The organism is Microbacterium sp. NPDC077644 (assembly GCF_040702785.1).
GTDB lineage: Bacteria > Actinomycetota > Actinomycetes > Actinomycetales > Microbacteriaceae > Microbacterium.
The window spans coordinates 1-55501 of record NZ_JBFBME010000003.1 but is presented as its reverse complement, the minus strand read 5'-3'; the positions used below and the strand labels follow the sequence as shown (position 1 = coordinate 55501).

At 69.4% G+C, this 55501-nt stretch carries 60 protein-coding genes, 1 tRNA gene and 1 riboswitch (1 of these 62 cut by a window edge); of the genes, 48 read left to right on the top strand and 13 right to left on the bottom strand.

All coding sequences use genetic code 11. The features are described from left to right. Positions 1-569 carry the 5' end (the start) of a nicotinate phosphoribosyltransferase gene (locus AB0269_RS12280; RefSeq protein ID WP_366211561.1) on the bottom strand. The gene continues 757 nt to the left of window position 1, outside the view, so the window shows 569 of its 1326 coding nt (coding positions 1-569); its start codon is at positions 567-569; its stop codon lies beyond the left edge, outside the window. 38 nt (positions 570-607) lie between these two features. Between AB0269_RS12280 and murI the strand changes: the two genes are divergently transcribed. The 4 genes from murI (at position 608) to AB0269_RS12260 (ending at position 3900) form a co-directional block, all read left to right on the top strand. Further along, positions 608-1477, top strand: coding sequence for a glutamate racemase (murI, locus tag AB0269_RS12275; RefSeq protein ID WP_366211560.1), 870 nt, complete (start codon positions 608-610; stop codon positions 1475-1477). Beyond that, complete coding sequence (gene rph / locus AB0269_RS12270) at positions 1470-2207, top strand: ribonuclease PH (protein ID WP_366211559.1); 738 nt, start codon at positions 1470-1472, stop codon at positions 2205-2207. Before murI ends, rph begins: the two co-directional genes overlap by 8 nt. A gap of 2 nt (positions 2208-2209) precedes the next feature. Continuing rightward, positions 2210-2803, top strand: a complete 594-nt coding sequence (gene rdgB / locus AB0269_RS12265) for an RdgB/HAM1 family non-canonical purine NTP pyrophosphatase (protein ID WP_366211558.1) — start codon at positions 2210-2212, stop codon at positions 2801-2803. 185 nt (positions 2804-2988) lie between these two features. Further along, positions 2989-3900: a cation diffusion facilitator family transporter gene (locus AB0269_RS12260; RefSeq protein WP_366211557.1), complete on the top strand. Its 912-nt coding sequence runs from the start codon at positions 2989-2991 to the stop codon at positions 3898-3900. A gap of 13 nt (positions 3901-3913) precedes the next feature. Here AB0269_RS12260 and AB0269_RS12255 read toward each other — a convergent pair whose 3' ends face one another. Then, positions 3914-6259, bottom strand: coding sequence for an ATP-dependent DNA ligase (locus tag AB0269_RS12255; RefSeq protein ID WP_366211556.1), 2346 nt, complete (start codon positions 6257-6259; stop codon positions 3914-3916). Between the two features lie 54 nt (positions 6260-6313). Here AB0269_RS12255 and AB0269_RS12250 point away from each other — a divergent pair, with 54 nt between their 5' ends. After that, on the top strand, positions 6314-7123 hold the full coding sequence (locus AB0269_RS12250; protein WP_366211555.1) for a Ku protein: 810 nt from the start codon (positions 6314-6316) through the stop codon (positions 7121-7123). Here AB0269_RS12250 and AB0269_RS12245 read toward each other — a convergent pair. Both AB0269_RS12245 and AB0269_RS12240 read right to left on the bottom strand, forming a co-directional pair. Then, positions 7120-7878: a VTT domain-containing protein gene (locus AB0269_RS12245; RefSeq protein ID WP_366211554.1), complete on the bottom strand. Its 759-nt coding sequence runs from the start codon at positions 7876-7878 to the stop codon at positions 7120-7122. The genes AB0269_RS12250 and AB0269_RS12245 overlap by 4 nt on opposite strands. 47 nt (positions 7879-7925) lie before the next feature. Further along, positions 7926-8007 (bottom strand) — tRNA-Leu (locus AB0269_RS12240). Between the two features lie 131 nt (positions 8008-8138). On the opposite strand from AB0269_RS12240, the gene AB0269_RS12235 reads away from it, so the two are divergent. From AB0269_RS12235 to AB0269_RS12205, 7 genes are read left to right on the top strand one after another with little or no spacing between them, the layout of a single operon-like run. Beyond that, positions 8139-9281: an ATPase, T2SS/T4P/T4SS family gene (locus tag AB0269_RS12235; protein ID WP_366211553.1), complete on the top strand. Its 1143-nt coding sequence runs from the start codon at positions 8139-8141 to the stop codon at positions 9279-9281. Beyond that, the gene (locus tag AB0269_RS12230) at positions 9278-10138 is read left to right on the top strand and encodes a type II secretion system F family protein (RefSeq protein ID WP_366211552.1); all 861 of its coding nucleotides are present in this window, start codon (positions 9278-9280) and stop codon (positions 10136-10138) included. The genes AB0269_RS12235 and AB0269_RS12230 overlap by 4 nt, the downstream gene beginning before the upstream one ends. Continuing rightward, positions 10135-11076 (top strand): type II secretion system F family protein, encoded by a 942-nt coding sequence (locus AB0269_RS12225; protein WP_366211551.1) that lies wholly within the window; start codon positions 10135-10137, stop codon positions 11074-11076. Before AB0269_RS12230 ends, AB0269_RS12225 begins: the two co-directional genes overlap by 4 nt. A 36-nt stretch (positions 11077-11112) precedes the next feature. After that, positions 11113-11310, top strand: a complete 198-nt coding sequence (locus AB0269_RS12220; protein WP_227531313.1) for a hypothetical protein — start codon at positions 11113-11115, stop codon at positions 11308-11310. Between the two features lie 13 nt (positions 11311-11323). After that, positions 11324-11713, top strand: a complete 390-nt coding sequence (locus tag AB0269_RS12215) for a TadE/TadG family type IV pilus assembly protein (protein ID WP_366211550.1) — start codon at positions 11324-11326, stop codon at positions 11711-11713. Positions 11714-11750: 37 nt separating this feature from the next. Beyond that, on the top strand, positions 11751-12137 hold the full coding sequence (locus AB0269_RS12210; RefSeq protein ID WP_366211549.1) for a TadE family protein: 387 nt from the start codon (positions 11751-11753) through the stop codon (positions 12135-12137). Further along, positions 12134-12553, top strand: a complete 420-nt coding sequence (locus AB0269_RS12205; RefSeq protein ID WP_366211548.1) for a pilus assembly protein TadG-related protein — start codon at positions 12134-12136, stop codon at positions 12551-12553. Before AB0269_RS12210 ends, AB0269_RS12205 begins: the two co-directional genes overlap by 4 nt. A 12-nt stretch (positions 12554-12565) precedes the next feature. Here the strand turns inward: AB0269_RS12205 and AB0269_RS12200 are convergent, their stop codons facing one another. Further along, entirely contained in the window at positions 12566-13786 is a 1221-nt protein-coding gene (locus tag AB0269_RS12200) for an MFS transporter (RefSeq protein ID WP_366211854.1), read from the bottom strand. A gap of 64 nt (positions 13787-13850) precedes the next feature. After that, a complete protein-coding gene (locus AB0269_RS12195) occupies positions 13851-14642 on the bottom strand; it encodes an endo alpha-1,4 polygalactosaminidase (protein ID WP_366211547.1) in 792 nt (263 codons plus the stop codon). Between the two features lie 45 nt (positions 14643-14687). Between AB0269_RS12195 and prfB the strand changes: the two genes are divergently transcribed. The 4 genes from prfB (at position 14688) to smpB (ending at position 18294) form a co-directional block, all read left to right on the top strand. Continuing rightward, entirely contained in the window at positions 14688-15800 is a 1113-nt protein-coding gene (prfB, locus tag AB0269_RS12190; RefSeq protein ID WP_175987411.1) for a peptide chain release factor 2, read from the top strand. Between the two features lie 69 nt (positions 15801-15869). Beyond that, on the top strand, positions 15870-16844 hold the full coding sequence (gene ftsE / locus AB0269_RS12185) for a cell division ATP-binding protein FtsE (RefSeq protein WP_366211546.1): 975 nt from the start codon (positions 15870-15872) through the stop codon (positions 16842-16844). Continuing rightward, a complete protein-coding gene (gene ftsX, locus AB0269_RS12180; protein WP_366211545.1) occupies positions 16841-17758 on the top strand; it encodes a permease-like cell division protein FtsX in 918 nt (305 codons plus the stop codon). The genes ftsE and ftsX overlap by 4 nt, the downstream gene beginning before the upstream one ends. 59 nt (positions 17759-17817) lie before the next feature. Continuing rightward, entirely contained in the window at positions 17818-18294 is a 477-nt protein-coding gene (smpB, locus tag AB0269_RS12175) for an SsrA-binding protein SmpB (protein WP_175987416.1), read from the top strand. Position 18295: 1 nt separating this feature from the next. Here smpB and AB0269_RS12170 read toward each other — a convergent pair whose 3' ends face one another. Then, positions 18296-20167 carry a prolyl oligopeptidase family serine peptidase gene (locus AB0269_RS12170; protein WP_366211544.1) on the bottom strand — a complete coding sequence of 624 codons (1872 nt, stop codon included), beginning with the start codon at positions 20165-20167 and terminating at the stop codon, positions 18296-18298. Positions 20168-20281: 114 nt separating this feature from the next. Next, entirely contained in the window at positions 20282-20968 is a 687-nt protein-coding gene (gene lexA / locus AB0269_RS12165) for a transcriptional repressor LexA (protein ID WP_366211543.1), read from the bottom strand. Positions 20969-21231: 263 nt separating this feature from the next. Here lexA and AB0269_RS12160 point away from each other — a divergent pair, with 263 nt between their 5' ends. From AB0269_RS12160 to AB0269_RS12135, 6 genes are all read left to right on the top strand, one after another. Then, positions 21232-21594 (top strand): LysM peptidoglycan-binding domain-containing protein, encoded by a 363-nt coding sequence (locus tag AB0269_RS12160; RefSeq protein ID WP_366211542.1) that lies wholly within the window; start codon positions 21232-21234, stop codon positions 21592-21594. Positions 21595-21616: 22 nt separating this feature from the next. Further along, complete coding sequence (locus AB0269_RS12155) at positions 21617-22702, top strand: histidinol-phosphate transaminase (RefSeq protein WP_366211541.1); 1086 nt, start codon at positions 21617-21619, stop codon at positions 22700-22702. Further along, the gene (hisB, locus tag AB0269_RS12150) at positions 22699-23304 is read left to right on the top strand and encodes an imidazoleglycerol-phosphate dehydratase HisB (protein WP_366211540.1); all 606 of its coding nucleotides are present in this window, start codon (positions 22699-22701) and stop codon (positions 23302-23304) included. The genes AB0269_RS12155 and hisB overlap by 4 nt, the downstream gene beginning before the upstream one ends. Further along, the gene (gene hisH, locus AB0269_RS12145; RefSeq protein ID WP_366211539.1) at positions 23301-23933 is read left to right on the top strand and encodes an imidazole glycerol phosphate synthase subunit HisH; all 633 of its coding nucleotides are present in this window, start codon (positions 23301-23303) and stop codon (positions 23931-23933) included. The genes hisB and hisH overlap by 4 nt, the downstream gene beginning before the upstream one ends. Positions 23934-24017: 84 nt before the next feature. Then, positions 24018-24764 carry a bifunctional 1-(5-phosphoribosyl)-5-((5-phosphoribosylamino)methylideneamino)imidazole-4-carboxamide isomerase/phosphoribosylanthranilate isomerase PriA gene (priA, locus tag AB0269_RS12140; protein WP_366211538.1) on the top strand — a complete coding sequence of 249 codons (747 nt, stop codon included), beginning with the start codon at positions 24018-24020 and terminating at the stop codon, positions 24762-24764. Continuing rightward, positions 24748-25536 carry an SseB family protein gene (locus tag AB0269_RS12135; RefSeq protein ID WP_366211537.1) on the top strand — a complete coding sequence of 263 codons (789 nt, stop codon included), beginning with the start codon at positions 24748-24750 and terminating at the stop codon, positions 25534-25536. The genes priA and AB0269_RS12135 overlap by 17 nt, the downstream gene beginning before the upstream one ends. Before the next feature lie 7 nt (positions 25537-25543). On the opposite strand, the gene AB0269_RS12130 is transcribed toward AB0269_RS12135, so the two are convergent. Continuing rightward, positions 25544-25936 (bottom strand): DUF1844 domain-containing protein, encoded by a 393-nt coding sequence (locus AB0269_RS12130; RefSeq protein WP_366211536.1) that lies wholly within the window; start codon positions 25934-25936, stop codon positions 25544-25546. 147 nt (positions 25937-26083) lie between these two features. Here AB0269_RS12130 and infC point away from each other — a divergent pair, with 147 nt between their 5' ends. The 23 genes from infC (at position 26084) to AB0269_RS12015 (ending at position 49077) form a co-directional block, all read left to right on the top strand. Further along, complete coding sequence (gene infC, locus AB0269_RS12125; RefSeq protein WP_366211535.1) at positions 26084-26803, top strand: translation initiation factor IF-3; 720 nt, start codon at positions 26084-26086, stop codon at positions 26801-26803. 68 nt (positions 26804-26871) lie between these two features. After that, on the top strand, positions 26872-27069 hold the full coding sequence (rpmI, locus tag AB0269_RS12120; protein ID WP_230103876.1) for a 50S ribosomal protein L35: 198 nt from the start codon (positions 26872-26874) through the stop codon (positions 27067-27069). A 30-nt stretch (positions 27070-27099) separates the two neighbouring features. Continuing rightward, a complete protein-coding gene (gene rplT / locus AB0269_RS12115) occupies positions 27100-27486 on the top strand; it encodes a 50S ribosomal protein L20 (RefSeq protein ID WP_366211534.1) in 387 nt (128 codons plus the stop codon). Positions 27487-27568: 82 nt separating this feature from the next. Continuing rightward, positions 27569-28381 (top strand): RNA methyltransferase, encoded by an 813-nt coding sequence (locus AB0269_RS12110; protein WP_366211533.1) that lies wholly within the window; start codon positions 27569-27571, stop codon positions 28379-28381. A gap of 81 nt (positions 28382-28462) precedes the next feature. Continuing rightward, positions 28463-29212: an amino acid ABC transporter ATP-binding protein gene (locus AB0269_RS12105; protein ID WP_366211532.1), complete on the top strand. Its 750-nt coding sequence runs from the start codon at positions 28463-28465 to the stop codon at positions 29210-29212. Between the two features lie 50 nt (positions 29213-29262). Further along, positions 29263-30165 carry a glutamate ABC transporter substrate-binding protein gene (locus AB0269_RS12100; RefSeq protein ID WP_366211531.1) on the top strand — a complete coding sequence of 301 codons (903 nt, stop codon included), beginning with the start codon at positions 29263-29265 and terminating at the stop codon, positions 30163-30165. 66 nt (positions 30166-30231) lie between these two features. Beyond that, positions 30232-30888, top strand: a complete 657-nt coding sequence (locus tag AB0269_RS12095) for an amino acid ABC transporter permease (protein ID WP_366211530.1) — start codon at positions 30232-30234, stop codon at positions 30886-30888. Next, the gene (locus AB0269_RS12090; protein ID WP_366211529.1) at positions 30885-31811 is read left to right on the top strand and encodes an amino acid ABC transporter permease; all 927 of its coding nucleotides are present in this window, start codon (positions 30885-30887) and stop codon (positions 31809-31811) included. Before AB0269_RS12095 ends, AB0269_RS12090 begins: the two co-directional genes overlap by 4 nt. A gap of 42 nt (positions 31812-31853) precedes the next feature. After that, positions 31854-32894: a phenylalanine--tRNA ligase subunit alpha gene (gene pheS, locus AB0269_RS12085; RefSeq protein WP_366211528.1), complete on the top strand. Its 1041-nt coding sequence runs from the start codon at positions 31854-31856 to the stop codon at positions 32892-32894. Next, positions 32894-35395 (top strand): phenylalanine--tRNA ligase subunit beta, encoded by a 2502-nt coding sequence (gene pheT, locus AB0269_RS12080; protein ID WP_366211526.1) that lies wholly within the window; start codon positions 32894-32896, stop codon positions 35393-35395. Before pheS ends, pheT begins: the two co-directional genes overlap by 1 nt. A 47-nt stretch (positions 35396-35442) precedes the next feature. After that, positions 35443-36030 (top strand): pyridoxamine 5'-phosphate oxidase family protein, encoded by a 588-nt coding sequence (locus AB0269_RS12075; protein ID WP_366211524.1) that lies wholly within the window; start codon positions 35443-35445, stop codon positions 36028-36030. A 75-nt stretch (positions 36031-36105) separates the two neighbouring features. Further along, positions 36106-36200, top strand: a riboswitch (TPP riboswitch). Then, on the top strand, positions 36192-37040 hold the full coding sequence (gene thiM / locus AB0269_RS12070; protein WP_366211522.1) for a hydroxyethylthiazole kinase: 849 nt from the start codon (positions 36192-36194) through the stop codon (positions 37038-37040). Its footprint overlaps the riboswitch before it by 9 nt. After that, entirely contained in the window at positions 37037-39157 is a 2121-nt protein-coding gene (locus AB0269_RS12065; protein ID WP_366211520.1) for a bifunctional hydroxymethylpyrimidine kinase/phosphomethylpyrimidine kinase, read from the top strand. The genes thiM and AB0269_RS12065 overlap by 4 nt, the downstream gene beginning before the upstream one ends. A 46-nt stretch (positions 39158-39203) precedes the next feature. Continuing rightward, complete coding sequence (locus AB0269_RS12060) at positions 39204-40169, top strand: NAD-dependent epimerase/dehydratase family protein (protein WP_366211518.1); 966 nt, start codon at positions 39204-39206, stop codon at positions 40167-40169. Between the two features lie 12 nt (positions 40170-40181). Beyond that, entirely contained in the window at positions 40182-40364 is a 183-nt protein-coding gene (locus tag AB0269_RS12055; protein WP_366211516.1) for a hypothetical protein, read from the top strand. A 134-nt stretch (positions 40365-40498) separates the two neighbouring features. After that, a complete protein-coding gene (gene argC, locus AB0269_RS12050) occupies positions 40499-41542 on the top strand; it encodes an N-acetyl-gamma-glutamyl-phosphate reductase (protein ID WP_366211514.1) in 1044 nt (347 codons plus the stop codon). Next, entirely contained in the window at positions 41539-42696 is a 1158-nt protein-coding gene (gene argJ, locus AB0269_RS12045) for a bifunctional glutamate N-acetyltransferase/amino-acid acetyltransferase ArgJ (RefSeq protein ID WP_366211512.1), read from the top strand. Before argC ends, argJ begins: the two co-directional genes overlap by 4 nt. Continuing rightward, on the top strand, positions 42693-43610 hold the full coding sequence (gene argB / locus AB0269_RS12040) for an acetylglutamate kinase (protein ID WP_227531294.1): 918 nt from the start codon (positions 42693-42695) through the stop codon (positions 43608-43610). Before argJ ends, argB begins: the two co-directional genes overlap by 4 nt. Then, a complete protein-coding gene (locus AB0269_RS12035; protein WP_366211509.1) occupies positions 43607-44842 on the top strand; it encodes an acetylornithine transaminase in 1236 nt (411 codons plus the stop codon). The genes argB and AB0269_RS12035 overlap by 4 nt, the downstream gene beginning before the upstream one ends. After that, on the top strand, positions 44839-45762 hold the full coding sequence (argF, locus tag AB0269_RS12030; protein WP_366211507.1) for an ornithine carbamoyltransferase: 924 nt from the start codon (positions 44839-44841) through the stop codon (positions 45760-45762). Before AB0269_RS12035 ends, argF begins: the two co-directional genes overlap by 4 nt. Positions 45763-45774: 12 nt before the next feature. After that, positions 45775-46893 (top strand): heparan-alpha-glucosaminide N-acetyltransferase domain-containing protein, encoded by a 1119-nt coding sequence (locus tag AB0269_RS12025; RefSeq protein WP_366211505.1) that lies wholly within the window; start codon positions 45775-45777, stop codon positions 46891-46893. Positions 46894-46925: 32 nt separating this feature from the next. Beyond that, positions 46926-48356 (top strand): argininosuccinate lyase, encoded by a 1431-nt coding sequence (gene argH, locus AB0269_RS12020; RefSeq protein ID WP_366211503.1) that lies wholly within the window; start codon positions 46926-46928, stop codon positions 48354-48356. 73 nt (positions 48357-48429) lie between these two features. Then, positions 48430-49077 carry a SatD family protein gene (locus tag AB0269_RS12015; protein WP_366211501.1) on the top strand — a complete coding sequence of 216 codons (648 nt, stop codon included), beginning with the start codon at positions 48430-48432 and terminating at the stop codon, positions 49075-49077. A gap of 32 nt (positions 49078-49109) precedes the next feature. Here the strand turns inward: AB0269_RS12015 and AB0269_RS12010 are convergent, their stop codons facing one another. Beyond that, the gene (locus AB0269_RS12010; RefSeq protein ID WP_366211499.1) at positions 49110-49700 is read right to left on the bottom strand and encodes a hypothetical protein; all 591 of its coding nucleotides are present in this window, start codon (positions 49698-49700) and stop codon (positions 49110-49112) included. A 62-nt stretch (positions 49701-49762) separates the two neighbouring features. Here AB0269_RS12010 and tyrS point away from each other — a divergent pair, with 62 nt between their 5' ends. Both tyrS and AB0269_RS12000 read left to right on the top strand, forming a co-directional pair. Continuing rightward, positions 49763-51064, top strand: a complete 1302-nt coding sequence (gene tyrS / locus AB0269_RS12005) for a tyrosine--tRNA ligase (protein WP_366211497.1) — start codon at positions 49763-49765, stop codon at positions 51062-51064. Continuing rightward, the gene (locus AB0269_RS12000) at positions 51064-51873 is read left to right on the top strand and encodes a DUF4184 family protein (RefSeq protein ID WP_366211495.1); all 810 of its coding nucleotides are present in this window, start codon (positions 51064-51066) and stop codon (positions 51871-51873) included. The genes tyrS and AB0269_RS12000 overlap by 1 nt, the downstream gene beginning before the upstream one ends. Here AB0269_RS12000 and AB0269_RS11995 read toward each other — a convergent pair. Together AB0269_RS11995 and AB0269_RS11990 are read right to left on the bottom strand one after the other, a co-directional pair. Continuing rightward, entirely contained in the window at positions 51824-52009 is a 186-nt protein-coding gene (locus AB0269_RS11995; protein ID WP_366211493.1) for a hypothetical protein, read from the bottom strand. The two genes, AB0269_RS12000 and AB0269_RS11995, sit on opposite strands and share 50 nt — an antisense overlap. A gap of 259 nt (positions 52010-52268) precedes the next feature. Then, positions 52269-52727 (bottom strand): VOC family protein, encoded by a 459-nt coding sequence (locus AB0269_RS11990; RefSeq protein ID WP_366211491.1) that lies wholly within the window; start codon positions 52725-52727, stop codon positions 52269-52271. A 101-nt stretch (positions 52728-52828) separates the two neighbouring features. On the opposite strand from AB0269_RS11990, the gene AB0269_RS11985 reads away from it, so the two are divergent. Continuing rightward, entirely contained in the window at positions 52829-53830 is a 1002-nt protein-coding gene (locus tag AB0269_RS11985) for a WYL domain-containing protein (RefSeq protein WP_366211489.1), read from the top strand. Between the two features lie 47 nt (positions 53831-53877). Here the strand turns inward: AB0269_RS11985 and AB0269_RS11980 are convergent, their stop codons facing one another. Continuing rightward, on the bottom strand, positions 53878-55113 hold the full coding sequence (locus AB0269_RS11980; protein ID WP_366211487.1) for a CoA transferase: 1236 nt from the start codon (positions 55111-55113) through the stop codon (positions 53878-53880). Positions 55114-55501 lie beyond the last annotated feature (388 nt).

The window sequence follows — 55501 nt, the reverse complement described above, 5'->3', positions numbered from 1 at the left end:
CCCCATCGGCGTCCTGCCTCGAGGTTGCTGGTCGCGCCGAACCCGGCGATGTACGCAGCGCGTGCGGCAGCGACCGCGGAGTGCTCTGCGGCGCGGCGCGAGCCCATCTCGGCCAGGGGGCGCTCGCCGGCGGCGATGCTCATCCGTGATGCGGCGGTGGCGACCGCGGAGTCGTGGTTGAGCACGCTCAGCGCCAGGGTCTCGAGCACGACGGCATCCGCGAACGATCCCTCGACGGTGAGGATGGGGGAGCCGGGGAAGTACAGCTCGCCCTCGCGGTAGCCGTGGATCGACCCTGCGAACCGGTAGTTCTCCAGGTACGTGAGCGTCTCGGCATCCACCACGCGGTTGTCGCGCAGGAACCGCAACTCGTCGTCGCCGAAGCGGAAGTCGCGCAGCAGCGAGAGGAGCCGCCCCGTTCCCGCCACGACCCCGAAGCGCCGTCCGCCGGAGAGGCGCCGGGCGAAGAGCTCGAAGACGCTGGGTCGCGCGGCGGTGCCGTCGCGCAGGGCCGCGCCCAGCATGGTGAGTTCGTAGCGGTCGGTGAGCAGCGCCGTCGACGAGGTCATCCGCTCAGCTTAGTGAGCGCGGGGTAGGCTGGGGACTCATGAACGCGGCACCGATCGGCATCTTCGACTCCGGTGTCGGCGGACTCACGGTGGCCCGTGCGATCCGCGCCCAGCTGCCGCGCGAATCCTTCGTCTACATCGGCGACACGCTGCACTCGCCGTACGGGCCCAAGCCCATCGCCGACGTCCGCCGTTACTCCCTCGAGGTGCTCGACACGCTCGTCGACCAGGGCGTGAAGATGCTCGTGATCGCCTGCAATACGGCATCCGCCGCCATGCTGCGCGACGCTCGCGAGCGTTACGACGTGCCTGTCGTCGAGGTGATCGGTCCCGCCGTGCGCCGGGCCGTCTCGACGACGCGCAACGGGCGCATCGGCGTCATCGGCACGGTCGGCACGATCGGATCGCGCGCGTACCAGGACATGCTCGAGGTGAACGAGCAGCTCGAGGTGTTCACGGCCGCCTGCCCGCGGTTCGTCGAGTTCGTCGAGGCGGGCGTGACCGGTACGCCGGAGGTGATCGCGACGGCCGAGGAGTACCTCGCACCGCTGCGCGAGGCGAACGTCGACACCCTCGTGCTCGGGTGCACGCACTACCCGTTCCTGCGCGGCGCGATCAGCTATGTCATGGGTGAGGGCGTATCGCTCGTCTCCAGCGATGACGAGACGGCCGGTGATGTGTACCGGCAGCTCATGCGGGGCGACCTGCTGGCCCCGCCGGATGCGCGGGCGACCTACGTGTACGAGGCCACCGGGGAATCCACCGAGGAGTTCACCGCCCTCGCGAACCGCCTGATGGGCACCGAGGTCCGCGATGTGCAGCACGTGCAGACCGGTGTCATCACGCTTCCCGACCTCTCAGAACTCGCCGACGATTCGGCATCCGACCCGAAGGAGACCCATGTCTGACATCGTCCGCGCGGACGGCCGCGCCGCGAACCAGCTCCGCGAGATCACGATCGAACGCGGCTGGAGCGCGAACGCCGAGGGCTCGGCCCTCATCAGCTTCGGCGGCACGAAGGTGCTGTGCACGGCATCCTTCACGAACGGCGTCCCGCGGTGGCTGACCGGCAAGGGCAAGGGCTGGGTCACCGCCGAATACGCGATGCTGCCCCGTGCCACGAACAGCCGGAACGACCGTGAGAGCGTCAAGGGCCGCATCGGCGGCCGCACGCACGAGATCTCGCGCCTGATCGGCCGCGCGCTGCGCGCCGTCGTAGACACCAAGGCCCTCGGCGAGAACACCATCGTGATCGACTGCGACGTGCTGCAGGCCGACGGCGGCACCCGCACGGCAGCGATCACCGGCGCCTACGTCGCGCTCGCCGATGCGATCGAATGGGGTCGTGAGAAGAAGTTCATCGGCAAGAACGCCACGCCGCTCATCGACTCGGTCGCCGCGGTCTCGGTCGGCATCATCGACGGCGAGCCGATGCTCGACCTTCCGTACGTCGAGGACGTGCGCGCCGAGACCGACATGAACATCGTCGTCACCGGTCGCGGTCTGTTCGTGGAGGTGCAGGGCACCGCCGAGGGCGCGCCGTTCGACAAGCGCGAACTCGATGCTCTGCTCGAGCTCGGCGTGGCAGGATGCGCGACGCTCAAGGAGCACCAGCTCGCAGCACTCGCGGGCGAGTGATCATGCAGGTCGTCCTCGCCACCCACAATCCGCACAAGGTCGCGGAGTTCGGGCAGATCGTCGCGCTGACGCGCCCGGACCTCGAGGTGATCGGTTACGACGGGCCTGAGCCGGTCGAGGACGGCGTGACGTTCGCCGACAACGCGCTGATCAAAGCGCGCGCCGCAGCCGCACACACGGGTCTGCCCGCCATGGCCGACGACTCCGGCATCTGCGTCGACGTGCTGGGCGGATCGCCCGGCGTCTTCTCGGCCTACTGGGCGGGGCAGAAGAAGGATGCCGCGGCGAACCTCGAGCTGCTGCTCGATCAGCTCCGCGACATCGCCGACCCGCACCGGTCGGCGCACTTCACCTCGACCATTGCGCTGGTCGCACCGGACGGCGTCGAGCACGTCGTCGAGGGGATCTGGCCTGGTCGCCTGGCGCACGCCCCGGCGGGGGAGAACGGCTTCGGCTACGACCCGATCTTCATCCCCGCCGGCCAGCAGGCAGGCGCCGAGCGCACCGCCGCCGAGCTCTCCGGCGAGCAGAAGCAGTCCCAGTCGCACCGGGCCCGGGCGTTCGAGGCGCTCGTGCCGCTGCTGAAGACGCTCTGACTCCGCGCCGCGCGGCGACGTCGGACCTGAAAGCAGACTTTCGGGCCTGCGAGCGCGGCGATGGACCCGAAAGTCTTCTTTCGGGATGGCGCGACGCGCGCGGGCGCGGCGCTACTGAGAATCGTTACCCTTCCCGACTAGCGGGAATGGCCTCTGACGGCCGATTCCGCTCGTAGCCTGGATGCATGCACGATCATGCGCACGGGATCCGAGGGGCCGGCAGCCGGCGACTCCTGACGATCTCGCTGTGCCTCACGGCGACGGTGATGGTCGTCCAGGTCGTCGGCGCGCTGCTGACCGGTTCCCTCGCGCTGCTCGCCGACGCGGCGCACATGTTCACCGACGCCTCGGCCCTCGTGATCGCGCTCATCGCCAGCACGGTGGCCGCGCGGCCTGCCGACGACCGGCGCACGTTCGGTTACCAGCGCGCCGAGGTGCTGGGCGCGCTCATCAACGCCATCATCCTCATCGTCCTGGCCACGAGCGTCGGCATCGAGGGCGTTCGCCGGCTCGTCGAGCCCGCAGAGACCGAGGTCGCCGGCCCTCTCATGCTCGCGGTCGCCGTGATCGGACTCGTCGCCAACGCGGTCGCGATGTGGCTCCTCAGCTCCGCGCAGAAGACGAACATCAACGTCCGCGGCGCGTACCTCGAGGTCCTCGGCGACATGATCGGATCCGCGGCCGTGATCGTCGCCGCCGTCATCATCGTCACGACCGGATGGATGCCGGCAGATGCCCTCGCCTCGCTGTTCATCGCCGTCATGATCATCCCGCGGGCCATCACGCTGCTGCGCGAGGTGTTCTCGGTCCTCGCCGAATCCGCGCCGAAGGACACCCACGTCAGCGAGATCCGAGACCACCTGCTCGGCTTCGACGGAGTCACCAGCGTCCACGACGTCCACGTGTGGCAGCTCACCCGTGGCGCGCCCGTGTTCACCGCGCACGTCGGCGTCGACCCCGCGGTGTTCGCACGGGGACAGGCAGGAGCACTCCTCGAGCAGCTCCAGGGATGCCTGGCCGAGCACTTCGACGTCGCGCACTCGACGTTCCAGCTCGAGCCGGACGGACAGGCCGAGTGCACCGAGACGCACGCCTGAAACAACACGTGGGTCATTCCACGCGGATGTCGGCGACGTCCTTGTCGGGCCGCAGGCCCCGCCAGCGCGCGTGACGCAGCGAGCCGTCACCGGTCCACCCGGCGAACTCCACCTCGCCGACGAGTTCGGGCCTCACCCACAGCGCGTCGCTCGCGTCGAGGTCGGGGACGCCCTCGAGATCGGTCTCCTCCGTGCGCAGCGGAGTGAGCCGCTCGAGCAGATCGCGCAGCATCCGATCGTCGAACCCGCTGCCGACGCGCCCGACGTAGCGCAGTTTTCCGTCGGCATCCGGGACGCCCAGCAGGAGTGACCCGAACGTTCCGGCGCGGTTGCCCTTTCCGGGGCGGATGCCGGCGATCGCGACCTCCTGCGTTCTCGTGTGCTTGATCTTCAGCCAGTCGCCGGAGCGGGTGCCCGGGCGGTAGCGGGAGCCCGCAGCCTTCACCACGACCCCTTCCAGGTCGAGGTCCCGGCTGGTGCGCAGTGCGGCATCCAGATCGTCGAAGACCGGGGGCACGAGCACAGGCCGGTCTGCGCTCTCGCCGAGCGTCTCCAGCAGGGCACGGCGGTCCCGCAGCGGGATGCCGCTGAGATCGTGGCCGTCCAGTCGGACCAGGTCGAACAGGTGGTACGCGATCGGGGTGCGGACGACCTCGCGTTCGATCTCCCGCCCCTTCGTGAGGTGCATGCGGCGCTGCAGCAGCCCGAAGCTCGGGCGGCCGGAAGCATCCAGCGCCACGATCTCGCCGTCGACGACGGCATCCGCGCACGCGAAGTGCGGGGCACCGTCGGCGGTGAGCTCGGGATACCGCTCGGTGATGTCGGTGCCGCTGCGCGCGTGCAGGCGCAGCCTGCCGCCCTGCCAGGTGCCGATGGCGCGGATGCCGTCCCACTTGATCTCGCTCCACGTGTCCTTCAGCGCCGCCGCGAGACCGGGCGTGCCCGCTTCGGCGAGCATCGGACGGACGACAGCCGCCGGGGAAGCCGGTTTCTGGTCCTTCATGCGATGCAGCAACCAGGACGACTTCTCGCCGGACCCGTCCGTGCGGATGAGGGCGAGTCGGGCACGACCCAGTGGGCCTCCGCCGCTGAACGTCCCGATGACCTCGTCGTCGCGCCACTTCTCGAGCTCGACGGTGCCCGAGTCCCAGATCGTCATGGTGCCCGCCCCGTACTCGCCTCGGGGGATCTCGCCGTGGAAGGTCAGGTATTCGAGCGGATGCGGCTCGGTCATCACGGCGAGGCGATTGCGTGCGGGGGCCTCCGGGACGCCCTTGGGCACAGCCCAGCTCACGAGCACGCCGTCGTGCTCGATGCGCAGATCGAAGTGCTTCGCGCGCGCGTGATGCTCCTGGATCACGAACCGGGGGAGCGGCCCAGCCGCGGTGACCGCTGTCCGCTCGGGAACGGGCTCGGGCGTGCGCGCGGCATCGCGCTTGGAGCGATAGCGGGCGAGCGCGGCATCCGCAGATGACGGCCCGAAGCCGGCGAACGGATCGATGCCCTCCTCGACCCGCTCGGCGACCTCGTCGAGGTCGAGATGGCGCAGCCCCGGGTCGTCGAGCTCTGCCCACGTGCGCGGCGCGGCGACGGTCGGCCGCGCCCTGCCGCGCAGCGAGTACGGCGAGATCGTGGTCTTGGAGCCGTTGTTCTGACTCCAGTCGATGAACACCCTGCCACCGCGGACGGCCTTCGCCATCGTGCTCGTCGCGAGGTCGGGGTGATCCGCCTCGATCGAACGGGCCAGCTCGTGGGCGATCGCCGACGCCTGGTCGCTCGTCTGGCCGCCGTCCAGATGCGCGTACAGGTGGATGCCCTTGCTGCCGCTCGTGACCGGCACCGGGTCGAGGCCGATGTCGGCGAGGATCTCCCGCGCGAGCCGGGCAATGTGCGCGCACTGGGCGAGATCGGCCCCCGGCCCGGGGTCGAGGTCGAGGACGAGGCGATCGGGGTTCCGGCGCTCGCCGCCTGACTCGAACCGCCATTGCGGAACATGCAGCTCGATGCTCGCGATCTGCGCCATCCATACGAGGGTCGCCAAATCAGCGGCGATCGGGTAATCCTTCGCGCCGCCGGAGTGCTCGATCGGCAGGCGCTGCACCCACTCGGGCGCCCCGCGCTCGATCTGCTTCGCGAAGAACGCCTCGCCCGGAGCATCCGCCGTCCCCACGCCCTCGACCCAGCGCTTGCGCGTGACGGGCCGGCCGGCCAGCAGCGGCAGCATCCGCGGGCCGACGCGCGTGTAGTAGGCGATCATCTCGCCCTTGGTCGTTCCCGTCTCCGGGTACAGCACCTTGTCGAGGTTCGTCAGGCGCAGACGCCTGCCGTCGACCTCGACGACCTGCGCAGCGCTCGGCATGTTCGAAAGACTAGCCTCTGGCACCCGGGGCCCTCGGCAGTGTCTACTGGTCTCATGAGGTCGATCTGGAAGGGCGCCCTGACGTTCGGGCTGGTGAACGTGCCGGTGAAGGTGTATTCCGCCACCGAGGATCACGACGTCTCGCTGCACCAGGTGCATGACGAGGACGGCGGGCGGATCCGGTACAAGCGCATCTGCGAGGTGTGCGGCGAGGTCGTGCCGTACCAGAACATCGACCGCGCCTACGAGGACGACGGGCAGATGGTCGTGCTCACCAAGGAGGATCTCGATGCGCTCCCTGCCGAGCGCAGCCGCGAGATCGACGTGGTCGAGTTCGTGCCGAGCGATCAGGTCGATCTGCTCACGCTCGACAAGGCCTACTACCTCGAACCCGATTCGAAGTCGCCCAAGGCGTACGTGCTGCTGCGCAAGACGCTGGAGCAGACCGATCGCACGGCGATCGTGCGCTTCACGCTGCGGCAGAAGACGCGGCTCGCGGCCCTCCGCGTACGCGGGGACGTGCTCGTGCTGCAGACGCTGCTGTGGGCGGACGAGGTGCGCGAGGCGTCGTTCGAAGCGCTCGACGAGGACGTGCAGATCTCGAAGAAGGAGCTCGAGCTCTCGGCGAACCTCGTCGACAGCTACTCGGGGGACTTCGAGCCGGAGTCGTTCGTGGACGAGTATCAGAAGGAGCTGCGCACGCTCATCGACGCCAAGATCGAGGCCGGCGACACGTTCGACGTCGCCGAGACGTTCGCGGGCGGCGAGGATGCTGCGTCATCCGGCGGCGAGGTCATCGACCTCATGGAGGCTCTCAAGGCCAGCGTGGAGAAGTCGAGGGCCAAGAAGAAGGACGCGAGCTAGTGCTTGCCGTCGCCGTCGAGATCGGGCGCGCGGTCGAACACCTCTGAGTCGAGCGCGAGAGCCTCGGCCTCGGCGGCATCCGTCTCGACGTCCTCGCCGGCCTCGCGCGCCTTGCGAGCCTTGCGGCGCTCGGAGAGGTAGTGCCAGAGCGTGATGATCGCGGTTCCGCCGACGGCGAGGAGCAGGATGACGTCGATGTACTCGACGACGAGGTCGCGCACCCACGGGATGTACGCGATCAGGTAGCCGACCATCGTCAGGCCGAACCCCCAGATGACGGCGCCGATGAGGTTGTAGAGGCTGTACTTCTTCCACGGCATGTGGCCGACGCCCGCCGCCACCGGTGCGAACGTGCGCACGATCGGCACGAACCGGGCGAGGATCACGGTGAGCCCGCCGAAGCGCTCGAAGAACGCGTTCGTGCGCTCGACGTTCTTCCGGCTGAACAGGCCGGATTCCTTGCGTTCGAAGACCGCGGGTCCGCCCTTGTGGCCGATGAGGTATCCGACTTCGCCGCCGAGGAACGCCGCGAGAGCGATGAGCAGCGAGACGACCCAGATGTTCATGCCGAAAACGTTGCTGGTGTGGGTCAGGAGACCGGCGATGATCAGCAGCGTGTCACTGGGGAGCAGGAAGCCCACCAGCAGCCCGGTCTCGGCGAAGACGATGAAGCACACCACGAGCAGCGCCCAGGGGCCGGCGACGCCGATGATGTACGCCGGGTCGAGCCAGGGGATCAGAGCGATGTCATGCATGGGTTCCCGTCGAGCAGAGTCGTGCGGCGGTCAGTGAATGCTGCCGGTGCGGAAGGTGGGACTTGAACCCACACGCCGTGAGGCACAGGAACCTAAATCCTGCGTGTCTGCCAATTCCACCACTCCCGCGCGGTGCCTCCAGTCTAGGTGCGCGGCCGACACCGGTCAGCAGGGGATTCCGTCCACACGGTTGGGGGAAACCCGAATCGGGCTGTGGATAACTTTCGAGGCCGCTTGCGGATTCTTGCGAGGATGCCGGGGTGAGCCAGCCGTCCCTCGTCGTCGCCGAACGCGTGCGACGTCGTCTGCGCGCCGAACGCACCGACCCGGCGCTCGCCCCCGACGAGGCCAGGCGCATCGCGCAGGCCGAGGTCCGCCGCCACAACGACCTCGCGCTGTCGCGCGGCGACGCGATGATCGACGACGAATCCGCGCTGGTGCGCGACGTGCTGGCCTCGGTCAGCGGATTCGGCGTGCTGCAGCCGCTGCTGGACGATCCGACGATCGAGGAGGTCTGGCTGAACGGACCAGACCGCGTGTACATCGCTCGGGGCGGGGTCTCGGAGCGCATCGCGCTGGGGCTCACGGATGCCGTGCTGCGCGACCTCGTCGAGCGGATGCTGCAGTCCACCGGCCGTCGCGTCGACATCAGCCAGCCGTTCGTCGATGCGTCGCTGCCGGACGGATCGAGACTGCACGTCGCGATCGCGGATGTCGTCCGCGGGTCGTGGGCCGTGAACATCAGGAAGTTCCTGCCCGGATACCGCACCCTGGACGCGCTCGTCGACCTGGGCACGATGCCCGCCGACGTCGCCGAGCTTCTGCGGCGGGCGATGCGCGACGGATCGAGCGTCATCGTCTCGGGCGCGACGCACGCGGGCAAGACGACGCTCCTGGGAGCGCTGCTGGCCTCGTGCGCCGACGCGCAGCGCATCGTCACGGTGGAGGAGACCTTCGAGCTCGCCGTCGACGGCCCGGATCTCGTCGCTCTGCAGGGCCGTCAGGCGAGCCTGGAGGGAACGGGCGAGATCACCCTGCGCCGACTGGTCAAGGAGGCGCTGCGCATGCGGCCCGACCGGCTCGTGGTCGGCGAGGTGCGTGACGCCGAGGCGCTCGACCTCGTCCTCGCCCTGAACACGGGTGTGCCCGGCGCGGGGACGGTGCATGCGAACTCGGCGGTCGAGGCGCTCGAGAAGCTCACCCTCCTCCCGCTGCTGGCCGGGCGCAACATCGACCGCTCCTTCATCGCGCCCGCGCTGGCGACTTCGGTCTCGCTGGTCGTGCACTGCGCTCGCGACGCCGCAGGCGCCCGATTCGTGCAGGAGATCGTCGCGCCCACGGGCGAGGTGGTCGAGGGGCGGATCATCACGCGGTCCGTCTACCGCCGGGAGTCGGGCGCATGACGCTGCTGCTCGGGGCGCTGCTGGCGGCGGGAGTCCTGCTGTGCGCGTCGCCCTGGCTGTGGCCCGCGCGCGAGCGGGTCGAGCGGACCGGACGCCGCGACGACCACCTGACCCGTCTCATCGAGGAGGCGGGGCTGGCGTCCGTCGAGCGGCACAAGGTGCTCGCGGTCATCATCACGCTCGCGCTGGTCGCCGCCGCGGCCGTGTGGCTGCTCACCGGCATCCCCGTCCTGGCGCTGCTCGCGGCGATCGCTGCCGGCGCCGCCCCGATCGCGTACCTCCGAGCCCGCCGGCTGCGGCTGCTCAAGGCGCGCAGGCAGATGTGGCCGGACGTGTGCGATCTGCTCGTGGCCGCGATCAGGGTCGGACTCTCGCTCCCCGACGCCGTCGCGAGCCTCGCCGAGTCCGCGCCCACCGCGGTCCGGCCGGCGTTCGTCGTGTTCGCCCGAGACCTCCGAGCGACCGGCCGATTCGAGAGCAGCATCGAACGGCTCAAGACGACGCTCGCCGATCCCATCGCCGACCGCATCATCGAGGCGCTGAAGATGACGAGGCAGGTCGGCGGCACCGAGCTCACCGGAGTGTTGAGAGCGCTGTCGTCCTCGGTGCGCGCGGATGCCGCGCTGCGCGGCGAGGTCGAGGCGAAGCAGTCGTGGATCCGCGGGGCCGCCGTGCTCGGCGTGGTCGCGCCCTGGGTCATTCTGCTGCTCCTCGCGCTGCGCCCGGAAGGCGCGCAGGCCTATGCAAGTCCGGAGGGCGTCATGGTCATCGTCGCCGGGGCGGTCGTCTCGGTCGTTGCCTTCCGCATCATGATCCGGATCGGGCGCCTTCCTGAGCCTCGGCGGTGGTTCGCATGAGCATTGTGACGGATGCCGCGACCGCGATCCTGCTCGGGGGACTGCTGGGAGCGGGGATCATCTGTATCCTCATGGCGGCCCCGCGCTGGCGTGCGGCCTCGTTGACCGCGCGCATCGCTCCCTACGTGCGCGACGCGGTGGATGACGCCGCCCTGCCCGCGGGCGTCCTTCCCGTCGCCGGCATCCTGCCGGTCGGTGGGACGGGGACGATCGGTCAGCGGCTGCGCACCCGCCTCCTGCACGGCATCGGCGACGCCGAGGCGCTCGCGCACCGGCTGGCGCAGGCGGGCTCTGACACTGAGCCGGCGGCGTTCCGTGCACGGCAACTGGGATGGGCGCTCGGCGGATTCGGACTGGGGAGCGCACTCGTCATCGTCCTGGCCACCACAGGGCGGATGACACCCGCGGCCGCTGTCCTGCCGATCATCCTCGCCCTGGGCGCGGCGATCGCCGTGGACATGCTGTTGACTGCGCGCGTCAGGTCACGCCTCGCTCGGCTCAGCGACGAACTGCCGACGATGCTGGAGTTCCTCGCGCTGTGCCTGTCCGCCGGCGAGGGATTCCTCGACGCCCTGCGGCGGGTCGCCGCGATCGGCTCCGGTGAGCTGACGCAGGAGCTGCGTCAGGTCGTGCTCGCGGTCGGGACCGGATCTCCGCTTGCCGACGCACTCGGCGAGATGGCGTCGCGCCTCCGGCAGCCGGGGCTCTCCCGGGCGGTCGACCAGATCGTCGCGGCGCTCGAGCACGGCGCCCCGCTCGCGGCGGTCCTGCACGCGCAGGCCGCGGATGCGCGCGAGGACGCCAAACGGACGCTGATCGAGCAGGCCGGTCGCCGCGAGATCCTCATGATGCTGCCGCTCGTGTTCCTGATCCTGCCGCTCAGCGTTCTCTTCGCCGTGTTCCCCGGCATGTTCATCCTGCAGCTCGGCCTCGGCTGACAGTCAGGACGACCGACCCCCATGAAAGGACGAATGATGAAGCGAGTACGAACCTGGTGGGCGCAGCTCACCGTCGACGCGCGCGATCTCGCGGAGGACGACCGGGGAGACGTGCCCGGCTGGGTGCTGGTGACGTTGATGACCGCAGGATTGGTCGTGTTGATCTGGGCGGTCGCTGGTCCTGCGCTGACCGGACTGTTCGAGCAGGCGATCTCGCGGGTGTCCGGGCTCTGAGATGCTGCGGTGGGTGGATGCGGGCGAGGATCGCGGGTCGAGTCCCGTCGATTTCGTGCTCGTCGGCGCCCTGTTGACCGCTCTCACGCTCGCCGTCCTCCAGCTCGGGTTCGCCGTGTACGTACGCAATGTCGTCCACGACGCGGCCGTGGAGGGCGCCCACTACGCGGCCCTCGCCGACACCACGCTCGACGACGGAGCCGAGCGCACCAGGCTGGCCATCTCCCGCGCCGTGGGCGATGCCTTCACCGGCGACATCGTCGTGTCGCAGAGCGACCGGCTCGGGCATCCCACCGCCGTCGTCACCGTCCGCACGACGCTGCCGATCATCGGTCTGATCGGCGTCCCGTACGCGTTGGAGGTGGATGCGGATGCGCCGATGGAGTCACTGGGGGAGGAATGACGATGGGTCGGCGGCACTCGAGTTCATCACTGTCGGGGTGATACTCCTCGTCCCGCTCGCGTACCTCATCATCACGCTCGGCACCGTGCAGCAGGCGATGCTCGGCGCTGAGGCGGCCGCGCGGCACACGGCACGTGTGATCGGTCAGGCCGAGAACGCGGCGGATGCCGCCGACCGGGGCGATGCCGTGCTCGCCAGCGTCATCGACGAATACGACCTGAACGCCGCCGACGTCGACGTGTCGGTGACCTGCACACCGGCCGGAGCGGACTGCCCGCGCTCGGGAGCGACGGTCGTCGTCACCGTCAGCACCCGCGTCTCGCTGCCGTTCGTGCCCGAGATCTTCGGCCTCGATCGTGCGACGCAGATCCCGCTCGAGGCCGCGGCGGCGCAGAAGGTCTCGCGCCTGTGGGGCGAGCGATGACGGCTCGTGCGCTCAAGGACGACGACGGCAGCATCCTCCCGCTGCTCCTGGGCTACGTCGTGCTCGCGCTCGCCGTGGTCTTCGTCTGCACCTGCGCCACCGACCTTTACATCGCGCAGAAACGACTGGATTCGCTTGCGGATGCCGCAGCCCTCGCGGGCGCCGACGGTTTCACGCTCGTCGTCGAGGGCGAGAGTGTCCGAGCCGAACTCACGGACGACGGCGTGCACGAGCAGGCCGCGGCGATCGTGGGCGCGACGTCCTCCGGCGCGCAGCTGGTGTCGGCATCCGCGCCCGACGGCGTCTCGGCCCGCGTGACCGTCTCGGCCGCCTGGCATCCGCCGCTGGTGTCGGCCTTCGTCCCGGACGGCGTCCTGCTCGAGGCGACCGCGACGAGTCGCACGGCCCTGCGTTGATCTGCCGGGGAGTCAGGCGGGCGGGCCCTGGCGGGGACTGAACCGCGGGATCCACCGGATGAACCCGAGCGCGCCGAGGATCCCGACGGCGCCCATCAGCGCCGCTGCCACCGACAGCGACGCGATCGCGGTCACGCCCGACACGATCAACGGCGCCGCGGCGCCTCCGGCATCCGTCAGCGTCCGCCACGATCCGAGGAACGGAGCAGGGTCCTGCTTCGGGGCGACATCCGCACCGAGGGTGAGCAGGATGCCGCTGGAGAGCCCGTTGCCGACGCCGAGCACGGCGGCCAGCATCCCGAACCACAGCACCGCGGCCTCGCCGTCGTGCGTGAGCGACAGCACGAGGAACCCGGCGCCCATCAGCACCATGGCGGGCATCGCCGCCCAGAGCCTGCCGAACCTGTCCATCACCTGGCCGCTGGCGTAGAACAGGGCGAAGTCGATCGCCCCGGAGACGCCGACGACCAGCGCGATCGTCTGGGCGTCGAGCCCGAGCGACACGCCCCACAGCGGAAGCATGACCTGGCGTGCCGAGCGCACCGCCGACAGCGACGACGCGGCGAGTCCGAGTCGCCCCAGCACACCGCGGAAGCGCCACATCGTGCGGAAGATCCCGACCCGCTCGAACGTCGGGATCGAGCCGCTCACCGCCTCGCCGGAGTCCTCGACGAGAGGGGAGCTCGGCAGGGGAGCGTGGGTCTTCTCCGGGTCCGGCCCGAACAGCACGAGCACGACCATCACCACCAGGCACGCCATGAAGAACCAGATCGCGGCCTGCTCCGTGCCGAACAGCTGCAGCAGACCGGCCGTCACGAACGGGCCGACGAAGACGCCGAGGCGGAAGCTCCCGCCCAGCAGCGAGAGGGCGCGTGCACGGAACTCCAGCGGAACGCGGGTCGTCATGAACGCGTGCCTGGCCAGCCCGAAGGCGGCGGCGCAGAACCCCAGCAGGAAGACGGATGCCGCGAAGACCGCGATGACCGGCGCGAACGCCATTCCGGCGACGGCGATCATCGAGACGACACCGGCGATCACCATCGTGAAGCGCTCGCCGATGCGGGCGACGGCCCACCCGGCAGGCAGATTGCCGCACAACTGGCCGACGACGAGGGCGGAGGCCACGAGCGCCGCCGCGGCGACATCTGCTCCCATGTTCGCCGCTATCACCGGGATCAGCGGGAGAACGGCGCCCTCGCCCATCGAGAAGAGGATGGTGGGCAGATACACCATCGGCCCGAACTGTCTCAGGACGCTGGATGCACTGCTCACCCCGCCACGCTACTCCCGCCCGCGATCAGCACGTTCCGCGCACATATGCGCTGTCGCCGGGGCGCGTCAGATCGCGGTCGCGCACGATCGCCGTCGGCGGCGTTCCTGGCCGTGCGCACAGCACCTCGAACGGCTCCGGCAGGTTGTCGGTGTACTCGATGTCGAGCACCGTGGCATAGACGTCGGTGTACGCCGTGCACTCCCCGTACGCCGCGCACTCCTCGGCGATCGCGAAGTCGAAACCGGCATCGTCGCGGAGGGCGACGGCATGTTCGGCGGCATTCTTCTGCGCCGCCGCGAGACCGGAGGCGTGCGCGATGTCGACGAGTTCCTTCGCGACCGCGACGGCATCCTCCCGGCTCAGCGCACCGTCCGATCGGGTGAACGAGTCGAGATTGTCGAACTCCACGGCGTCGAAGCCGTCGGCGGCGCAGTCGCGGATCCATCCGCCGATGCGGTCGACGACGACGGCGGCGCCTTCGGGGTCGGCGACGTCGAGCAGCACTTCATCGGGCCAGTCCGGATCGACGACGCGGACCCCGGAGTCATCCGTGAGCAGCGCCGCCTCCGGCCACGCGTCCTCGTCGCCCGGCTGCGTCTGGAACGCGTTCACGTAGCAGATCGAGTACAGATCGGGATGCGGCGAGGCGGTGCGGTCGCGGACGACGATCTCGACCCCGGCCGGCTCGTACGCGCCGCCGAGCTGGTAGTCGAACGCGGCATCCGGTGGCGGGGGAACAGGGTCCGCTGCGCCGTTCGCGCATCCCATGAGCAGGACGGCGAGGATCGCCGGCACCGGCCATGTTCGACTGCGCACACCTCAGGCTATCCGCACGGCTCCGGCACGGTAGGCTGAAGCGTCATGCTCGAACTCGATCTCTCCGCCGAAATCCAGGCGCTCAGGCACACATACGGCGACATCAGCGAGGTCGTCGACATCACCAGGCTCCAGGCCGACATCGCGCGGCTGAGCGAGGAGGCCGGCGCTCCGGACCTCTGGGACGACCCCGAGAAGGCCCAGAAGGTCACCAGCGCGCTCAGCCACAAGCAGGCCGACCTCAAGCGCGTGAGCGAGATCGGGCAGCGTCTCGACGACCTCGAGGTGCTCGTCGATCTCGCCAACGAGATGGAGGACGAGGACTCCGCCGCCGAGGCGCGTGCCGAGCTCGCCGCCCTCACCGACGTCATGAACCAGCTCGAGGTGCAGACGCTGCTGGACGGCGAGTACGACGAGCGCAGCGCCATCGTCACCATCCGCTCCGGCGCCGGCGGCGACGACGCCACCGACTTCGCCGAGATGCTCATGCGCATGTACCTGCGCTGGGCGGAGAAACACGGCTACCCCGTGAAGGTCATGGACACCTCCTACGCCGAGGGCGCGGGCATCAAGTCGACGACGTTCGAGGTCGAGGCCCCGTATGCGTTCGGCACTCTCTCGGTCGAAGCGGGCACGCACCGCCTGGCCCGCATCAGCCCGTTCGGCTCGGCCGACAAACGCCAGACCAGCTTCGCCGCGGTCGAGGTCATCCCGCTGATGGAAGAGGCGACCGAGGTCGACATCCCCGAGAACGACATCCGGGTCGACGTCTTCCGCTCCTCGGGCCCCGGCGGCCAGTCGGTCAACACGACCGACTCCGCCGTGCGCATCACGCACCTGCCGACCGGCATCGTCGTGTCGATGCAGAACGAGAAGTCGCAGATCCAGAACCGTGCCGCCGCCATGCGCGTGCTCCAGACCCGCCTCCTGCTGCTGCAGAAGGAGGAGGAGGCCGCGAAGAAGAAGGAGCTCGCCGGCAACATCACGGCGAGCTGGGGCGATCAGATGCGCTCGTACTTCCTCTACGGCCAGCAGCTCGTGAAGGACCTGCGCACCGGGCACGAGTCCGGCAATCCGGCCGCGGTGTTCGACGGCGACCTGGATGACTTCATCTCGGCCGGCATCCGCTGGCGCAAGCGCCCGGACGACGACGACTGATCCGGCGCACCCGGGTGACCGGGTGTCGCTCGCGGTCACACGTGAACCCGCGCTTAGGCTCGTAGGGCCATGATTCGGTTCGAGAACGTCACCAAGCGCTACCGCGGTACGAAGAGACCGGCCCTCGCCGGGGTCGACTTCGAAGTCGAGCGGGGCGAGTTCGTCTTCCTCGTCGGAGCATCCGGGTCGGGCAAGTCGTCCTGTCTCCGCCTGATCCTCCGCGAGGACGTCCCCACCACCGGCCGCGTCGCCGTCCTCGGCCGCGACCTGCGGTCGCTGGCCAACCGGAAGGTCCCGTACTTCCGCCGTCACATCGGCTCGGTCTTCCAGGACTTCAGGCTCCTGTCGACCAAGACCGTCTTCCAGAACGTCGCCTTCACCCTGCAGGTCACCGGCTCCTCGCGCGGATTCGTGCAGCAGGCGGTTCCCGAGGCCCTGGCTCTGGTGGGGCTGGAGGGCAAGGAGAAGCGGATGCCGCACGAGCTCTCCGGCGGCGAGCAGCAGCGCGTGGCGATCGCGCGCGCCCTGGTCAACCGTCCGCAGGTGCTCCTGGCCGACGAGCCGACGGGCAACCTGGATCCTGCGACCTCGGTCGACATCATGCAGCTGCTGGCTCGCATCAACGCCGGCGGCACCACCGTCCTCATGGCCACCCACGAGGCAGCGTTCGTCGACCAGATGCAGCGCCGCGTGATCGAGCTGCGCGACGGCGAGATGGTGCGCGACGAGACGCACGGCGGCTACGGCGACCGGTCGATGATCCCGCAGCTGGTGCCGCAGGAGGAGCGCGGAGCCGCTGCCACCGCCGCCCTCACCGCCGTCCAGGAGGTCCAGCGCGAGACCGAGTCCCTCGAGCCCCTCACCGCCGAGATGATCGCCTCCATGAAGGCGGAGCGCGACGCCGCGGCCCAGGAGGCCGCGCCTGCGGCACCCCGGACGCATCCGATCGTGCTGCCCGAGGTCGATGTCGCCGAGCTCGGCGTCGCCGACCGGCTCGGTCTGTCAGCCGCGGACGATGACGACGAAGTGGGGCCGACCTCGTGAGAGTGGGACTGATCCTGATGGAGGCCCTCGGGGGCCTTCGTCGCAACATCTCGATGGTGATCTCCGTCGTGCTCGTCACGTTCGTGTCGCTGACGTTCGTGGGAGCTGCGATCCTCATGCAGGGCCAGATCAGCACGATGCGCGACTACTGGACCGAGCGCGCCCAGGTCGCCGTCTACATGTGCTCCTCCGTGTCGGACACGCAGGAGACCTGCATCGACGGCGAGGCGACGCAGGACCAGATCGAGCAGGTGCGCGCCGAGCTGGAGGGCCCGGCGCTGAACGCGCTGATCTCCGAGGTCCGCTTCGAGACGAAGGCCGAGGCCTACGCGAAGCTCGTCGATCAGCTCGGCGACGAGCAGGCCAGCGTCCTCACCGAGGACCAGATGTTCGACAGCTTCTGGATCACGCTCAAGGACCCGAGCCAGTCGCAGGTCATCGTCGAGGCGTTCAGCGGCGTGAACGGCGTCGAGGAGGTGCTGGACCAGCTGCAGTACCTCGATCCGCTCTTCTCCGCCCTGACGGTGGCGACGTACATCGCCGTCGGCATCGCCGTGCTCATGCTGATCGCCGCGGTGCTGCTCATCGCCACGACCATCCGACTGTCGGCCTACGCCAGACGCAAGGAGATCGGGATCATGCGCCTGGTCGGCGCATCCAACCGGTTCATCCAGACGCCGTTCGTGCTCGAAGGCGTGTTCGCCGCCTTCCTCGGTTCGGCGCTGGCGAGCGCTGCCATGATCGCCGGCATGCACTTCGGCGTCGAGGGATACCTCAAGGGACGCGTGCCCTTCATCACGACCTGGGTGAGCATGCAGGACGCCCTCGTCGTCGTCCCGATCCTCATCGTGATCGGCGTCGTGCTCGCCGCTCTGTCCGCCGGGTTCGCGATCCGTCGCTGGCTGCGCACCTGACATCGTCGCTGTTGTAGGGTTGAAGGCTGGCCGTACGACAGGATGCACAGGAGAGAACCATGCCAAGGGAACGCGGGGAGAAGGTCATCGCGACCAATCGCCGTGCCCGTCACGACTACACCATCGAGAAGTCGTACGAGGCAGGGCTCGTGCTCACGGGCACCGAAGTGAAGTCGCTGCGCCAGGGGCGCGCGAATCTGTCCGACGGATACGCGTACATCAAGGGCAATGAGATCTTCCTCGATGCCGTGCACATCCCGGAGTACTCGCAGGGGCACTGGACGAATCATTCGGCCAAGCGCATCCGCAAGCTCCTGATGCACCGCGAGGAGATCCAGAAGCTCGAGCACGCCGTCTCGGCCGGCGGCTACACCCTCGTGCCGTTGAAGCTGTACTTCCTCGACGGCCGCGCGAAGGTGGAGATCGCCCTTGCGAAGGGCAAGCGCGAGTACGACAAGCGTCAGACCCTGCGGGAGCGTCAGGACACCCGCGAGGCCGAGCGCGCCATGCGTCTGCGCAACCGCATGGGGGAGTAGCTCAGCCGGCGAATCCGAACGCCCGGCCGAGGAACGCCAGTTCGCGCTCGAGGGCGTCGACGATCGTCTCCGCGCGCCGGAAGCCGTGGCCCTCGCCGGGGTACAGCACGTACTCGTGCGGGATGCCGCGCGCAGCCAGGGCGTCGCGGATGGCCTCCGATTGCGAGGGCGGGACCACCAGGTCGTCCGCGCCCTGCAGCAGCAGGACCGGCACATCGATGCGGTCGGCGTGCGTGAGCGGTGAGCGATCGATGTAGATCTGCTCGCTCTCGGGCAGCGGGCCGACGAGCCCGTCGATGTAGTGCAGTTCGAAGTCGTGCGAGTCCTGTGCCAGCATCCGCAGGTCGGTGACCCCGTACCGGCTGATGCCCGCCGCGAACACGCCGCCGCGGACGAGGGCCGAGAGCACCGTCCATCCTCCTGCCGAACCGCCGCGGATCGCGAGGCGGGCGGGATCGGCGCGTCCGGATTCGGCGAGCCCGCGCGCCGCCGCGAGCACGTCGTCGACGTCGACCACACCCCACTGCCCGTCGAGGCGCTCGCGGTAGTCGCGGCCGTAGCCGGTCGATCCGCCGTAGTTCACGTCGAGCACGCCGATGCCGCGACTCGTGTAGAACGCGATGGCGGCGGATGCCGCGCCGGCGACGTGCGCTGTCGGGCCGCCGTGCACGAAGACGATGTAGGGCGGCAGCTGGTCGTCGGGCGCGGACACCAGCGGGTTCGCGGGTGCGTAGTCGAACGCGTGCACGGGGCCGTGAGCGCCGTCGATCGTGAGCTGCGTCGCGGGCGGCATCCAGTCGGTGTCCGTCGCGCACCCGCCGCGAACGCGAGTCACCTCACCGGAATCGACGTCCACGCACCACAGGCCGGCGTTCACGGCGGATCCTCCTCCCGAGAGCAGCACGCGCGAGCCGGCGACGTCGTCGACGCTCACGTGCGCGGTGGCAGGAACATCGAGCGCGCGCGTGGTGCCGTCGCCGTCGATCACGACGACCTCGTCGGAGCCGTTCGTCCGGACCGCGACGATCCTCCCGTCCGCCAGTGGCCGATACCAGCGGTTTCCGAGCACCCACAACCCGTACCCGGTGTCGGCGTCGGCCGGCGCGATCGGCTCGGGGTCCGATGCCTGGATGCCGTCGAGGCGCAACCGGTGCAGCCCCCAGCGCCCTGACGGGTCGTCGGCGTACAGCAGGTCCGCGTCGCCGAGCCACTCGGGCTGGAGCGCCGCACGGGTGCGGATGCTCGCGAAGGAATCGTCGCCGACCGTCGCGACGCGGAGCCAGGCGTCCTGCCATGGCATCCGTCGCCCCGACCACTCGACCCAGGCGATGCGGGTGCCATCCGGCGAGAGCGCCGGATGCGCGAAGAACGCCGTCCCCTGGATGTGAACATGCACGGCCGAGCCGTCGTCCGCCGCCGATCCGTCGATCGGGATCTCCACGATCGCGCGACGGTGCGGATCCGCTGCGAGATCCTCGCGGATCGCCAGCAGGCGGCCGTTCTGCAGTCGCAACCCGCCATGGTTCGGTCCGCGGCCCTCCGCGCCGGCGGGCGTGAGGGGAGTCGGCTCCCCGCCGCGCGGCATCCGGTGCACCCGCTGGTCCCGGCCGTCGACGAAGTACAGCGTGCCGTCGGCATCCGCCGTCCATGCGCCGCCGCCGTACTCGTGCACGCGCGACCGGGCGCTCCACGGGGCAGGCAGGAGCTCCTCGCCGCTCGAACTGCGGACCGTGACGCGGCCGCCTTCGGCGGGAACCGACTCGCCCCACCAGATCTCATCTCCAACGAATCGAGCGCCGTCGATGCGCGGCGCGGATGCGGCGATGCTCGACGCGGTGAACGGCGACGGCCAGGTTCCGTACGGCTGAGGCATGACTCGAGCCTATGCGGCCCTGCCGACGTCGGCCGTCGAGAGCCGACAACGCAGAAACCGCCCTCCCGGATGCCGGGGAAGGGCGGTTTCTGCGTCGTCGAAGGATGCCGGGCGTCAGACCGCGCGGAGCACGGCCACGACCTTGCCGAGGACGACGGCGTCGTCGCCGAGGATCGGCTCGAACGAGCTGTTGCGAGGGAGCAGCCAGGTGTGGCCGTCGCGCTGACGGAAGGTCTTGACCGTCGCCTCGCCGTCGAGCATCGCCGCGACGATCTCGCCGTTCTCAGCCGTGTTCTGGGTGCGGACGACCACCCAGTCGCCGTCGCAGATCGCGGCGTCGATCATCGATTCCCCGGAGACCTTGAGCATGAACAGCTCGCCCTTGCCGACGAGCTGGCGGGGGAGCGGGAAGATCTCCTCGACCTGCTGCTCTGCCGTGATCGGGACGCCCGCCGCGATCTGTCCGACCAGCGGCACCATGGCGGCATCGCCGACGGGCGTGCTGGCGTCGGCCGGGTTCTCGCCGCTCGCGCCAGGCAGGTCGATGAGCACCTCCATGGCGCGGGTCTTGCCCGGGTCGCGGCGCAGGTACCCGCTCAGCTCGAGCTGACCGAGCTGGTGCGTGACGCTCGAGAGCGACTTGAGGCCGACCGCGTCGCCGATCTCGCGCATGCTCGGCGGATAGCCGTGCCGTGCGATCGAGGTCTGGATGACCTCGAGGATCGCCATCTGCTTGGGGCTCAGACTCTTGCGGCGACGCGTGCGCGGAGCCTCGGCGTCGGTGGCGGCGGTGTCGCTCATGGGTGCTCCTTCGTGCGCGGTTCCGGGGCTGCTCTTCGAATGTCGGTGGCCCGTGGTGGGGTGTCGTTATCGAAACCGTATCCGAGAAAAGCCGCGATTCGGAAGATCTGTTCGAGCGTGTCGCCGGTTTCCCGCACGAGGTTTCGAAGAAGTCTTGACAGATGTTCGAATTCGAAGATACATTCGGTACGTAGCTTCGCATTCATCGCTCCCGGCCGAGCGGTGAATGCGAACGCTACGCCACAGAGGCAGAGGAGAATCCCATGAGCACCATCAGCATCGCCGCCCCGGCAGTCCGCATCGTCCGTCCGTCGACGCGACTGCGACTGACCGTGCGCGGTCGCCGCGTGCTGCTGGGCCTCGCCGCACTCCCGCTCGCCGCCGGCATCGCCTTCGCGGCTCTCGGCGGCGGTGCCGCTGTCGCCTCCGGCGAGTCCGTGCCCACGGCGAGCTTCGAGACGGTCACGGTCATGCCCGGTGACACGCTGTGGTCGATCGCCGAGTCCGTGGCGCCGAACGCCGACCCGCGCTCGGTCATCCACCAGATCGAGAGCCTCAACGCGCTGGGCGCCTCCTCCCTGCAGGTCGGGCAGGAGCTCGCCATCCCGTCCGAGTACGTCGACTGACCCCACCGTTAGCATGGGGAGTGTGACTGCTTCCCTCGGTGACTTGCCCCTCCGCGACGATCTTCGCGGACTCACACCCTACGGAGCGCCGCAGGCCCCGCTGCCCGTCGCGCTGAACGTGAACGAGAACACGCACCCCGTCCCCGACGAGGTCGCCAGCGACATCCTCGACGACATCGCGGTAGCGCTGCGCGAGGTGAACCGCTACCCCGATCGGGAGTTCACGTCACTGCGCGAGGCGTTCGCGGACTATCTCGGGCACGGACTCGAGCCCGGCCAGATCTGGGCGGGCAACGGATCGAACGAGGTCCTGCAGCACATCATGCAGGCCTTCGGAGGCCCTGGCCGCACGGTCTTCGGATTCGCGCCCACCTACTCGATGTACCCCTTGATCGCGCAGGGCACCGGCGCGCAGTGGGTCGCAGGGCAGCGCGAAGCCGACTACACGATCACGGCGGAAGAGGCCGCTGCGCAGGTGGAGCAGGCGGACCCCGACATCGTCATGCTCTGCTCGCCGAACAACCCCACCGGCACACCGCTCGGCCTCGACGTCGTCGAAGCGGTCTACGAGGCTGCGCGCGGCATCGTGGTCGTCGACGAGGCCTACCAGGAGTTCGCGCCTCGGGATGCATCGTCGGCGCTCACGCTCCTCGACGGACGCCCGCGGCTGGCCGTTTCGCGGACGATGAGCAAGGCCTTCGCGTTCGCGGGCGCGCGGGTCGGCTATCTCGCCGCAGACCCGGCGTTCATCGACGCCCTGCGTCTCGTCAGGCTTCCGTACCACCTGAGCGCCCTGACCCAGGCGGCGGCCGTCGCTGCCCTCCGCAACGCGGACACCATGCTCGGCATGGTCGACGAGATCGTGGAGCAGCGCGATCGGATCACCGCCACGCTCGAGGCGCTGGGGTATCAGCCGCACGAGTCGTGGTCGAACTTCGTGCTCTTCGGCGGCGTGGCCGATCCCCGCGCGACGTTCGAGGCTCTGTACGCCCGCGGCGTTCTCGTCCGCGACGTGGGCATCCCGCACCACCTGCGCGTGACAGCGGGGACCGAGGCCGAGACGACGGCGTTCCTCGACGCTCTGGCGTCGATAGACTCGGGCACATGAGCGCCTCCCGCACCGCGTCGCGTACCCGCAGCACGTCCGAGTCGACCGTCGAGCTCGAGTTGAACCTCGACGGCACAGGGCAGAGCCGCATCGACACGTCGGTGCCGTTCTTCGACCACATGCTGACGGCGTTCGCGAAGCACTCGCTCACAGACCTCACCGTCCGTGCCTCCGGCGACACTCACATCGACGCTCACCACACGGTCGAGGACGTGTCCATCGTCCTCGGTCAGGCGATCCTCGAGGCGCTCGGCGACAAGTCAGGCATCTCGCGATACGGCGACGCGCTCGTCCCGCTCGATGAGGCGCTCGCACAGGCGGTCGTCGACATCAGCGGCCGTCCGTACCTCGTGCACACCGGCGAGCCCGACGGCTTCGAGCACCACCTCATCGGCGGCCACTTCACGGGTTCGCTCGTGCGGCACGCGTTCGAGGCGATCTCGTTCAATGCCGGGCTCACCGTGCACGTCCGCGTGCTCGGCGGTCGTGACCCGCACCACATCGCCGAGGCCGAGTTCAAGGCCTTCGCCCGCGCCTTCCGGCAGGCCAAGGCGCTCGATCCCCTCGTCGACGGCATCCCCTCCACCAAGGGCGCGCTGTGACGCGCAGCGTCGTCGTCTACGACTACGGCTCCGGCAACGTCCACTCCGCGGTCAAGGCGCTCGCGGCCGCCGGTGCGGATGCCACACTGACGGGCGACCGCACCGCGGCGCTCGAAGCGGACGGGCTGCTCGTCCCCGGCGTCGGCGCATTCGCCGCTGTTCGCGCCGCGCTGCGCGAGCAGGGCGGGGACGAGGTCATCGAGCGGCGTCTGGCAGGCGGACGGCCGGTGCTCGGCGTCTGCGTGGGCATGCAGGTGCTGTTCGCGCACGGCGTCGAACGCGGGCAGGACGTCGAAGGTCTGGGCGAGTGGCCGGGCGCGGTCACGGAGCTCAACGCTCCGGTGCTTCCCCACATGGGCTGGAACACCGTGACCCCCGACGAGGGCAGCGTGCTGTTCCGCGGCATCGAGGAGGAGCGGTTCTACTTCGTGCACTCGTACGCCGCGCAGAAGTGGGAACTCGACGTCATTCCGCCGTTTCCGCAGCCGGCGCTCACCTGGACCACGTACGGCGAGCCCTTCCTCGCGGCGGTCGAGAACGGGCCTCTGTCGGCCACCCAGTTCCACCCCGAGAAGTCCGGCGAGGCGGGCATCCGCCTGCTGCGGAACTGGGTCGAGAGCCTTCCGTGACGTCGACGTTTTGATCACGGGATCGAGGCGGACTACTCTCGGACATCGTGCCGACGATCGGCACTGCACCCACCCGAGGATGACATGAACGACTTCGCGTCCACCCCCAAGCTCACCCTTCTGCCGGCCGTCGACGTCGCCGGCGGCAAGGCGGTCCGCCTGACACAGGGCGAGGCCGGGTCCGAGACCAGCTACGGCGACCCGCTGGATGCTGCGGGGGAGTGGGTCGACCAGGGCGCGGAGTGGATCCACCTCGTCGACCTCGACGCGGCCTTCGGACGCGGCAGCAACACCGCGATCCTCCGCAAGGTCATCAAGCAGCACCGCGACGTGAACGTCGAGCTCTCCGGCGGCATCCGCGACGACGCGAGCCTCGAGGCCGCTCTCGAGAGCGGCGCTGCGCGCATCAACCTCGGCACCGCCGCTCTGGAGAACCCGGAGTGGGCTGCGGACGTCATCAGCCGCTACGGCGAGGCGGTCGCGGTCGGTCTCGACGTGCGCGGCACGACGCTCGCCGCGCGCGGCTGGACGAAGGAGGGCGGTGACCTCTGGGAGGTGCTCGCCCGCCTCGAGGACGCCGGATGCAGCCGCTACGTCGTCACCGACGTGACCAAGGACGGCACCCTGCGGGGTCCGAACATCGAGCTTCTCCGCGAGATCACCTCGCGCACGCCGAAGCCCGTCGTCGCCTCCGGCGGCATCTCGAGCCTGGACGACATCGCCGCTCTCCGCGAGCTGGTTCCCCTGGGCGTCGAGGGTGCGATCGTCGGCAAGGCCCTGTACGCGGGAGCGTTCACGCTGGCTGAGGCACTGGATGTCGCCGGCGACTGACGACGCCTGCGACCACGGGAACGCCGGCGATTCGGCGGGCGTCCCGTGGGAGGGGCGCAGTTTCGAAGCGAACCCGCACGCAGCTGACGACGGCTCGGCCGATCCGGCCCTGCTCGACGCCCTGCTCCGCTTCCGCGCGGGAGCGGGCAGTCAGACCGAGGTCGTCGATGCGCTGCGTTCGGCCCGCGTCCTCATCCCGCTGATCGCGGAGAAGGGCGAGGAAGGCACCGCCCCCAGCGGCCTCGCCGTCGACAAGACGCAGGAGCTGTCGATCGTCACGGTCGCAGCCCCGGACGGGCGCAAGGTGCAGCCGGTGTTCTCGTCGGTGCAGGCGATGCAGACCTGGGATGCATCGGCACGTCCGATCCCGGTCGAGGCTGTGCGCGCGGCGCTGGCCGCATCAGCGGAGGACACCGACCTGATCGTTCTCGACCCCACGTCGGAGACGGAGTTCGTCGTCCGTCGCCCCGCGGTCTGGGCGATCGCGCAAGGGCACGCATGGGAGCCGAGCTTCCTCTCGCCCGAGGTGTTCACGGCGCTGCAGGAGAGCGTCGCGCACGAGCTCGCCGTCATCGACGTTGCCGTGGCACCAGGCGACCCGGACGCACGCCTGCGCGGACCCGAGCTCGTCGTGATCCTCGATCTCGTCGACGGGCTCGAGCGCGAGGTGCTCGATGTCGTGCTGGCCCGCCTGGCTCAGCGCTGGGCCGCGGACGACCGCATCGCGGTGCTGGCGGACTCGCTGACGGTGAAGCTCCGCCGCGCCGGTTGACCGGACCCTAGTTGACCGGTCCGGTCCACTTCTCGCCAGGACCCTTGCCGATCGGGTCGGGGATGGCGGATGCCTCGCGGAACGCGAGCTGCAGCGAACGCAGGCCGTCGCGCAGCGAGCGGGCGTGCATGTCGCTGATCTCCGGCGCCCCGGCGGTGATGAGGCCGGCGAGGGCGCTAATGAGCTTGCGCGCCTCGTCGAGATCGAGCTGAGCGTCAGGATCGTCGGCGAGGCCGAGCTTCACCGCCGCGGCGCTCATGAGGTGCACCGCCGTGGTCGTGATCACCTCGACGGCGGGGACGTCCGCGATGTCGCGGGTGGCCGACGATGCGGCCTCCTCCTGCTGCTCCCAGCGCTCATTGCGCTCGTCGTGACCGTGATCGTGGGCCGGAATCGTCACTTCGCCTTGCCTTCTGTTAGACTTTGGCGGGCTTCGGAGCGTCATGCTCCGGATCGAAAGAGGATTCACTTCCCACCCGCGCTTGCCGTTCCAGGCTACCGGGTCTTGCGCTCCGCCGGTTCACGCCGGTAGATCGGACGATGTCCGATGGTCAGGGTGCGAAGCCGACGTCTGAATGTCGGCGGGTGGGGCAGAGATTCCTCTCTCCCGGTTCACCGCACAAGCGATGCACCGGCCGAATCCCCATCGTCTAAGGAGTTCCGCATCAGCGATCCCCGCACCAATGAGCGCATCCGCGTCCCCGAGGTCCGCCTCGTCGGCCCCGCGGGTGAGCAGATCGGCGTCGTCGCCATCCAGGTCGCGCTCCGCCTCGCGCAGGAAGCCGACCTCGATCTCGTCGAGGTCGCCCCGAACTCGAAGCCGCCCGTGGTCAAGATCATGGACTACGGCAAGTTCAAGTACGAGGCTGCCCAGAAGGCGAAGGAAGCTCGCCGCAACCAGGCGAACACGATCCTCAAGGAAGTCCGCTTCCGTCTGAAGATCGAAGCTCACGACTACACGACCAAGCTCAAGCGCGCCGAGGGCTTCCTCAAGGCCGGAGACAAGGTCAAGGCCATGATCCTGTTCCGCGGCCGCGAGCAGTCGCGCCCCGAGCAGGGCGTGCGCCTGCTGCGCAAGTTCGCCGAGGATGTCGCCGAGTTTGGCACGGTCGAGTCCAACCCGACCATCGACGGACGCAACATGGTCATGGTCATCGCCCCGGTGAAGAACAAGTCCGAGGCGAAGGCAGAGCAGAACGCCGTGCGCGCTGCGAACAAGCAGGCCGCACGGTCTGCACGCACTGAGGACGCTCCGTCCGAGCAGTGACCCACAGACTCCCGCTCCACGCGGGTCGATAACGTCGCCTGAGAAGGCGCCACACGAAGGAAGAGAAGATGCCGAAGCAGAAGACCCACTCGGGTGCCAAGAAGCGCTTCAAGATCACCGGTAGCGGCAAGCTGAAGAAGCAGCAGGCCGGCATGCGCCACAACCTCGAGCACAAGTCGAGCCGTCGCACGCGCCGCCTCAACCAGGACCAGGTTCTGTCGCCCAACGACACCAAGGTCGCCAAGAAGCTTCTCGGCCGCGGCTGAGCACGAACGCACGAATAGGAATACACGAAAATGGCAAGAGTCAAGCGGGCGGTAAACGCCCACAAGAAGCGTCGCGTCATCCTCGAGCGCGCCTCCGGCTACCGCGGTCAGCGTTCGCGCCTGTACCGCAAGGCCAAGGAGCAGGTCATCCACTCCCTGGTCTACTCGTACCGTGACCGTCGCAAGCGCAAGGGCGACTTCCGTCGCCTCTGGATCCAGCGCATCAACGCCGCTGCCCGCCAGAACGGCATGACGTACAACCGCTTCATCCAGGGTCTCGGCCTCGCCGGCGTCCAGGTCGACCGTCGCATGCTCGCCGAGCTGGCCGTCAACGAGCCGGCCACGTTCGCGTCGCTCATCGAGACGGCCAAGAAGGCTCTGCCTTCGGACGTCAACGCGCCGAAGTCGGCTGCGTAAGCATCCTTCCGGAAACGGGCGCTCTCCTTCGGGGGAGCGCCCGTTTCCGCATTGCCGGCTCTGCACCTCCTAGACTGAAACCGTGCTGGAGAATCCCCGCTCCCCGCGTGTCAGAGCCGTCGCGAAGCTCACCAAGCGCAGTGCCCGGACCGACACCGGTCTGTTCCTCCTCGAGGGACCGCAGGCGGTGCGCGAGGCGCTGTCCTACCGCCCGGATGCCATCGTCGAGCTCTTCGCGACGCCGACGGGCTGGGAGAAGCATCCCGATCTGCGTGCGGCGGCGACCGCGCACGCGGTCAGCTTCGAGTTCGTCACCGAGTACGTCCTGAATGCCATGGCCGACACCGTGACCCCGCAGGGCGTGATCGCCGTGGCACGTCAGACGCCGACGTCCGTCCGCGACATCTTCGCGGCATCCCCTCGTCTCATCGCGATCTGCGAGGAGGTGCGCGATCCCGGCAACCTCGGCACGATCATCCGCGCCGCGGACGCGGCGGGGGCGGATGCCGTCATCCTGACGGGCCGCACGGTCGACCCCTACAACCCGAAGGTCGTCCGGTCCACGACCGGTTCGCTGTTCCACCTGCCGGTCTCGGTCGGCGGCGACCTCGACGATGTCGTCCGGCGGGCGCACGACGCCGGGATCACGGTGCTCGCGGCCGATGTGAAGGGCGAGGACCTGCTCCAGGCCCGAGCCGACGGCGTGCTCTCCGGACCCACGGCATGGCTGTTCGGGAACGAGGCGCACGGGCTCGACGAGCGCTCGCTCGAGCTCGCCGACCACGTTCTGAAGCTGCCGATCTTCGGCAGGGCCGAATCGCTGAACCTCGCCACGGCGGCGAGCGTCTGCCTGTACGAGAGCGCCTTCACGCAGCGCGCCGCCGAGATTCCGTGACCTGTTTCGACTCGGTTACAACTCGGTAACCCGCCGCGCGATGTGCTGGCCCCGGGGCTGGCGGACTCCTAATGTGGGGGCATGACCGAGACTGGCACCCCTCTTGTCGTCGTCGACAACGTTCAGAAGCACTACGGCGATTTCCAGGCGCTGACCGACATCGATCTCACCGTCAACAAGGGCGAGGTCGTCGTCGTGATCGGACCGTCGGGTTCGGGCAAGTCGACTCTGTGCCGCACGATCAACCGCCTCGAGACCATCACGAGCGGTGTGATCTCGATCGACGGCAAGGAACTGCCGGCCGAGGGCAAGGGCCTCGCGCAGCTGCGCGCCGATGTCGGCATGGTCTTCCAGTCCTTCAACCTGTTCGCCCACCTCACGATCCTCGAGAACGTGACGCTGGGGCCGATCAAGGTCCGCGGCATGAAGAAGGCGGATGCCGACAAGGAGGCGATGGCGCTCCTGGAGCGCGTCGGTGTCGCCCAGCAGGCGTCCAAGCTCCCCGCCCAGCTCTCCGGAGGTCAGCAGCAGCGTGTCGCGATCGCCCGCGCGCTGGCCATGCACCCCAAGGTCATGCTCTTCGACGAGCCCACGAGTGCGCTCGACCCCGAGATGATCAACGAGGTCCTCGACGTCATGGTGCAGCTGGCGAAGGAGGGCATGACGATGATCGTCGTCACGCACGAGATGGGCTTCGCGCGCAAGGCCGCCGACCGCGTGGTCTTCATGGCCGACGGTCAGATCGTCGAGGAGGCGAGCCCTGAGGAGTTCTTCACGAACCCGAAGAGCGATCGCGCCAAGGACTTCCTCTCGAAGCTCCTCACCCACTGACCTTCCCTCACATACAGCACCTGATCACACAGCACACGAAGGAGACGCACATGCGACGCACACGGACACTGGCAGGGATCGGCATCGCGGCGACCGCGCTGTTTGCCCTCACCGCCTGCAACAGCGGCAGCCCGACGACCCCCGGTGGCGACGGCGGCGACGGCGGAGACGCACCTGCGTACGAGGTCGCGACCGACGTCCAGCTCGAGGGCAGCCCGACGTTCGACGCGATGGTCGAGCGCGGCGGACCCATCATCGGTGTCAAGGAGGACCAGCCCAACCTCGGCTACCTCGACGCCACCACCGGTGAGCGCAGCGGCTTCGACATCGAGATCGCCCGCTGGATCGCGGCATCCCTCGGCTTCGAAGAAGGCGACATCTCCTACGAGCCGATCGCGTCCGCGAACCGCGAGCAGGCGCTCGTGAACGGCGACATCGACTACTACGTCGGCACGTACTCGATCACCGATTCCCGCAAGGAGCAGATCGACTTCGCAGGCCCCTACTTCGTCACCGGTCAGGGCTTCCTCGTCGCCGCCGACAGCGAGATGACCGAGGTCACGGATGTCTCGGACTTCAACGGCATGACCGTCTGCTCGGCGACAGGCTCGACGCCGATCTCCAACATCAAGGAGAACTACCCGGAGATCAACACTGAGGAGTACGACATCTACTCCCAGTGCGTCGAGGACCTGATCAGTGGCAAGGTCGACGCGGTCACCACCGACGCTGCGATCCTCATCGGCTATGCGGCGCAGAACCCCGACGAGTTGAAGGTGCTCGACGGCTTGTTCACGGAGGAGCGCTACGGCGTTGGCATCCCGAAGGGCGACACCGTGCTTCAGGACCACATCAACACGCTGTTCACCGACGGTGGCGACACCTGGCAGGCGATCTTCGACGCGACGCTCGGCCAGTCGGGCATCGAAGTCGAGCAGCCGGCCGTCGACTGACGATCGGATGAGTGCGGGGCGGCCCTCAGGCCGCCCCGCACCTGACAACTGAGAAGTGGAGGGCGCGTGGACGCCATCTTCGGCAACCTCGACCTGTGGGGTCAGGGCATCACCTACACACTGCTGGTGTTCTTCTTCGGCGGCATCATCGCGCTCGTCCTCGGTACGATCGTCGGCGCGATGCGCGTCTCGCCGGTCCCGGTCGCGCGCGCGGTCGGCACCGCTTACGTCACGCTCGTGCGCAACACCCCGCTGACGCTCGTCTTCTTCTTCTTCGTGTTCGGATACAGCGCCCTCGCGCTGCCCACCCTCTCGAACCTCGTCCTCGGCATCCTCGCGATCGGCGTCTATACGGCGACGTACGTCGCTGAGACGCTGCGCGCTGGGATCAACACCGTGCCGGTCGGCCAGGCCGAGGCGGCACGCGCGATCGGACTGCCGTTCGGGCAGGTGATGACGCAGGTGGTGCTGCCACAGGCCTTCCGATCGGTCGTGCCCCCGATGATGAGCGTGTTCATCGCCCTGCTGAAGAACACGACGGTTGCCGCAGGTTTCTCGATCGCCGTCCTTCCCCAGTTGCAGTCCACTATCTCCAATTCCCACACGCGCCCCGGCAACCCCTTGGAAGTCCTGCTCTGGGTCGCCGCCATCTTCGTCGCCCTGGTCATGCTGCTGACCTGGTTGCAGCGAACGCTTGAGAACCGGTGGAGGATCGCCCGATGAGCTCCGTCCTCTTCGACGTCCCCGGCCCTCGCGCCCGCCGTCGCAACATGATCCTCGCAATCGTGACGATCGCGGTCGTCGTCGCGGCCATCGCGTTCGTGCTCTGGCGGTTCTCGCTGACCAATCAATTCAGTGCGGCGAAGTGGAACGTCTTCACCTACACCCTGGTCTGGCAGACCATCGGCGAGATGCTCCTGAACACGCTGCGCGCTTTCGCTCTGGCCGCAGTGCTGAGTCTCGTGCTCGGGTTCGTGCTCGCGATCGGGCGCATGTCGGATCACGCCTGGGTGCGGGTGCCGGTGACCGTCGTCACAGAATTCTTCCGCGCGGTACCCGTGCTCGTGATGATGATGATCCTGTACTACGGTCTGCCCACGCTCGGGCTGAAGACCGACCCGTACTGGGCCGTCGTCGTCGCGCTGATGCTCTACAACGGCTCCGTCCTCGCCGAAGCGCTGCGCGCCGGTATCGAATCGCTGCCGCGTGGTCAGAAGGAGGCGGGGTACGCGATCGGCCTTCGCAAGAGCGGCGTCATGACGCTGATCCTGCTCCCGCAGGCTATCCGCGCGATGCTCCCCGTGATCGTGGCCCAGCTCGTGGTGACGATGAAGGACACCGCACTCGGCTTCATCATCACCTACCAGGAGCTGCTCTACTACGCGAAGCTGCTCAGCTCGCAGCAGGGGCGACCCGCCCTTCAGGCGGCGCTCGTCATCGGTGGCATCTACGTCATCATGTGTCTCATCCTCTCCGGCATCGCGAAGTGGGCCGAGATCAAGACCCGCCGTTCGCCGAAGATCAAGGCTCTCGCGGCCGACCAGGCGGCGGTCATGCACGAGGGAACGGACACCGAGCTCATCGCCGCGCAGACCGGTGCGGGCAAGTTCAATCAGGGCGGCGGAGGGATCGGCAGCGCTCACTGAGCGTCGAATGCCGGTGACGCCGCGCCGGTAGACTCTTGTCTTGTGTCTGACGCCCCTGAAATCACCCCAGAGGCGGTGGAATCCGCCGTCGCCGCAGCGCTCGAGGCCATCGGCGCCGCCGCCACCACAGCAGAGCTGAAGGCGGCCCGCGCCGCGCACGTCGCCGAAGGATCGCCGCTGGCCGTCCTCAACGCGTCGATGCGCCAGGTCGCACCCGAGCACAAGGCGACCTTCGGCAAGCTCGTCGGCCAGGGACGCGGTCGCGTCACCCAGGCGATGGCGGCCAAGGAGTCGGAGCTCGCCGAGGCCGAGCTCGCCGCCCGTCTCGAGGACGAGCGCGTCGACATCACCGCTGTCTCGTCGCGCACACGCATGGGCGCACGGCATCCGCTCATGCAGCTCCAGGACGACATCTCCGACGTCTTCGTCGGGATGGGCTGGGAGATCGCGGAGGGCCCCGAGCTCGAGCACGAGTGGTTCAACTTCGACGCGCTGAACTTCGACGTCGATCACCCCGCGCGCCAGATGCAGGACACCTTCTTCGTCGACCCGACCGCTCGCCACCTCGTCATGCGCACGCATACGAGCCCCGTGCAGGTGCGCTCGATGCTCGACCGCGAGGTGCCGATCTACGTGCTGTGCCCCGGGCGCGTGTACCGCACCGACGAGTTCGACGCCACGCACCTGCCCGTCTTCACGCAGGTCGAGGGCCTCGTCGTCGACAAGGGCATCACGATGGCGCACCTGAAAGGCACGCTCGATCACCTCGCGAAGCAGCTCTTCGGCGCCGAGGCGAAGACGCGTCTGCGCACCAACTTCTTCCCCTTCACCGAGCCGTCCGCCGAGTTCGACCTGTGGCACCCGACCTTCAAAGGCGGCGCGCGCTGGATCGAGTGGGGCGGCTGCGGCATGGTCAACCCCAACGTGCTGCGTGCCGCCGGGATCGACCCGGAGGTGTACAGCGGCTTCGCGTTCGGCATCGGGGTCGAGCGCGGGCTCATGTTCCGCAGCGACGTGCAGGACATGCGCGACATGGCCGAGGGCGATATCCGATTCAGCGAGCAGTTCGGGATGGTGGTGTGATGCGCGTCCCGCTTTCGTGGCTGCGTGAGTACGTCGATGTGGCGCCGGATGCCACGGCAGAGGACGTCTTCGCGGCGCTCGTGTCGGTCGGCTTCGAGGAGGAGGAGCTTCACGGCTTCGATATCTCCGGCCCTGTCGTCGTCGGGCAGGTGCTGTCGTTCGAGGCGGAGCCGCAGTCCAACGGCAAGACCATCCGCTGGTGCCAGGTCGACGTCGGCGAGGAGCACGGCGGCGTCCGCGGAATCGTGTGCGGCGCGTCGAATTTCGCCGTCGGCGACAAGATCGTCGCGACCCTGCCCGGCTCCGTGCTGCCAGGGCCCTTCCCGATCGCCGCGCGCAAGACCTACGGGCACGTCTCGGATGGCATGATCGCCTCCGCGCGCGAGCTCGGCCTCGGCGACGAGCACGACGGCATCCTCGTGCTGTCGACCCTCGGCATCGACGCTCCGGTCGGCACGGATGCCATCGCCCTTCTGGGCCTGGACGACGAGGCCGTCGAGATCAACGTGACGCCCGACCGCGGCTACGCGTTCTCGATCCGCGGCGTCGCCCGCGAATACGCACATGCGACCGGCGCGGACTTCCGCGACCCAGCCGAGCACGAGTGGGAGGGCGTCCAGCCCGGTGCCGGCTTCGCGCTCGCCGTGGACGCTGAGCCCCTGCGCGACAAGCCCGCCGTGCAGGAGTTCGTCGTGCGCGTCGTGCGCGACGTCGACCCGTCCCGTCCGACGCCGCCGTGGATGATCGCTCGGCTCTCGCTCGCCGGCATCCGCTCGCTCGGCATCCTCATCGACATCACGAACTACGTGATGCTCGAGATCGGCAACCCGATCCACGGCTACGACCTCGACAAGCTGTCCGGCGGCATCACAGTGCGCCGGGCCCAGGCGGGGGAGAAGCTGACGACGCTCGACGGGCAGGAGCGCAAGCTCCATGTCGAAGACCTCCTGATCACCGACGAGTCCGGCCCGATCGGCCTCGCCGGTGTCATGGGCGGCGGCACCACCGAGATGTCGGATGCCACCCGCAACGTGCTCATCGAGGCGGCGATCTTCGATCCGATCTCGATCGCGCGCACCGCCCGCAGGCACAAGCTTCCGAGCGAGGCGTCCAAGCGCTTCGAACGCGGTGTCGACCCGCTCGTTCCGTTCGTCGCGGCCCGACGCGTCGCCGACCTCATGGTCGATCTCGCCGGCGGACGCATCGACGAACTCGGCGGTGCGCTCTACTCGGAGTTCGAGATCGCCGGGATCGCCCTGCCCGACGGCTTCGTGTCGGGCCTCATCGGCGTCGACTACACCGAGGACGAGGTCACCGGCGCGCTCGAGACCATCGGCGCCGAGGTGACCGACACCGCGGACGGCTGGCAGGTCATTCCGCCGAGCTGGCGCCCCGACCTCACCGACAAATGGACCCTGGCCGAAGAGGTCGCCCGCATCCACGGGCTCGACCGCGTGCCCTCGATCCTGCCGACGCCGCCCGCCGGCCGCGGCCTCACCGCCGCGCAGCAGGGGCGCCGCCGAGTGGCGAACGCCCTCGCTGCCGCCGGGCTCGTCGAGACGCCGGCGTTCCCGTTCACGACCGAGGCGCAGAACGACCTCCACGGGTCGGCATCGGGGGAGAAGCTGCCGAGCGTGAAGCTCGCGAACCCGCTCGACGGGCAGGCGCCGTTCCTTCGTCGCTCGCTCATCCCCGGGCTGCTGCAGATCGCCCACCGCAACATCGCGCGCGGTCTCACGGACCTCGCGATCTTCGAGACCGGTTCGGTGTTCCTCCCGGAACCGGGCGTGACGTACGGCACCGACGACGTGCCGCCGCTGGGCCAGCGTCCGACGGACGAGAAGCTCGCCGAGCTGAACGCCTCCATCCCGCCGCAGCGTCGTCATGTCGCCGCACTCTTCACGGGCAACGTCACGGCGCGTCAGCCGGGCCGGGCCATCGAGTCGTACGGGCTGTCGGAGGCTTTGGATGCCGTCCGCGTGGTCGCGGTCGCCGCGGGCGTCGAGATCGACGTCGTGCAGGGACGGCGCGCCGCTCTCCACCCCGGCCGTGCAGGCGTCCTCAGCGTCGCCGGCTCCGAGGTCGGCTACGTCGGCGAACTGCACCCGAACGTCGCATCCGACGCCGATCTGCCCGGTCGTGCCGTGGTGCTCGAGCTCGATCTCGACGGCATCCTCTCGCTCGCGGGCGAGCGCGTCGTCGCGGCATCCCTGTCGACCTACACCGCGGCCACGCAGGACGTCTCGCTCGTCGTGCCCGTCGACGTGACCGCCGGTGAGCTGCGCGCTGCGCTCATCGAGGGCGCGGGCGACCTGCTCGAGTCCGTCCGTCTCGTCGACGACTACCGCGGGCAGGGTGTGGATGCAGGCCACAAGAGCCTGACGTTCGCTCTGCGGTTCCGGGCGCCCGACCGCACGCTCACCGCCGCCGAAGCGACGGAGGCGAAGCTCGCGGGCGTCGCCGTGGCGACGGAGCGCTTCGGCGCGAGCATCCGCGACTGATCGCGTGTCCCGTGCACGCACGGGATGACGACGGCGAGGATGGGGGCATGACCTCCTCCTCGCCGTTCGCGTCGTGGCTGCGCGCGCAGCCGTCGCTCACCGGCACGCCGCCCGAGCTCGACCTCGATGACCTCCCCGGCGATCCGGCGACGCTGTTCGAGCGGTGGATCCGCGCAGCCGCTGCCGCCGGCGTCGCGGAACCGCACGGGGGCACGCTCGCGACGGCCGATTCCAGCGGGATGCCCGACGCGCGGACGCTGATCGTGAAGGACGTGAGCGCACGAGGCTGGGGGTTCGCCGGGCCGCGGGACTCGGCGAAAGCACGCCAGCTGGATGAGAGCCCGGCGGCGGCGATGAACTTCTGGTGGCCGTCCATCACTCGCGCCGTGCGGGTCCGCGGTCCTGTGCAGGAGGCGTCGGACGAGGAGAGCGCGGCGGACCTCGCAGAGCGCTCGGCAGCAGCGCGCGCGGGCCTCCGGCCGGGCGAGTGGGTGCGCTGGTGGCTGGCGCCCGAGCAGGTCGAGTTCTGGCAGGGAGCGACGGACCGCCGCCACGTGCGGATCGTCTACGCGCGCGAAGGGGAGCGCTGGTCGTGCACGATCCGCGAGGGAGAGCAGGAGAGAGGAAAGCGATGAGGCCCGCTCGCGAGACGGACGCCGGGTCGTCGACCTCGCCCGATGCCGTGGTCGTTCGAGGTGACCTAGACTCGACGCAGTGACACGGGGTGCCGCGCCATGCGGCTGAGAACATACCCGTCGAACCTGATCTAGCTCGTACTAGCGAAGGGATGTCCGCCATGAGCGACCGTCTGCGTCCATCGTCCACCCTCTCGATCGCGGAGGAGGTCGCACCGCTCCTGCAGCAGGTGCGCACGGCCTCGCCGCTCACGCACTGCATCACGAACGCGGTCGTCACCGGCTTCACCGCGAACGTCCTGCTCGCGCTCGGCGCCGCACCGGCCATGGTCGACATCGAGGGCGAGTCCTGCGTGTTCGCCGGCATCGCCGCGGGGCTCCTCGTGAACCTCGGAACGCCGGCACCCGAGCAGCGGCTCGCCGCCCGTGAAGCCATCGACGGCGCCACCGCATCCGGCACCCCCTGGGTGCTCGATCCGGTCGCGATCGGGGCTCTCCCGATCCGCACAGCTCTCGCCCACGAGCTCGTGGAGCGGCGGCCCGCGGCGATCCGCGGCAACGCGTCCGAGATCCTCGCCCTCGCGCAGATGAGTGCCGGCGGCCGCGGAGTGGACGCGACGGATTCCACAGATGCGGCCGCAGAGGCCGCGGCATCCCTCGCCGAGCGTTTCGGCAGCGTCGTCGCCGTCTCGGGGCCGGTCGATCTGATCACCGACGGCGAGCACGTCATCCGGATCGCGAACGGACACGAGCTCCTGACCCGCATCACCGGGGGCGGGTGCGCGCTCGGCGCCGTCATGGCTGCCTTCCTCGGCGCCGCGGGCGATACCGGGACCTCCGCGCTCAGCGCCGTCGCCTCGGCGTCGCTGTTCTACACGGTCGCCGCCGAGCGCGCAGCACAGCGCTCGGCAGGTCCGGGCTCGTTCGCGGTCGCCCTCCTCGATGCCCTCGCCGATACGACGGTCGAGCACGTCACCGCAGCCGCTCGCGTCGAGATGCACGCCGCATGAGCGTCGATCTCTCCGTCTATCTCGTCACCGATCCCGAGCTGTGCGGCGAACGCGGAGTCGCCGCGGTCGTGCGCGAGGCCGTGGCCGGCGGGGTCCGCATCGTCCAGCTGCGCGACAAGAGCGCGTCGGATGCCGAGATCGTCGAACAGCTCATCGAGCTGTCCGCGATCACGGCGGGGCGTGCCGCGCTCGTCGTCAACGACCGGCTGGATGCCGCTCTCGAGGCGCGCCGCCGCGGTGCCCGCGTCGACGGCATCCACCTCGGTCAGGGCGATGCCTCGGTGCTGCGCGCCCGCGAGATGCTCGGACCCGACGCCCTGATCGGCCTCACGGCCAACAGCCACGACCACCTCGAGGCCGTCCGTGCGCTGCCGCCCGGAACCGTGGATCATCTGGGCGTCGGCGTCATCCGGCCCACCAGCACCAAGCCCGATCACCCGCCGGCCCTGGGCATCGACGGATTCCGGGCCATCGCGGCCGCGAGTCCTGTGCCGTGCGTCGCCATCGGCGGGATCGGCCTCGACGATCTCGACCCGCTGCGGGATGCCGGTGCGGCGGGCGTCGCTCTGGTGTCGGCGCTCTGCACCGCCGAGGAGCCGCGCGAGACCGCCCGTCTGCTCAGACGGCGATGGCGCGGCGCAGCCCGCGTTCCTCGCATCCTCAGCATCGCGGGAAGCGACCCGTCGGGCGGCGCCGGCATCCAGGCGGACCTCAAGGCGATCGCGGCGAACGGCGGCTACGGCATGGCCGCCATCACCGCCCTGACGGCGCAGAACACGCAGGGCGTCCGCGCTGTGCACGTCCCGCCCGCGGACTTCCTCACCGCCCAGCTCGAGGCCATCTCCGACGACATCGCCGTGGACGCCGTGAAGATCGGCATGCTCGCGGATGCCGACGTCATCCGCGCCGTGGACGCCTGGATCGACCGCCGGAGCCCTGCGAACATCGTGATCGATCCGGTGATGATCGCCACGAGCGGCGACCGGCTGCTCGATCCTGCCGCAGAGCACGCGCTCGGCGAGCTGCTCCGCCGCGCCGACGTCATCACCCCGAACCTGGCCGAGCTCGCCGTCCTGGCTGGAACCGAGGAGATCACGGACTGGGAGAGGGCGATGGAGGTCGCATCGGCTCTGGCCGCCCGCCTCGGCACGACGGTGCTCGTCAAGGGCGGTCACCTCGGCGGTGAGGATGCGCCGGACGCCCTCGTCACCGCCGACCGCAGAGAGGAGTTCGCGGGCACGCGCATTCCGACAGGAGCCACGCACGGCACCGGCTGCTCGCTCTCGTCCGCGTTGGCCACCCGGCGGGCCGCCGGCGCTGACTGGTCCGCCGCGCTGACCGCGGCCCGCGCCTGGTTGCGTGAATCGCTGCGGGCGGCCGACGATCTGGGTGTCGGAGGCGGGAACGGGCCCGTGCACCATTTCGCCGGGCTCTGGGAGCGCGGCGGTGTCACGACCCGGCCGACGGAGGACGAGCTGCGCGAGCAGTGGTGGACGCGGATCGCCGGGATCCGCGCCGACATCGACGAGCTGCCCTTCATCCGTGCGCTCGCCGACGGAAGCCTCGAACGCACCGCGTTCCTCGACTATCTCGCACAGGATGCGCTGTACCTCGGCGAGTACGCGCGCGTGCTCGCGGAGGCTGCGCGGCTCGCCCCGTCGCGTGAGGAGCAGGCGTTCTGGGCAGGCGGCGCGCACGGCGCGATCGCGGGCGAGATGCAGCTGCACTCGGCCTGGTTGAACACGGCGCCGGGCTCTGCCGGCATCGCGCCGAACGCCGTGACGACCGCGTACCTCGACCACCTCCGGTCCGCCGGATATCGCGGTGACTACGACGAGCTGATCGCCGCGGTGCTGCCGTGCTACTGGCTGTACACCGACCTCGGTGCGCGCCTGCGCCGCGGCGACTTCGGCGCGTATGCGCGCGACCCGGAGCATCCGTACGCGTCCTGGCTGCAGACGTACGCCGATGAGGCCTTCGCCCGCGCGACCGACGAGGCGATCGGCCATGTGATCCGCCGAGCGTGCGCGGCCTCCGAGCAGACGCGCGCTCGGATGCTGCGCGCCTTCCAGGTCTCGGCGGTGCATGAGCGGGCGTTCTTCGCCGCTCCGCTGTGAGCAGAACCACTATCGCCGGCGGAGCGGTGGATGCTGACATGGAGAGATGACGAACGTTCTGATCCTCGGGGGCACCGGTTGGCTGTCCGGCCGTGTCGCGCGACGCTGGGTGGATGCCGGGGCGCAGGTCACATGCTTCGCGAGAGGCGAGCGGCCTGCGCCCGACGGCGCGACCCTCATCCGCGGGGACCGCGACGACCCTGGTGCGTACGACGAGCTCGACCGGAACTGGGACGAGGTCGTCGACATCTCCTCCCGCGCCGACCATGTGCGAGCCGCCGTGGGCGCCCTCGGCCATCGGGCCGGGCACTGGACGTACGTGTCGTCGGTGTCGGTGTACGCCGATGCCGACGTCGACGGTGCCGACGAGACCGCGCGTCTGGAGGAGCCGGCCGCAGGCGACGACGAGTACGACTACGCCGCACAAAAGGTCGCCGCCGAGGCGGCGGTCAGGGCGCTGGGCGACCGCGTCCACATCATCCGGCCCGGACTCATCGTCGGTCCGGGCGACCCCAGCGACCGCTTCGGCTACTGGGCTGCGGCGTTCGCCCGCGCCGGCTCCGAACCCGTGCTGGTCCCCGACGCCACGGGCCGTTCGGTCCAGGTGATCGATGTCGACGACCTCGCCGGGTTCGCAGCGAACGCCGATCTCGTCGGCATCCGCAACGCCATCGGCGATCCGCATCCGTTCGACGAGGTGCTCGGACTGTTCCGCGCCGCGGCCGGCCACACCGGTCGCACCGTGGTCGCGGCCGACGACTGGCTCGAATCGCACGACGTGCAGCCGTGGATGGGGGAGCGATCACTGCCGCTGTGGCTGCCGCGGGAGCTGTCGGGATTCATGGCCCGGTCGAACGCCGCCTACGCCTCCGCCGGCGGCACCCGGACCCCGCTCGAGGCGATCGTCGGGCGCGTGCTCGACGACGAGCGCGCCCGCGGACTCGACCGACCGCGTCGCGCTGGTCTCGCCCGCGAGGACGAGGAGGCGCTCCTCGCCGAACTCCTGTCCTGACACCGTCGCTGCATGACAGGACCGCGTATGACGGCATCCGCGTCGTTCGATTTGCGGATGCCGCCGCGCGAGCGCTACTGTCACGACATGCCTTCGGCCGCATCCGCCATCTCGACGCCCGCTCCGGGCGTCATCGTCGTGCGCCGACGCCGCAGCCGGCGGCTTCTGATCAACCAGCGCGGCCGCCGACTCTAGGCGACCTCTGCGCTCCCTGAACCGTGCCCGTGCCGGTGGGTGGAGCGCTGGAGTCGCCGCCTCGGATCCTTCGACAAGCTCAGGGATCGTCGTCACCCCCAGGGACGACCATCCCGCACCGTTAAGGTAGAAACATGACGTATACCGTCGCCGTCTCCGGCGCATCCGGCTATGCGGGCGGCGAGATCCTGCGCCTCCTGGCCGGACATCCCGACATCGAGATCCGCACCGTCACCGCGCATTCGAACGCCGGTCAGCCGCTCATCGAGCACCAGCCGCACCTGCGCTCGCTCGCGCACCTCACCCTGCAGGACACCACGCCCGAGATCCTCGCCGATCACGACATCGTGTTCCTCGCGCTCCCGCACGGGCAGTCCGGTCAGTACACAGAGGCACTCGGCGACGTGCCACTGGTCATCGACGCCGGTGCCGATCACCGGCTCACCTCGCAGGATTCGTGGGACGCCTTCTACGGCGGGCACTTCCACGAGCCCTGGGCCTACGGGGTCCCGGAACTCCTCACGGAAGGCGTCAAGCAGCGCGAGAATCTCCGCACCGCCAAGCGCATCGCGGCTCCCGGCTGCAACGCGTCGACCGTGAGCCTCAGCCTCGTCCCCGGTGTCGCCGCGGGCGTCATCGATCCGGGCGACATCGTCAGCGTCCTCGCCGTCGGGCCGTCCGGAGCCGGCAAGAGCCTCAAGCCGCACCTGCTCGGCAGCGAGCTGCTCGGCACCGCCAACCCGTACGCGGTCGGCGGCACGCACCGGCACATCCCCGAGATCCAGCAGGCCCTCCGCGGTGCCGGCGCTGCCGATCCCCGCGTCTCGTTCACCCCCGTCCTCGTGCCGATGGCCCGTGGCATCCTCGCGACGTCCACCGCCCCCATCTCGGACGGCGCGACCGACGAGCAGATCCGCGCCGCCTGGCAGGACGCCTACGGCGACGAGACCTTCGTGCAGCTCCTGCCCGAGGGGCACTTCCCCCGCACCGCCGATGTCCTCGGCGCGAACACGGCGCTGATGGGACTCGCGATCGACCGTGCTGCGAACCGGGTCACGATCGTCACGGCCGTCGACAACCTCGTCAAGGGCACGGCCGGCGCTGCCATCCAATCCATGAACCTCGCGCTCGGCCTGCCCGAAGACCGCGCCCTCACCGTGAACGGAGTGGCCCCATGAGCGTCACAGCACCCCAGGGATTCGAAGCGGCCGGTGTCGCCGCCGGCCTGAAGTCCACCGGCAAGCCCGACGTGGCGGTCGTCGTCAACCGCGGCCCGCGCAAGGTCGGCGCCGCCGTGTTCACGAGCAACCGTGCCAAGGCGAACCCGATCATCTGGTCGCAGCAGGTCATCCTCGACCGCACGGTCGAGGCGATCGTGCTGAACTCCGGCGGCGCGAACTGCTTCACCGGCAGCTTCGGGTTCCAGACCACGCACCAGACCGCCGAGAAGGCGGCCGAACTCCTGGGCGTCTCTGCGGGCGACGTCCTCGTCTGCTCGACAGGCCTCATCGGCACCGGCGACGAGACGTTCCGCGCCAAGGTCCTGGATGGCACGGAGCAGGCGATCGCCGCTCTGAGCGCAGACGGAGGTGATGACGCGGCGCACGCCATCATGACGACCGACAGCGTCGCCAAGACCGCGCTCGTCGAGAGGGACGGCTGGTCGATCGGCGGAATGGCCAAGGGCGCAGGGATGCTCGCACCGGGCCTTGCCACGATGCTCGTCGTCATCACGACCGATGCCGACCTCGAGGCCATCGAAGCCGACACGGCCCTGCGCGCCGCGACAGGGAAGACCTTCGACCGGCTCGACTCCGACGGCTGCATGTCGACGAACGACCAGGTCACCCTGCTCGTCAGCGGAGCGAGCGGCATCAAGCCCGACATCGAGGAGTTCACCGCGGCGCTCACCGAGCTCAGCGATCAGCTGGCCGCTCAACTGCAGGGGGATGCCGAGGGTGCGAGCCACGACATCACCATTCGCGTCACGAACGCGGCCACGGAGCAGGATGCCGTCGAGGTCGGGCGTTCTGTGGCCCGCAACAACCTGTTCAAGGCGGCGATCTTCGGGAACGACCCGAACTGGGGCCGTGTCCTCGCCGCGATCGGCACGACCAGCGCCCAGTTCGACCCGTACGACGTCGACGTCTGGATGAACGGCGTCCGCGTATGCAGCAAGGGAGGCCCCGACCGCCCGCGCGAGGACGTCGACCTCGCGCCGCGCGCCACCGACCTGCTCATCGACCTGCAGGTCGGCGACGCCGAGGCGACGATCCGAACGAACGACCTCACCCACGACTACGTCCACGAGAACAGCGCCTACTCCTCATGACAGACATCCAGGACACGCCCCCCGACGTCGCGGCCGAGAAGGCGGCGACGCTCATCGAGTCGCTGCCGTGGCTGAAGAAGTTCCGCGACCAGATCGTCGTGGTCAAGTACGGCGGCAATGCCATGGTCTCCGACGAGCTGCAGGAGGCGTTCGCACAGGACATCGCGTATCTCCGCTACGTCGGCGTGCAGCCGGTCGTGGTGCACGGCGGCGGCCCGCAGATCTCGAACATGCTCGACCGGCTGGCGATCCCCAGCGAGTTCAAGGGCGGCTACCGGGTCACCAACACCGAGGCGATCAGCGTCGTCCGGATGGTGCTCACCGGTCAGGTGAACCCGCAGCTGGTCGCGAAGATCAACTCGCACGGCCCGATCGCCACCGGGCTCAGCGGTGAGGATGCCGGGCTCTTCGGCGGACGCCGCCGCGGTGTCGAGATCGACGGTGAGCACGTCGACCTCGGTCGTGTCGGCGATGTCGTCGAGGTCGACCCGACCGCCGTCCTCGACCACCTCGCGGCCGGACGCATCCCGGTGATCTCCAGCATCGCGCCCGACCTCGACAACCCCGGACAGTCGCTGAACGTGAACGCGGATGCCGCGGCGTCCGCCCTCGCGACCGCGCTGAACGCGCGCAAGCTCGTGATCCTCACCGACGTCCCGGGGCTCTACGCCGACTGGCCCAACCGCGACTCGCTCGTCTCGCACATCACCTCGCAGCAGCTGGTCCGCATGCTGCCGTCGCTCGAGTCGGGCATGATCCCGAAGATGCGCGCGTGCCTGGATGCCGTCGAGGGCGGTGTGGATGCCGCGGCCATCATCGACGGACGCGTGCCGCACTCGGTGCTCGTCGAGCTGTTCACCAGCAAGGGCATCGGAACCGAAGTCGTACTCGGAGAAGCGGAGGTGACGGCATGACCGTCTGGCAGGATGACGTGGCACGCGACCTGGTGCGCAACGTCGGAGACCGTCTCGCTCTGCTCACCCGCGGCGAGGGATCGCACGTGTGGGACGGAGACGACAAGCGCCACCTCGACTTCCTCGCCGGCATCGCCGTGAACTCGCTCGGGCACGCGCATCCGGTCTTCGTCGAGGCCATCGCCAAGCAGGCCGCGACCCTCGCGCACGTGTCGAACTACTTCGCAACTCCTCCCCAGCTCGCGCTGGCCGCGCGCCTGAAGCGGCTGGCCGGCGCCGGTATCGACGGCCGCGTCTACTTCTCGAACTCGGGCGCCGAGGCGAATGAGGCGGCCTTCAAGCTCGCCCGCCTGCACGGTATTGGTCGGAACGGGGTCGCCGCCCGCCCGCGCATCCTCGCGCTCGAGAACGGCTTCCACGGCCGCACGATCGGGTCGCTCGCGCTCACGGCGAAGAAGGCCATGCGCGAGCCGTTCGAGCCGATGCCCGCCGGGGTCGAGCACATCCCCGCGACGATCGAGGCGCTGGAGGCGGCGATCGACGACCGCGTCGCCGCGATCGTCGTCGAGCCGATCCAGGGCGAGGCGGGTGTCGTCGAGCTTCCCGAGGGATACCTCGCGGCTGCCCGCTCGCTCACGCTGAAGCACGGTGCGCTGCTCATCGTCGACGAGATCCAGACCGGCGCCGGGCGCACCGGTGCGTGGTTCGGCTTCAACCACGAGGGCATCACACCGGATGCCATCACCCTGGCCAAGGGAATCGGTGGAGGGTTCCCGATCGGAGCCCTGGTGACCTTCGGCGTAGCCAGCTCGCTGTTCACCCCCGGTTCGCACGGCTCGACCTTCGGCGGCAACCCGCTCGGCACGGCCGTCGCGAACGCCGTCCTCGCCGAGATCGAGGATGCCGGACTCGTCGAGAACGCGGCCCGCCGCGGTGCGCAGCTGCGTGAGGTCATCGAGCGCATCGAGTCGCCGCTGATCACCGGCGTCCGCGGCCGCGGGCTGCTGATCGGCATCGTGCTGTCGTCGCCGATCGCGAACGCCGTCGTGGCGGCCGCGCAGGAGCGCGGACTCATCGTCAACGCGGCCAACCCGGAGACGATCCGCATCGCCCCGGCGCTGACCATCGGCGACGCCGAGATCGCCGAGTTCGAGACACTGTTCACCGCCGCCCTCGCCGACGTTCAGGCGAGCCTCGCGGCATCCGAGACCGAGAAAGCGACCGCTCCATGACCCGCCATCTTCTGCGTGATGACGATCTGACTTCGGCTGAGCAGGCCGAGATCCTCGACCTCGCGGTCGAGTTGAAGAAGGACCGCTGGGCCGATAAGTCGCTCGCCGGTCCCCAGACCGTCGCGGTCATCTTCGACAAGTCGTCCACCCGCACCCGCGTCTCGTTCGCCGTCGGCATCGCCGACCTCGGCGGCTCGCCGCTGATCATCTCGACGGCCAACAGCCAGCTCGGCGGCAAGGAGACCCCGTCCGACACCGCACGGGTGCTCGAGCGCCAGGTGGCGGCAATCGTGTGGCGCACGTACGCGCAGTCGGGCCTCGAGGAGATGGCCGAAGGCACCCGCGTGCCGGTCATCAACGCGCTCTCGGACGACTTCCACCCCTGCCAGCTGCTCGCCGACCTGCTGACGATCCGCGAGCACAAGGGAGATCTGAAGGGCCTGACGCTGACGTTCTTCGGGGATGCCCAGAGCAATATGGCGCACTCGTACGCGCTCGCCGGCGTCACGGCCGGTATGCACGTGCGCATGGCCTCGCCCGAGTCGTACGCTCCGCGGGCGGACGTCGTCGAGGCGGCGGACCGCCGCGCCGCGGAGACGGGCGGATCGATCACGCTGTTCACCGATCCGATCGAGGCCGCCGCCGGCGCCGACGTCGTCGTCACCGACACGTGGGTCTCGATGGGCAAGGAGGAGGAGAAGATCGCCCGCATCCGCGACCTCGGCGGGTACAAGGTGACGACCGAGACCATGAGTCTCGCCGACCCCGAGGCGATCTTCATCCACTGCCTGCCTGCAGACCGCGGCTACGAGGTCGACCCCGAGGTCATCGACGGTCCGCAGAGCGTCGTGTGGGACGAGGCCGAGAACCGGCTGCACGCCCAGAAGGCGCTGTTGGTCTGGCTGCTCCGCCAGAACTGACGCGTCGGGTCCATGACGAGCGAACGATCCCTGAGCCTGTCGAAGGGGCGTCTGCGGACTAATTGGAATCGCCTGAACGGCCCGGACCGCATCGCCGGCGTCGATCTCGCGCGCGGCCTGGCGGTGATCGGCATGTTCGCCGCGCACCTCCTGATCACCGCGGACGGGTTCGTCTGGGGTGATCCGACGAGCTGGACGGCGCTCGTCGACGGCCGGTCCTCGATCCTGTTCGCCACGCTCGCCGGCGTATCCATCGGCCTCGTCACCGGCGGCCCGACCCCGCTCGGACGCCGGCAGATGAGCGCCGCCCGCGGCCGCCTGGCGGTGCGCGCCGGGATCCTTCTCGTGCTCGGCATCCTGCTCATCCTCACCGGTGTCCCGGTCTACGTGATCCTTCCCGCGTACGCGATCCTGTTCCTCATCGCCCTGCCGTTCACGCGGATGCCGGCACGTGCGGTGCTCGGGACCGCGGCCGGGCTCGCGATCGTCATGCCGTTCGTCCAACCCGCGCTGAACGGGCTGCCGATCTGGCAGATACCCTTCGGTGGCGAGATCGACGCGTTCCTCGGCTGGCACTACCCGTTCACCGTGTGGATCGCGTTCGTGCTCGCCGGTGTCGGCGTCGCCAGGGCGGGCATCACGCGCCTGCGGACGCAGATCGGGATGCTGATCGCCGGTGGAGCGCTCGCCGCAGTCGGGTACGGTCTGGCCGAGCTGCCGCCGCCGTCCGCCGACCCGTACTGGTGGTCGGTGTGGACCGCCGAGCCCCATTCCTCCGGCGTGCTCGAGGTGATCGGGTCCGGTGGCTTCGCGATCGCCGTGCTCGCCGTGTGTCTGCTGGTATGCCGTGCCGCGGTGGTGAAGGCGGTCGTCCTCCCCGTGCGCGCAACCGGAGCGATGCCGCTCACGGCATACACGGTCCAGCTCGTGGTGTGGGCCGCCGTCGCCCTCGCCCTGTTCGGTGACACGAGCGACCTGTTCGGTTTCCGCGAGCTGGAGCCGTTCTGGCCGCTGACGATCGGTGTGCTCATCGGCTGCACGGCATGGGCGCTGCTCGTGGGCCGCGGCCCGCTGGAGTGGCTGCTGGACCGCTCGGCGCGCGCCGCCGTGTCCTCGCCCCGGCCGACGTGAAGCCACGGCCGCGCCGCCACTAGTCTGGAGGGATGAGCGAGGCGAAGAACGACGGCACGAACGAGGGCGCGCTCTGGGGTGCACGATTCGCATCGGGGCCCTCGCCCGAACTCGCAGCGCTCAGCCGCTCGACCCACTTCGACTGGATCCTCGCACCGTACGACATCGCGGGCTCGCACGCCCACGCCACCGCGCTCGCCGCAGCGGGCTACCTCGAACCCGACGAGGAGCAGCGGATGCACGAGGGACTCGACGCCGTCGCGCGGAAGGTCGCCGACGGCACGATCGTCCCGCAGCCGAGCGACGAGGACGTCCACGGTGCTCTCGAGCAGGCGCTGATCGCGGAACTCGGCCCTGAACTCGGCGGGCGCCTGCGCGCCGGCCGCTCGCGCAACGACCAGATCGCGACGCTCGTGCGCATGTATCTGATCGATCACGCGAAGGTCGTCGCCCGCGACATCCTTCGCGTCATCGATGCGCTCGTCGCCCAGGCCGAGGCGCATCCCGAAGCGATCCTCCCCGGCCGCACCCACCTGCAGCATGCCCAGCCGGTGCTTCTGGCCCATCATCTGCAGGCGCACGCCTGGCCGCTGGTCCGCGAACTCGAACGCCTCGTCGACTGGCGCGTGCGCGCCGGCGTCTCGCCGTACGGCGGGGGAGCGCTCGCGGGATCGACGCTGGGCCTCGACCCCGACCTCGTCGCCCGTGAACTGGGGCTCGACCGCCCGGCCGAGAACTCGCTCGACGGCACGGCCGCGCGTGACGTGGTGGCCGAGTTCGCCTTCATCACCGCCATGATCGGCGTCGACCTCTCCCGCCTGTCGGAGGAGATCATCCTCTGGAACACGCGCGAGTTCGGGTTCGTCACGCTGCACGACAGTTACTCGACCGGGTCGAGCATCATGCCGCAGAAGAAGAACCCCGACATCGCCGAGCTCACCCGGGGCAAGTCCGGCAGGCTGATCGGCAACCTCACGGGACTCATGGCCACGCTCAAGGGCCTTCCGCTGGCGTACAACCGCGACCTGCAGGAGGACAAGGAGCCGGTCTTCGATTCGGTGAACACGCTCGAGGTCGTCCTCCCTGCCTTCGCCGGCATGGTAGCCACGCTGCGCTTCGACACGGAGCGGATGGCGGAGCTCGCTCCGCAGGGCTTCTCGCTGGCCACCGACGTCGCCGAATGGCTGGTCAAGCGCCGGGTGCCGTTCCGCGACGCGCACGAGATCTCGGGTGCCCTGGTGCGGGCCTGCGAGGAGCAGGGGATCGGCCTCGAAGATGCCGATGACGCGCTGCTCGCGCAGGTGTCGGAGCACCTGACGCCCCAGGTGCGCGAGGTGCTGAGCATCGAAGGCTCGGTCGCTTCCCGCACCGGGACCGGAGGGACGGCTCCGGTCCGTGTGGAGGAGCAGCGGTCCGAGCTCATCGCGCGGACGCAGAAGGCCGCGCACGCGCTAGGACTCTGAAGGTCGCGACTGATATTCGCCGATAATCAGGCATTCACTTATATCCACGAAATATCAGTGATACGCTGATGCCATGACCATCGTGGTGACGGCGGACATCATCGGCTCCCGGCAGCTCGCCGACCGGGCAGCGGCGCAGCGCGCGTTCGACGACACGATCGCCCGCGTCGAACGCGACTTCCCCGTCGCGACGCAGGGACTGCGACCCACGGTCGGGGACGAGCAGCAGGCGGTCTATCCGACGCTGGAGGCGGCGCTCGGGGTGATCCTCCTGCTGCGACTGGCCCTGCCGGACGGCGTGGAGTTCCGCTACGGCATCGGCATCGGCGACGTGGGCACGGTCCCGTCGACGGCATCCGAGCAGGGCATCGCGGACGGGCCCGGCTGGTGGGCGGCGCGCAGCGCCATCGAGCACCTGGAGGCGCTCCAGAGGCGGACGGCTCCGCAGGCGCGCAGCTGGATCGTCGCGCATGAGAGCGAGCAGGAGCGCTACGCGGACGCCGTGCGGTGGGCGAACGCCTATCTGCTCAGCCGTGACGAGATCATCGGGGCGATGTCGGAGCGCGTGCGCAGACTGACCTACGGCCGCTGTCTCTCGCGCACGCAGAGCGAACTGGCGACGACCGAGGGGATCACGCAGTCCGCGGTGTCGCAGAGCCTGTCGACGTCGGGTGCGGCCGCCGTGGTCGAGGGGTTCCGGCTGCTCGGGGTGACGCCGTAGCCGAACGCCGCGCCGTCACCACACCGGCGCCGTCACCAAACCAGAGCGAGGCGGATGATCGCGCCGATCACCCCGGCCCAGAGCAGGCTCGCGACCGTGCCGATGATGAACCGCTCCCTGGCCTCTGGCTCGGCCAGCTCGGGGAAGCGGCCGATGCCCTTGACGGCGATGATGGCCGCGATCGCCTCGGGGAACCCGACCGTGATCGCGATGACCATGGCGACGCGTTCGAGATACCCGATCACCGTGCCGCCGCGCATGAGCGTCCGCGTCTGATCGGGGTCGGCGCCGTGCGCCGCCATGATGAGGATGCCGCCGTCCTCGGTCTCGCGGACGCGCTGGCCCGTGGCGATGTCGAGAGCCCGTCGGGTGAACGGATTGCCGCCGACGGTCGCGGCGGCGATTCCGAGTGCGGTCAGCGAGATCGCCGCCGCGATCGGCATGTGCGTCGGGCGGACGACCACGATGGTCACGAGGGCCGCGGCCACGAGCCCTCCGGCGACGGCCATCGGCGGCGTCGTGGGCCTGCGGAGGCTCACGAAGGAGAGGACCAGCACCGCGCACAGCATCAGCGCGATGATCGCGGCCACGACGATCGAGACGTACTCATCCACCGGTGACATGCCGTCAGCTTCGCACGAGCGGCGGACATGGCGGCACACCCCGCGCTGATAGCCTGGAGCGCGTGTCGAATCCCGCTCTGACGACTGCCCCGCAGGCGATCGATCCCACGTTCGAGAACGTGTGGGACGAGATCGTCTGGCGCGGCCTCGTCCACGTGTCCACCGACCAGGAGGCGCTGCGCGCCCTTCTCGCCGGAGACCCGATCACGTACTACTGCGGATTCGACCCGACAGCGCCCAGTCTGCACCTCGGCAACCTCGTGCAGCTGCTGCTGCTGCGCCGCCTCCAGCTCGCCGGCCACAAGCCGCTCGGCCTCGTCGGCGGATCGACAGGGCTCATCGGCGACCCGCGGCCCACGGCCGAGCGCACTCTCAACACGCGAGAGACGGTCGAGGAGTGGGTCGGGCGGCTGCGCGCCCAGGTCGAGCGCTTCCTCAGCTTCGAGGGCGAGAACGCGGCGCGCATGGTGAACAACCTCGACTGGACCGCGCCGATGAGCGCGATCGACTTCCTGCGCGAGATCGGCAAGCACTATCGCGTGGGCACGATGCTGAAGAAGGACGCCGTCGCCGCGCGCCTGAACTCCGATGCGGGCATCAGCTACACCGAGTTCAGCTACCAGATCCTGCAGGGCATGGACTTCCTCGAGCTCTACCGCCAGTACGACTGCGTGCTGCAGACCGGCGGATCCGACCAGTGGGGCAACCTCACCAGCGGCACCGATCTCATCCACCGCGTCGAGGGCACCTCGGCGCACGCGATCGGCACGCCGCTGATCACGAACAGCGACGGCACGAAGTTCGGCAAGAGCGAGGGCAACGCCATCTGGCTGGATGCCGACATGTGCAGCCCGTACCGGATGTACCAGTTCTGGCTCTCGACGGCGGATGCCGATGTGATCGATCGCCTCAAGATCTTCACGTTCCTCACGCGCGCCGAGATCGAGGAGTACGCCGCTCTCGTCGAGACAGAGCCGTTCCGCCGGGCCGCGCAGAAACGCCTCGCACTCGAGGTCGTCGCGATCGTGCACGGTGCGGATGCCACGGCCGCGGTGATCGCGGCATCCGAGGCCTTGTTCGGCCAGGGCGACCTGAGCACGCTCGACGCGGCCACGCTGCGCTCGGCGCTCGACGAGCTGCCCAACGCGACCCTCGCTGCCGGCACCTCGGTCGTCGACGCGCTCGTCGCGACAGGTCTCGTGGCGAGCCTGTCCGAGGCACGCCGTGCGATCTCGCAGGGCGGGGTCTCGATCGACGGCGTCCGCGTGGAGGACGATGCCGCGGTCGTGGAGGGCACTCTGCCCGGTGGCGTGTCGGTGCTGCGCCGAGGCAAGAAGACCCTCGCGGGAATCTTCATCGGCTGATGCCGTTCACGCCGAGCCATGCGGTGGTCGCGCTGCCGTTCCTGCGCACGCCGCTCGTTCCGTCGGCGATCGCGATCGGGGCGATGACGCCCGACCTGCCCCTGTTCGTGCGCGGTTTCGGGGTGAGCTACCCGTTCACGCACACCTACGAGAACATCGTCTGGACCGCGATCATCGCGCTCGGGCTGTTCCTGCTCTGGCGGGTCGTATTGCGTCCGGTGGCCCAGCAGCTGTCGCCGGGGTGGCTCGCCCGCAGACTGCCGGACGACTGGAACATGCCGGCGGCGGATGCCGTGAACGAGGCGCTGGGCATCGGTCAGCGCTGGACGCGGGCGGTCGCGCTGGCGGCGTCCCTGCTCATCGGCGTGCTCTCGCATATCGTGTGGGACGAGTTCACGCACGAGGGCCGGCTGGGGCTGCAGCTCCTGCCCGCGCTCGCGGAGCAGTGGGGACCGCTGCAGGGCTTCAAGTGGCTGCAGCACGGCTCGAGCGTGGTCGGTCTGGTGATCATCGCGATCTGGGCGGCGCTGTGGTTGCGAGGCGCCCGCCCACGCCCTCGCGTGCAGCGCTCGACGCGCCCGTGGGTGCGGCTGCTGTGGTGGGTGTCGCTCCCCGTGATCCTCATCGCGGCGTGGCTGATCGGCTACGCCACGCTCGGACCGCTCACCCCGGAGTTCACCGTGCAGCATCTCGCGTACCGGGTGCTTCCGTTCGCGAGCGGCATCTGGGCGATGGGGACCCTCGCGCTGTGCGTCGCGCTCACCATTCTGGGGCGTCCGTCGCCCACGCGCGGGGCGCCGCGAAGCTGAAGCCCGGAATCGCTGCCCGCGCGGTCGTGACGATCCGACCGCCGACCGTGAAGTCCTGCGTGTGCGGCGCCGTGTCGATCTCGGTCTCCGGCCCCGGCTGGAAGCGGCGCGGCATCCCGAGCAGCTCGGCGGCCACGCGGCGGAGCGAGGTCGAAGTGCGCCGGGCTTGGGCCGCTCGCGGTCCTCGTTGCCGAGAGCGACTTTGTACGGCTTACCGACGACGGCAGTGAAGTAGACGCCGCCGAGGACGGCGAAAACGATGGTGGACGCGATGACGGCGAGCCAGTTGATTTGGGGCAGGACAGACAGCAGGAGAGGTTCCTTGTGGGGTGAAAGTATTACGGACAGGAGAAGGCCGCGGCGCGAGGCTGATACCCGCGCCGCGGCCCCGCGACTTACTGGGCGGGGGTGACGCTCACGCTCCAGGTGACGCCGAAGCGGTCTGTCAGCATGCCGAAGCCGGCGCTCCACGCCGAGGCGGCGAGGGGCTCGATGATCGTGGCGTCGACCGCGAGCAGGTCCCAGAAGGGCTGGAGCTCGTCGAGGGTTTCGGAGCCGATGGAGACGAACAGCGCCTGGTCCGTGACGGTGGTGTTGTTCTCGCGACGGGTCGAGCCGCCGCCAGCGATCGAGCCGTCCGTCTCGCCGGGGATGTCGTAGCCCATGATGCGGAAGCCATTCTCGGCCGCGACCAGGCCGAAGACGACCTTGTCCGATCCGGGCACATCGGCCGGCATGCCGAAATCCGCGTAGGTGTTGATCACGAGGTGTCCACCGAACACCGAGTTGTAGAACTCGAGCGCCGCACGCGCGTCGCCAAGGAAGTTCAGGTGGGTGGTCGTCTGGATGGTCATCTCTTGCTCCTTGATTAAGTCCGGCCCCTGCGGCCCGATAAATCGAGAATCGCACCCGTGTAGGTCAACTTTCGTCCTAAACCTGAAATAGTGTCAGAGACATGTCCAACACGACCACGCGGCTGCTCAATCTGCTGTCTCTGCTACAGACTCAGCGCGACTGGCCAGGGTCGCTGCTTGCTAGTCGGCTCAGCGTCAGCGACAGAACCGTCAGGCGCGACATCGACCGACTGCGCGAGATGGGATACAGCATTCAGGCCACGATGGGGCCGGATGGCGGCTACCGCCTCCAGGCAGGAAGCGAGCTCCCCCCGTTGCTCTTCGATGACGATCAAACGGTGGCGGTCGCCGTCGCCCTGCAGACCGTGTCGGTCTCCGGAGTGGGCATCGAAGACGGTGCCATTCGAGCGCTCGCTACGATCCGCCAGGTCATGCCGTCTCGACTGCGTCATCGCCTCGATTCTCTCGATGTGATCTCTGTTGCGGCGGCACCGGGAGAGGCCGAGCGGATGAACGTGTCCGCGGAGATCTTGATCAGCCTCGCCAGGACGATCCGCGCGACCGAGGTACTTCGTTTCGACTACGCGCCGCGTGGGGAGAGTGCCGCTGACGACGCGTTGCGCCCGCCTCGTCGCGTCGAGCCGCACCACATCGTCACCGCGCGAGGCAGGTGGTACCTCGTCGCGTGGGACCTCGAGCGCGAAGATTGGCGTCTGTTCAGCGCGGACCGCATCTCGCCCCGCACACCAACCGGGCCGCGTTTCACGCCGCGCGCGGTGCCAGGAGGTGTCGTCAACGAATTCGTCTCCGCACGCCTCAAGGGCTCTGACGTGAACGAGTGGCCTTGCCGGGGTGCGGTGATTCTTCACCTACCGGCAAGGGAAGTTCTCCCCTTCGCCGGTGACGGAACCGTCCGCGCGCTCGGAGATGACAGGTGCATACTCGAAGCGGGCTCGTGGTCCTGGGGTTCGCTCGCGGCCGCATACGGCCGCTTCGAAGTGCCGATGGAGGTTGTTGGGCCTGCCGAGCTCATCGAGGCTTTCGCAACGGTGTCGAGACGGTTTGCGGATACGGCGCGATCCGCTCCCACTGCTCGTCTGTGAACACCCGATACCGCGAACCCGTCGACCTCACCACCTGTGCGTGGCGTTCACCATTCTGGGGCGTCCGCCGCCCACGCGCGGGGCGCCGCGAAGCTGAAGCCCGGAATCGCTGCCCGCGCGGTCGTGACGATCCGACCGCCGACCGTGAAGTCCTGCGTGTGCGGCGCCGTGTCGATCTCGGTCTCCGGCGCCGGCTGCGAGCGGCGCGGCATCCCGAGCAGCTCGGCGGCCACGCGGCGGAGCGAAGTCGAGACGTGCCAGCCGCCGCCCTCATCGCGGCGTCGGTGGACCGCGTCGATGACGCCCGCGGCGAGCAGATACCCGGCGCTGTGGTCGAGCGCCTGGGCGGGGAGCACACCCGGGGTCTCGCCGTCCGGCGACTCGACCATCGCGATGCCGGACTCGGCCTGCACGAGGCTGTCGAAGCCGGCGCGATCCGGATGCGCGGCACCCCACGCGCTCAGCTGAGCGACGATCAGGCCAGGATGCCGTGCGGTGAGCGCGTCGGGGGAGAGGCCGAGACGCTCCAGGGCGGCGGGTCGGTAGCCGAGGACGACGACGTCGGCGCCAGCGAGCAGCAGTTGCATCTCGGGCGAGCGCGCATCGAGGATCGCGCTGCGCTTGCCGTGCCCCGTGTCGAGGTGCTGCCACACCGGCTCGGGCAGGTGCGGGGGATCGATGCGCAGAACGTCGGCTCCGAGCAGCGCGAGAGTGCGGGTGCACACGGGACCGGCGATCACACGCGTCAGGTCGAGGACGCGGATGCCGCGCAGCGGCGCCTCGTGATCGGAACGACGCGCGGCTGCCGGTGATGCTCCGTCGTCGCCCGTCCTGTTGAGCTCGACGAGGGGGCGGGCACGGAGCGCCGCATCGATCGCGGGATCCTCCGGGGCGACCACGACGGCGAGACCTCCGGCGGCCGTGATGCGCTGGACGCCGTCGCTCCCCTCAGCCCCGGCGATGGTCGATCCGACATCCGGCGCGCCTGCGTCATCGGGCAGGCCGAGTCCGCGCAGCAGTGCTCGAGCATGGTGCGGGTAGTTGCCGTGGGTGCGGATCCATCCGTCGGCGGATCGCCAGAACCCCGAGTACGGCGACCAGACCTCGGGCATCGTGCCGTCGATGCGGAAGACGCGGTCGCTGCGGTAGGCGAGCGCGATGCGATCGGCGTCGAGGTCCGAGGTGCGATCCAGCCCGGCCGCACGGAGCACGGCGGTGACGCTCGCCCGCGCGAGTTCGCCGGTGGCGAGCCGAGAAGGAAGGGGGACCGGATGCTCGCTCATGGGCCCGATCGTACGCGACACGCCCGGGATCCCATGCGGATTTGCCGCCCTGCGCCGATCCCGCGTAAGTTATTACCTGTTCGCCCCACAGGGTTGAGCAAGGGCCAAGGCTCAGCTCCCCTCAAGTGGCGGACCACCTCCCGAAACACAGAAGATCACCTCGGTGAACGACTGCGTTTCGGGATGCTCTGTGGTTCCGCAGATCGCACCGAGTTCGCTCGGATCGCCGATTTGACAAACGGATCCCACAGGGTAAGATTGAGAAGTTGCCCTGCGGGCCTGGTTGTGATGATCGGGTCGTGGGTGCGTCCGATCCTTGAGAACTCAACAGCGTGCACTTGTCAAATGCCAAATAACCTCGTCTCTGCTTCGGCAGGGTGAGATTCCT

What these genes read in the sequence shown, in the direction of transcription:
- murI (WP_366211560.1), top strand. Translation starts at nt 608, where the DNA reads ATGAACGCGGCACCGATCGGCATCTTCGACTCCGGTGTCGGCGGACTC.
- rph (WP_366211559.1), top strand. Translation starts at nt 1,470, where the DNA reads ATGTCTGACATCGTCCGCGCGGACGGCCGCGCCGCGAACCAGCTCCGC.
- rdgB (WP_366211558.1), top strand. Translation starts at nt 2,210, where the DNA reads ATGCAGGTCGTCCTCGCCACCCACAATCCGCACAAGGTCGCGGAGTTC.
- AB0269_RS12260 (WP_366211557.1), top strand. Translation starts at nt 2,989, where the DNA reads ATGCACGATCATGCGCACGGGATCCGAGGGGCCGGCAGCCGGCGACTC.
- AB0269_RS12255 (WP_366211556.1), bottom strand. Translation starts at nt 6,259, where the DNA reads ATGCCGAGCGCTGCGCAGGTCGTCGAGGTCGACGGCAGGCGTCTGCGC.
- AB0269_RS12250 (WP_366211555.1), top strand. Translation starts at nt 6,314, where the DNA reads ATGAGGTCGATCTGGAAGGGCGCCCTGACGTTCGGGCTGGTGAACGTG.
- AB0269_RS12245 (WP_366211554.1), bottom strand. Translation starts at nt 7,878, where the DNA reads ATGCATGACATCGCTCTGATCCCCTGGCTCGACCCGGCGTACATCATC.
- AB0269_RS12230 (WP_366211552.1), top strand. Translation starts at nt 9,278, where the DNA reads ATGACGCTGCTGCTCGGGGCGCTGCTGGCGGCGGGAGTCCTGCTGTGC.
- AB0269_RS12225 (WP_366211551.1), top strand. Translation starts at nt 10,135, where the DNA reads ATGAGCATTGTGACGGATGCCGCGACCGCGATCCTGCTCGGGGGACTG.
- AB0269_RS12220 (WP_227531313.1), top strand. Translation starts at nt 11,113, where the DNA reads ATGAAGCGAGTACGAACCTGGTGGGCGCAGCTCACCGTCGACGCGCGC.
- AB0269_RS12205 (WP_366211548.1), top strand. Translation starts at nt 12,134, where the DNA reads ATGACGGCTCGTGCGCTCAAGGACGACGACGGCAGCATCCTCCCGCTG.
- AB0269_RS12200 (WP_366211854.1), bottom strand. Translation starts at nt 13,786, where the DNA reads ATGGTGTATCTGCCCACCATCCTCTTCTCGATGGGCGAGGGCGCCGTT.
- prfB (WP_175987411.1), top strand. Translation starts at nt 14,688, where the DNA reads ATGCTCGAACTCGATCTCTCCGCCGAAATCCAGGCGCTCAGGCACACA.
- ftsE (WP_366211546.1), top strand. Translation starts at nt 15,870, where the DNA reads ATGATTCGGTTCGAGAACGTCACCAAGCGCTACCGCGGTACGAAGAGA.
- smpB (WP_175987416.1), top strand. Translation starts at nt 17,818, where the DNA reads ATGCCAAGGGAACGCGGGGAGAAGGTCATCGCGACCAATCGCCGTGCC.
- AB0269_RS12170 (WP_366211544.1), bottom strand. Translation starts at nt 20,167, where the DNA reads ATGCCTCAGCCGTACGGAACCTGGCCGTCGCCGTTCACCGCGTCGAGC.
- lexA (WP_366211543.1), bottom strand. Translation starts at nt 20,968, where the DNA reads ATGAGCGACACCGCCGCCACCGACGCCGAGGCTCCGCGCACGCGTCGC.
- AB0269_RS12160 (WP_366211542.1), top strand. Translation starts at nt 21,232, where the DNA reads ATGAGCACCATCAGCATCGCCGCCCCGGCAGTCCGCATCGTCCGTCCG.
- hisB (WP_366211540.1), top strand. Translation starts at nt 22,699, where the DNA reads ATGAGCGCCTCCCGCACCGCGTCGCGTACCCGCAGCACGTCCGAGTCG.
- priA (WP_366211538.1), top strand. Translation starts at nt 24,018, where the DNA reads ATGAACGACTTCGCGTCCACCCCCAAGCTCACCCTTCTGCCGGCCGTC.
- AB0269_RS12135 (WP_366211537.1), top strand. Translation starts at nt 24,748, where the DNA reads ATGTCGCCGGCGACTGACGACGCCTGCGACCACGGGAACGCCGGCGAT.
- infC (WP_366211535.1), top strand. Translation starts at nt 26,084, where the DNA reads ATGGTCAGGGTGCGAAGCCGACGTCTGAATGTCGGCGGGTGGGGCAGA.
- rpmI (WP_230103876.1), top strand. Translation starts at nt 26,872, where the DNA reads ATGCCGAAGCAGAAGACCCACTCGGGTGCCAAGAAGCGCTTCAAGATC.
- rplT (WP_366211534.1), top strand. Translation starts at nt 27,100, where the DNA reads ATGGCAAGAGTCAAGCGGGCGGTAAACGCCCACAAGAAGCGTCGCGTC.
- AB0269_RS12105 (WP_366211532.1), top strand. Translation starts at nt 28,463, where the DNA reads ATGACCGAGACTGGCACCCCTCTTGTCGTCGTCGACAACGTTCAGAAG.
- AB0269_RS12100 (WP_366211531.1), top strand. Translation starts at nt 29,263, where the DNA reads ATGCGACGCACACGGACACTGGCAGGGATCGGCATCGCGGCGACCGCG.
- AB0269_RS12090 (WP_366211529.1), top strand. Translation starts at nt 30,885, where the DNA reads ATGAGCTCCGTCCTCTTCGACGTCCCCGGCCCTCGCGCCCGCCGTCGC.
- pheT (WP_366211526.1), top strand. Translation starts at nt 32,894, where the DNA reads ATGCGCGTCCCGCTTTCGTGGCTGCGTGAGTACGTCGATGTGGCGCCG.
- AB0269_RS12075 (WP_366211524.1), top strand. Translation starts at nt 35,443, where the DNA reads ATGACCTCCTCCTCGCCGTTCGCGTCGTGGCTGCGCGCGCAGCCGTCG.
- thiM (WP_366211522.1), top strand. Translation starts at nt 36,192, where the DNA reads ATGAGCGACCGTCTGCGTCCATCGTCCACCCTCTCGATCGCGGAGGAG.
- AB0269_RS12065 (WP_366211520.1), top strand. Translation starts at nt 37,037, where the DNA reads ATGAGCGTCGATCTCTCCGTCTATCTCGTCACCGATCCCGAGCTGTGC.
- AB0269_RS12060 (WP_366211518.1), top strand. Translation starts at nt 39,204, where the DNA reads ATGACGAACGTTCTGATCCTCGGGGGCACCGGTTGGCTGTCCGGCCGT.
- AB0269_RS12055 (WP_366211516.1), top strand. Translation starts at nt 40,182, where the DNA reads ATGACAGGACCGCGTATGACGGCATCCGCGTCGTTCGATTTGCGGATG.
- argC (WP_366211514.1), top strand. Translation starts at nt 40,499, where the DNA reads ATGACGTATACCGTCGCCGTCTCCGGCGCATCCGGCTATGCGGGCGGC.
- argJ (WP_366211512.1), top strand. Translation starts at nt 41,539, where the DNA reads ATGAGCGTCACAGCACCCCAGGGATTCGAAGCGGCCGGTGTCGCCGCC.
- argB (WP_227531294.1), top strand. Translation starts at nt 42,693, where the DNA reads ATGACAGACATCCAGGACACGCCCCCCGACGTCGCGGCCGAGAAGGCG.
- AB0269_RS12035 (WP_366211509.1), top strand. Translation starts at nt 43,607, where the DNA reads ATGACCGTCTGGCAGGATGACGTGGCACGCGACCTGGTGCGCAACGTC.
- argF (WP_366211507.1), top strand. Translation starts at nt 44,839, where the DNA reads ATGACCCGCCATCTTCTGCGTGATGACGATCTGACTTCGGCTGAGCAG.
- AB0269_RS12025 (WP_366211505.1), top strand. Translation starts at nt 45,775, where the DNA reads ATGACGAGCGAACGATCCCTGAGCCTGTCGAAGGGGCGTCTGCGGACT.
- argH (WP_366211503.1), top strand. Translation starts at nt 46,926, where the DNA reads ATGAGCGAGGCGAAGAACGACGGCACGAACGAGGGCGCGCTCTGGGGT.
- AB0269_RS12015 (WP_366211501.1), top strand. Translation starts at nt 48,430, where the DNA reads ATGACCATCGTGGTGACGGCGGACATCATCGGCTCCCGGCAGCTCGCC.
- AB0269_RS12010 (WP_366211499.1), bottom strand. Translation starts at nt 49,700, where the DNA reads ATGTCACCGGTGGATGAGTACGTCTCGATCGTCGTGGCCGCGATCATC.
- AB0269_RS12000 (WP_366211495.1), top strand. Translation starts at nt 51,064, where the DNA reads ATGCCGTTCACGCCGAGCCATGCGGTGGTCGCGCTGCCGTTCCTGCGC.
- AB0269_RS11990 (WP_366211491.1), bottom strand. Translation starts at nt 52,727, where the DNA reads ATGACCATCCAGACGACCACCCACCTGAACTTCCTTGGCGACGCGCGT.
- AB0269_RS11985 (WP_366211489.1), top strand. Translation starts at nt 52,829, where the DNA reads ATGTCCAACACGACCACGCGGCTGCTCAATCTGCTGTCTCTGCTACAG.
- AB0269_RS11980 (WP_366211487.1), bottom strand. Translation starts at nt 55,113, where the DNA reads ATGAGCGAGCATCCGGTCCCCCTTCCTTCTCGGCTCGCCACCGGCGAA.